The sequence below is a fragment of the Streptomyces sp. NPDC002851 genome, assembly GCF_053591935.1.
Genome location: NZ_JBSFUT010000011.1, coordinates 115344 through 171561, shown reverse-complemented (window position 1 = coordinate 171561; position 56218 = coordinate 115344). Strand labels below are relative to the sequence as shown.

General features: G+C 71.2%; 49 protein-coding genes and 1 tRNA gene (2 of these 50 only partly in view). 15 read left to right on the top strand and 35 right to left on the bottom strand.

The genetic code is table 11. The features are described 5' to 3' along the window. Window positions 1-432 carry the 3' portion of a histidine phosphatase family protein gene (locus ACWD10_RS14645; RefSeq protein ID WP_451090681.1) on the top strand. The gene continues 165 nt to the left of window position 1, outside the view, so the window shows 432 of its 597 coding nt (coding positions 166-597); its start codon lies beyond the left edge, outside the window; its stop codon occupies window positions 430-432. A 104-nt stretch (window positions 433-536) separates the two neighbouring features. Here the strand turns inward: ACWD10_RS14645 and ACWD10_RS14640 are convergent, their stop codons facing one another. Next, window positions 537-1976 carry a tetratricopeptide repeat protein gene (locus tag ACWD10_RS14640; protein ID WP_451090679.1) on the bottom strand — a complete coding sequence of 480 codons (1440 nt, stop codon included), beginning with the start codon at window positions 1974-1976 and terminating at the stop codon, window positions 537-539. Window positions 1977-2257: 281 nt separating this feature from the next. On the opposite strand from ACWD10_RS14640, the gene ACWD10_RS14635 reads away from it, so the two are divergent. Both ACWD10_RS14635 and ACWD10_RS14630 read left to right on the top strand, forming a co-directional pair. Continuing rightward, a complete protein-coding gene (locus ACWD10_RS14635; protein WP_451090677.1) occupies window positions 2258-2791 on the top strand; it encodes a hypothetical protein in 534 nt (177 codons plus the stop codon). A 65-nt stretch (window positions 2792-2856) separates the two neighbouring features. Beyond that, window positions 2857-3708, top strand: coding sequence for a spermidine synthase (locus ACWD10_RS14630; RefSeq protein ID WP_451090675.1), 852 nt, complete (start codon window positions 2857-2859; stop codon window positions 3706-3708). 99 nt (window positions 3709-3807) lie between these two features. On the opposite strand, the gene ACWD10_RS14625 is transcribed toward ACWD10_RS14630, so the two are convergent. Continuing rightward, window positions 3808-4389: a hypothetical protein gene (locus tag ACWD10_RS14625; RefSeq protein WP_451090673.1), complete on the bottom strand. Its 582-nt coding sequence runs from the start codon at window positions 4387-4389 to the stop codon at window positions 3808-3810. A gap of 158 nt (window positions 4390-4547) precedes the next feature. Here ACWD10_RS14625 and ACWD10_RS14620 point away from each other — a divergent pair, with 158 nt between their 5' ends. The 3 genes from ACWD10_RS14620 (at window position 4548) to ACWD10_RS14610 (ending at window position 7984) form a co-directional block, all read left to right on the top strand. After that, a complete protein-coding gene (locus ACWD10_RS14620) occupies window positions 4548-5240 on the top strand; it encodes a response regulator transcription factor (protein ID WP_451090671.1) in 693 nt (230 codons plus the stop codon). Further along, a complete protein-coding gene (locus ACWD10_RS14615; RefSeq protein WP_451090669.1) occupies window positions 5237-6661 on the top strand; it encodes an ATP-binding protein in 1425 nt (474 codons plus the stop codon). Before ACWD10_RS14620 ends, ACWD10_RS14615 begins: the two co-directional genes overlap by 4 nt. A gap of 270 nt (window positions 6662-6931) precedes the next feature. Next, complete coding sequence (locus ACWD10_RS14610) at window positions 6932-7984, top strand: chitinase (protein WP_451090667.1); 1053 nt, start codon at window positions 6932-6934, stop codon at window positions 7982-7984. A 114-nt stretch (window positions 7985-8098) separates the two neighbouring features. Here the strand turns inward: ACWD10_RS14610 and ACWD10_RS14605 are convergent, their stop codons facing one another. From ACWD10_RS14605 to ACWD10_RS14590, 4 genes are all read right to left on the bottom strand, one after another. Then, on the bottom strand, window positions 8099-9535 hold the full coding sequence (locus tag ACWD10_RS14605; RefSeq protein WP_451090665.1) for a glycoside hydrolase family 1 protein: 1437 nt from the start codon (window positions 9533-9535) through the stop codon (window positions 8099-8101). 223 nt (window positions 9536-9758) lie between these two features. Continuing rightward, the gene (locus ACWD10_RS14600; RefSeq protein ID WP_451090663.1) at window positions 9759-10613 is read right to left on the bottom strand and encodes a carbohydrate ABC transporter permease; all 855 of its coding nucleotides are present in this window, start codon (window positions 10611-10613) and stop codon (window positions 9759-9761) included. Continuing rightward, window positions 10610-11668, bottom strand: a complete 1059-nt coding sequence (locus ACWD10_RS14595; RefSeq protein WP_451090661.1) for a carbohydrate ABC transporter permease — start codon at window positions 11666-11668, stop codon at window positions 10610-10612. The genes ACWD10_RS14600 and ACWD10_RS14595 overlap by 4 nt, the downstream gene beginning before the upstream one ends. Before the next feature lie 4 nt (window positions 11669-11672). Next, complete coding sequence (locus ACWD10_RS14590; RefSeq protein ID WP_451090659.1) at window positions 11673-13004, bottom strand: ABC transporter substrate-binding protein; 1332 nt, start codon at window positions 13002-13004, stop codon at window positions 11673-11675. A 202-nt stretch (window positions 13005-13206) separates the two neighbouring features. Here ACWD10_RS14590 and ACWD10_RS14585 point away from each other — a divergent pair, with 202 nt between their 5' ends. Further along, complete coding sequence (locus ACWD10_RS14585; protein WP_451090657.1) at window positions 13207-14271, top strand: LacI family DNA-binding transcriptional regulator; 1065 nt, start codon at window positions 13207-13209, stop codon at window positions 14269-14271. Window positions 14272-14362: 91 nt separating this feature from the next. Here ACWD10_RS14585 and ACWD10_RS14580 read toward each other — a convergent pair. The 3 genes from ACWD10_RS14580 to ACWD10_RS14570 form a co-directional block, all read right to left on the bottom strand. Beyond that, window positions 14363-14435 (bottom strand) — tRNA-His (locus tag ACWD10_RS14580). 115 nt (window positions 14436-14550) lie between these two features. After that, window positions 14551-15153: an oligoribonuclease gene (gene orn, locus ACWD10_RS14575; protein ID WP_451090655.1), complete on the bottom strand. Its 603-nt coding sequence runs from the start codon at window positions 15151-15153 to the stop codon at window positions 14551-14553. 5 nt (window positions 15154-15158) lie between these two features. Further along, window positions 15159-16400 (bottom strand): helix-turn-helix domain-containing protein, encoded by a 1242-nt coding sequence (locus ACWD10_RS14570; RefSeq protein ID WP_451090653.1) that lies wholly within the window; start codon window positions 16398-16400, stop codon window positions 15159-15161. 553 nt (window positions 16401-16953) lie between these two features. Here ACWD10_RS14570 and ACWD10_RS14565 point away from each other — a divergent pair. Then, on the top strand, window positions 16954-17322 hold the full coding sequence (locus ACWD10_RS14565) for a hypothetical protein (RefSeq protein WP_451090651.1): 369 nt from the start codon (window positions 16954-16956) through the stop codon (window positions 17320-17322). 529 nt (window positions 17323-17851) lie between these two features. Beyond that, complete coding sequence (locus tag ACWD10_RS14560) at window positions 17852-18376, top strand: universal stress protein (RefSeq protein ID WP_451090649.1); 525 nt, start codon at window positions 17852-17854, stop codon at window positions 18374-18376. 284 nt (window positions 18377-18660) lie between these two features. Here ACWD10_RS14560 and glmS read toward each other — a convergent pair whose 3' ends face one another. Together glmS and ACWD10_RS14550 are read right to left on the bottom strand one after the other, a co-directional pair. Beyond that, window positions 18661-20478: a glutamine--fructose-6-phosphate transaminase (isomerizing) gene (gene glmS, locus ACWD10_RS14555; protein ID WP_451090647.1), complete on the bottom strand. Its 1818-nt coding sequence runs from the start codon at window positions 20476-20478 to the stop codon at window positions 18661-18663. 100 nt (window positions 20479-20578) lie between these two features. Next, window positions 20579-20836, bottom strand: a complete 258-nt coding sequence (locus ACWD10_RS14550; protein ID WP_451090645.1) for a hypothetical protein — start codon at window positions 20834-20836, stop codon at window positions 20579-20581. 276 nt (window positions 20837-21112) lie between these two features. On the opposite strand from ACWD10_RS14550, the gene ACWD10_RS14545 reads away from it, so the two are divergent. Then, the gene (locus tag ACWD10_RS14545) at window positions 21113-22717 is read left to right on the top strand and encodes a beta-N-acetylhexosaminidase (RefSeq protein ID WP_451090771.1); all 1605 of its coding nucleotides are present in this window, start codon (window positions 21113-21115) and stop codon (window positions 22715-22717) included. 106 nt (window positions 22718-22823) lie between these two features. Here ACWD10_RS14545 and ACWD10_RS14540 read toward each other — a convergent pair whose 3' ends face one another. Together ACWD10_RS14540 and ACWD10_RS14535 are read right to left on the bottom strand one after the other, a co-directional pair. Continuing rightward, complete coding sequence (locus ACWD10_RS14540) at window positions 22824-23210, bottom strand: hypothetical protein (RefSeq protein ID WP_451090643.1); 387 nt, start codon at window positions 23208-23210, stop codon at window positions 22824-22826. Next, a complete protein-coding gene (locus ACWD10_RS14535) occupies window positions 23207-23470 on the bottom strand; it encodes a hypothetical protein (RefSeq protein WP_451090641.1) in 264 nt (87 codons plus the stop codon). Before ACWD10_RS14535 ends, ACWD10_RS14540 begins: the two co-directional genes overlap by 4 nt. A 99-nt stretch (window positions 23471-23569) precedes the next feature. Between ACWD10_RS14535 and ACWD10_RS14530 the strand changes: the two genes are divergently transcribed. Both ACWD10_RS14530 and ACWD10_RS14525 read left to right on the top strand, forming a co-directional pair. Continuing rightward, window positions 23570-23812 carry a helix-turn-helix domain-containing protein gene (locus ACWD10_RS14530; protein WP_451090639.1) on the top strand — a complete coding sequence of 81 codons (243 nt, stop codon included), beginning with the start codon at window positions 23570-23572 and terminating at the stop codon, window positions 23810-23812. A 32-nt stretch (window positions 23813-23844) separates the two neighbouring features. Then, a complete protein-coding gene (locus ACWD10_RS14525) occupies window positions 23845-24765 on the top strand; it encodes an alpha/beta hydrolase (protein ID WP_451090637.1) in 921 nt (306 codons plus the stop codon). A 66-nt stretch (window positions 24766-24831) separates the two neighbouring features. Here ACWD10_RS14525 and ACWD10_RS14520 read toward each other — a convergent pair whose 3' ends face one another. From ACWD10_RS14520 to ACWD10_RS14425, 20 genes are all read right to left on the bottom strand, one after another. Next, window positions 24832-25473 carry a hypothetical protein gene (locus ACWD10_RS14520; RefSeq protein ID WP_451090635.1) on the bottom strand — a complete coding sequence of 214 codons (642 nt, stop codon included), beginning with the start codon at window positions 25471-25473 and terminating at the stop codon, window positions 24832-24834. Between the two features lie 39 nt (window positions 25474-25512). Beyond that, window positions 25513-26124 carry a hypothetical protein gene (locus ACWD10_RS14515; protein WP_451090633.1) on the bottom strand — a complete coding sequence of 204 codons (612 nt, stop codon included), beginning with the start codon at window positions 26122-26124 and terminating at the stop codon, window positions 25513-25515. 141 nt (window positions 26125-26265) lie between these two features. Continuing rightward, window positions 26266-28365, bottom strand: coding sequence for an iron ABC transporter permease (locus tag ACWD10_RS14510; RefSeq protein WP_451090631.1), 2100 nt, complete (start codon window positions 28363-28365; stop codon window positions 26266-26268). Next, the gene (locus ACWD10_RS14505; RefSeq protein ID WP_451090629.1) at window positions 28362-29363 is read right to left on the bottom strand and encodes an ABC transporter substrate-binding protein; all 1002 of its coding nucleotides are present in this window, start codon (window positions 29361-29363) and stop codon (window positions 28362-28364) included. Before ACWD10_RS14505 ends, ACWD10_RS14510 begins: the two co-directional genes overlap by 4 nt. 34 nt (window positions 29364-29397) lie before the next feature. Continuing rightward, complete coding sequence (locus ACWD10_RS14500) at window positions 29398-30216, bottom strand: ABC transporter ATP-binding protein (RefSeq protein ID WP_451090627.1); 819 nt, start codon at window positions 30214-30216, stop codon at window positions 29398-29400. Next, a complete protein-coding gene (locus ACWD10_RS14495; protein WP_451090625.1) occupies window positions 30213-32045 on the bottom strand; it encodes an IucA/IucC family protein in 1833 nt (610 codons plus the stop codon). The genes ACWD10_RS14500 and ACWD10_RS14495 overlap by 4 nt, the downstream gene beginning before the upstream one ends. Continuing rightward, on the bottom strand, window positions 31927-33318 hold the full coding sequence (locus ACWD10_RS14490; protein WP_451090623.1) for a hypothetical protein: 1392 nt from the start codon (window positions 33316-33318) through the stop codon (window positions 31927-31929). Before ACWD10_RS14490 ends, ACWD10_RS14495 begins: the two co-directional genes overlap by 119 nt. Then, a complete protein-coding gene (locus ACWD10_RS14485; RefSeq protein ID WP_451090621.1) occupies window positions 33315-33896 on the bottom strand; it encodes a GNAT family N-acetyltransferase in 582 nt (193 codons plus the stop codon). The genes ACWD10_RS14490 and ACWD10_RS14485 overlap by 4 nt, the downstream gene beginning before the upstream one ends. Continuing rightward, window positions 33893-35647 carry an IucA/IucC family protein gene (locus ACWD10_RS14480; RefSeq protein ID WP_451090619.1) on the bottom strand — a complete coding sequence of 585 codons (1755 nt, stop codon included), beginning with the start codon at window positions 35645-35647 and terminating at the stop codon, window positions 33893-33895. The genes ACWD10_RS14485 and ACWD10_RS14480 overlap by 4 nt, the downstream gene beginning before the upstream one ends. 46 nt (window positions 35648-35693) lie before the next feature. Beyond that, the gene (locus tag ACWD10_RS14475; protein ID WP_451090617.1) at window positions 35694-37118 is read right to left on the bottom strand and encodes a lysine N(6)-hydroxylase/L-ornithine N(5)-oxygenase family protein; all 1425 of its coding nucleotides are present in this window, start codon (window positions 37116-37118) and stop codon (window positions 35694-35696) included. Further along, entirely contained in the window at window positions 37115-38737 is a 1623-nt protein-coding gene (locus tag ACWD10_RS14470; protein WP_451090769.1) for a pyridoxal phosphate-dependent decarboxylase family protein, read from the bottom strand. The genes ACWD10_RS14475 and ACWD10_RS14470 overlap by 4 nt, the downstream gene beginning before the upstream one ends. 17 nt (window positions 38738-38754) lie before the next feature. Next, complete coding sequence (locus ACWD10_RS14465) at window positions 38755-40170, bottom strand: diaminobutyrate--2-oxoglutarate transaminase family protein (RefSeq protein WP_451090615.1); 1416 nt, start codon at window positions 40168-40170, stop codon at window positions 38755-38757. Then, window positions 40167-41459 (bottom strand): lysine N(6)-hydroxylase/L-ornithine N(5)-oxygenase family protein, encoded by a 1293-nt coding sequence (locus ACWD10_RS14460; RefSeq protein WP_451090613.1) that lies wholly within the window; start codon window positions 41457-41459, stop codon window positions 40167-40169. The genes ACWD10_RS14465 and ACWD10_RS14460 overlap by 4 nt, the downstream gene beginning before the upstream one ends. After that, on the bottom strand, window positions 41446-42903 hold the full coding sequence (locus ACWD10_RS14455) for a pyridoxal phosphate-dependent decarboxylase family protein (RefSeq protein ID WP_451090611.1): 1458 nt from the start codon (window positions 42901-42903) through the stop codon (window positions 41446-41448). The genes ACWD10_RS14460 and ACWD10_RS14455 overlap by 14 nt, the downstream gene beginning before the upstream one ends. Before the next feature lie 141 nt (window positions 42904-43044). Beyond that, a complete protein-coding gene (locus ACWD10_RS14450) occupies window positions 43045-43962 on the bottom strand; it encodes a siderophore-interacting protein (RefSeq protein ID WP_451090609.1) in 918 nt (305 codons plus the stop codon). Beyond that, window positions 43959-45038 (bottom strand): ABC transporter substrate-binding protein, encoded by a 1080-nt coding sequence (locus ACWD10_RS14445; protein WP_451090607.1) that lies wholly within the window; start codon window positions 45036-45038, stop codon window positions 43959-43961. Before ACWD10_RS14445 ends, ACWD10_RS14450 begins: the two co-directional genes overlap by 4 nt. A 207-nt stretch (window positions 45039-45245) precedes the next feature. Beyond that, complete coding sequence (locus ACWD10_RS14440; RefSeq protein WP_451090605.1) at window positions 45246-46442, bottom strand: acyl-CoA dehydrogenase family protein; 1197 nt, start codon at window positions 46440-46442, stop codon at window positions 45246-45248. A gap of 6 nt (window positions 46443-46448) precedes the next feature. Further along, window positions 46449-47420 carry a hydroxymethylglutaryl-CoA lyase gene (locus tag ACWD10_RS14435; RefSeq protein ID WP_451090767.1) on the bottom strand — a complete coding sequence of 324 codons (972 nt, stop codon included), beginning with the start codon at window positions 47418-47420 and terminating at the stop codon, window positions 46449-46451. 23 nt (window positions 47421-47443) lie between these two features. Continuing rightward, complete coding sequence (locus ACWD10_RS14430; protein ID WP_451090603.1) at window positions 47444-49510, bottom strand: ATP-binding protein; 2067 nt, start codon at window positions 49508-49510, stop codon at window positions 47444-47446. Window positions 49511-49524: 14 nt separating this feature from the next. Then, entirely contained in the window at window positions 49525-51156 is a 1632-nt protein-coding gene (locus ACWD10_RS14425) for a carboxyl transferase domain-containing protein (protein WP_451090601.1), read from the bottom strand. Window positions 51157-51253: 97 nt separating this feature from the next. On the opposite strand from ACWD10_RS14425, the gene ACWD10_RS14420 reads away from it, so the two are divergent. The 3 genes from ACWD10_RS14420 to tesB all read left to right on the top strand — a co-directional run bounded on the left by ACWD10_RS14420 (window position 51254) and on the right by tesB (window position 54086). Further along, window positions 51254-51865: an SACE_7040 family transcriptional regulator gene (locus ACWD10_RS14420; protein ID WP_451090599.1), complete on the top strand. Its 612-nt coding sequence runs from the start codon at window positions 51254-51256 to the stop codon at window positions 51863-51865. A 155-nt stretch (window positions 51866-52020) separates the two neighbouring features. Then, window positions 52021-53178, top strand: coding sequence for an acyl-CoA dehydrogenase family protein (locus tag ACWD10_RS14415; protein ID WP_451090597.1), 1158 nt, complete (start codon window positions 52021-52023; stop codon window positions 53176-53178). Window positions 53179-53204: 26 nt separating this feature from the next. Beyond that, entirely contained in the window at window positions 53205-54086 is an 882-nt protein-coding gene (tesB, locus tag ACWD10_RS14410) for an acyl-CoA thioesterase II (RefSeq protein ID WP_451090595.1), read from the top strand. Between the two features lie 57 nt (window positions 54087-54143). Here tesB and ACWD10_RS14405 read toward each other — a convergent pair whose 3' ends face one another. Both ACWD10_RS14405 and ACWD10_RS14400 read right to left on the bottom strand, forming a co-directional pair. Further along, window positions 54144-54941, bottom strand: coding sequence for a phosphatase (locus ACWD10_RS14405; RefSeq protein ID WP_451090593.1), 798 nt, complete (start codon window positions 54939-54941; stop codon window positions 54144-54146). A gap of 255 nt (window positions 54942-55196) precedes the next feature. Further along, window positions 55197-56218, bottom strand: partial view of a PucR family transcriptional regulator gene (locus ACWD10_RS14400; RefSeq protein WP_451090591.1) — the 3' portion only. It continues 466 nt past the right edge of the window; 1022 of the gene's 1488 nt are visible here — the last part of the coding sequence; the start codon falls outside the window, past its right edge — the gene reads right to left on this strand; its stop codon occupies window positions 55197-55199.

The window sequence follows — 56218 nt, the reverse complement described above, 5'->3', positions numbered from 1 at the left end:
GAGGTGCGTACGAGCCCGCTGGTACGCGCGCGTGAGACCTGCGACCTGGCCGGTTTCGGCGACCGCGCCACGGAGTGGGACGCGCTCATGGAGTGGGACTACGGCGCGTACGAGGGCATGACCCCGGCCGAGATCCACGCGATACGCCCCGGCTGGCTCATCTGGCGCGACGGTGTGCCTGAGGGCGAGTCGTTCGCCGACCTGACGGCGCGCGCGGACGAGGTGGTCGCCTGGGCGCGCTCGGCCGACCGCGACGTGCTGATCTTCGCGCACGGCCACATCCTGCGCTCCATCGGCGCCCGCTGGCTCGGCCTCCCCCTGGACTTCGCGGCCCACATCCGCCTCAACCCGACGTCGCTCTCGATCCTCGGCTGGGCATACGGCGAACCGGCCATCGAGTCCTGGAACGACGTGGGCCACCTGGCGGGCTGACGCGGCAGCTACAGGAGTACAGGAGCCGCGGAACGCGGCAACTACAGAAGTACGGCCGGGGCCGTGATCAGGCCCTCAGGCCGTACGGCCTGAGACCTCGGCCCTCAGGCCGTATGGGCCAGCACCGTATGCCGCTCAAGAAAGTCGCCCACCCCATGGGCGCGCCGGTGCGGCCGCAGCACCCGCTCCGTGTTGGCCAGTATCGACCGGACCCGGGACGACTGGACCTCGTCGAGCAGGTCGAGCACCTGGTGCGCCGCGGCGGCCGCCTCGTCGGGCCGCCCCGACCGGGCGAGGTCGTCCGCGAGCTCCGCGGTGTACAGCGCGGTGTTCCGGGTGAAGTGGGGCGTCCGGTCCGCCGCGATACCGGCCGCGCGCCGGGCGTGCCGGGCCGCGCGCGGCCAGTCGCCCAGCGTCGACCAGCACTGCGCTTCAAGGGCCGCGAGCTCGGCCTCGCCGTAGAAGGTCATCCACTCCGGGTCCGCGTCGGCCGGGCCCCGGTCGAACAGGGTCTGCGCGCGGCTCAGCGCCTGCTCGCAGCCCGCGCGGTCGCCGAGCCCCGCCAGGGCCCCGGCTTCACGCAGCGCGAGCAGCGAGAGCAGCCGCGCCGAGCCGTCGTGCTGCGCGGACCGCTGGGCGGCCTGCGCGGCACGGACCGCCTCGCGGTACCGGCCCGCGTCCCTGGCCAGGAAGGACATATTGCAGAAAGCATGCGCCTCAAGGGCCGCGTCGCCCGCCATCCGGGCCGTCGCGAGCGCCTCCGCGTAGTGCGAGCGGGCGTCGTCGAAGCGGCCCGAGTCATGGGCCAACCAGCCTACGGAAATGGACAGTTCGCCCGCACTCGCGTACAGTCGGTCGGCCGTCGCCTGCTGCGCCGGGCGGCTCGCGCCCGCGTCGAGCAGCGCGTAGGCGGTACGGAGTGGGGCCGCGGCCCGCTGATAGAGGCCCTCGGCGCCGTGCCGGTCGTCGAGCAGCCGGATTCTGCGCACCGCCTCCTCGACGGCGGAGGCCTCGGTGCCGCCGACTCTGCGGGGCGTGGCGGCGGCCGCGGTCCGGTTGCCCAGAGGTCCGGTCAGGCCCAGGGAAGCGGCCGCCACGGCGGCCGTGCCGCCGGTCATGAATGCGCGACGCAGCACGTCGCTCTCCTCGTCGTTCTGGATCTGCTCAGCGTTCGGTGTACGGAGGTCCGGCACGGTGCCCGGGGGCGCGGCGGGTGGCGTGGTGTACGCAAGGGGCGCGCCCATGGAGTTGCGCGCCCCCCGGCCGCGTACCGTCTCGCGCGGTGCGAAGCCCAGGTCCGTCAGGGTGCGGCCGGGGAACAGGTGCAGGAACACCCGCTCGTAGGCGTAGTTGGGGCAGCGGATCTCGCCCGCCTCCACCCGCCCGATGTAGCGCGCGTCGCACGAGACCCGCTCGCCGATCTCGCGCGCGGCCCTGCGTACGGCGGCCGCGAACTCGCCCGGTGACAGCTGCCCGCGCAGCTGGCGGAAGGCGAGATTCGGCCGTGGGGCCCCCGCTGACGATGCCTTCGGTGACGACGTCATCGGCCACACCCTCTCGTGCGGTTCGTGCCGGAGTGTGCCGCCGGGCCCGGCGTGCTGCCCGGGCTCGACGGGGCACGAACGTACCGGCTGTACCGAGGCGGGTTCGCGGGGTTTGGCTACAAACCGGATATCTCACGCGTCTTCTGCCATGAACTGCCATCCTTTGCGGCGGTCTGCCGCCGTAGCCGTTGACGCCGAACGCCGTTGAACCATGCGGGGAAGGAGCTAGACCGTTTCTTCTCTTCTCGGACCGAGGAGGGGTTCCCTTGTTGGAGGTCGGCATGGAGAACAGCGACTGCCTGATCACGGAGCCGTTGCGGTCGGCGCAGCCGTCACTGTCCACCGCCCGGCACCGGCCGACCCAGGACCACTCGGCCGGCTTCGACGGCACGGCCCCGCACGGAGCGCCGGGCCGCCCCGAGGAGGACGGGAGCGAGGGCTGCGACCTGGTCACCGTCCCGGCCCGGCAGGGCCTGGAGGCCGTCGACATCCTGCGGCGCGGGTCGGTTCCGGCCGTCGGGCCCGTCCTGCACGACACCACCTGCGACACCCTCGGCTTCCTTGTGCCCCCCGGCACGGCCGACGCCTGGGATCTGCCGGGCAGCGCCTGCGCCCAGACGTTCGGGCGCGGCCTGCGCGCCGACGGGACCGGCACGGCCGCCGACGGTCCGACCGCGGACAGCGCCCCGCCGGTCGCCGGGACAGGCTGGCTGCTGCCGCCCGCCGACACCGGCCCCGTGACCGACCCGGTCGTGCTGCGCGCCGCGCTCGGCGAAGCGGCCCGCATCATCGAGGCGGCCGACAGGTGCCGGTGACCTCCGGCACGGGCGACCGTACGGCCCCGTAACGAGCAGGACCGCCATGGCCCGATAATGGGCAGATGGCCAGGAAGAGGCGCGCCGTGGCGGCCGTCGAGGAACAGGTGGACGGCGGGCTCGCGGAGCTCGTGCCCGACCCCGACCGCACGCGCGCGTGGACCCTGCTCGTGGACGGCGCCCCGCAGTCGCACGTCGATCTCGACGACCCCACCCACCTCGACTTCTCCTACCAGCGCAGGCTCGGCCACCTCGTCGACCTCACCGCACCGCCCGGCCGCCCGCTGCGCGCCGTGCACCTGGGCGGCGGCGCTTTCACGCTGGCCCGCTATGTCGCCGCCACCCGGCCGCGCTCCACCCAGCAGGTCATCGAACGGGACGCGGCCCTCGTCCAACTGGTCCGCCGAGAGCTCCCGTTGGACGCCTCCGCGCGGGTGCGGGTGCGGACCGGCGACGCCCGCGCGTGCCTCGCGAAGATCCCCGACGACTGGGCCGACCTGGTCGTCGCCGATGTCTTCAGCGGCGCCCGCACGCCCGCCCATCTGACCAGTACGGAGTTCCTCTACGAGGTACGCCGGGTGCTGCGCGGCGGCGGCAGCTACGCCGCCAATCTGGCCGACGGGCCGCCCCTCGCCTTCCTGCGCGGCCAGATCGCCACCGCCGCCAAGGTCTTCCCCGAACTCGCGCTCGCCGCCGACCCGGCCGTACTGCGTGGCAAACGGTTCGGCAACGCGATCCTCGCCGCGTCGGACGCCCCACTCCCGATCGCCGAGCTGACCCGGCGCACGGCGGGCGACCCGCACCCCGGCCGGGTCGAGCACGGCAGGGCGCTCGCGGACTTCGCCGGGGGCGCCGCCCCGGTCACCGACGCCGGTGCCGCCGCGTCACCGGCTCCGCCTCCTGGCGCATTCCGCTAGCCGGAAAGCAGGCACTTAGGGCGACGGAAACCGACGCTCGTCAGAGAGGCGGAAAACACAGAACCGGCGCCACATAGAGAGCGGGCGCGGCGACGGAGGTCACTTCCGGTCGTCGATCTCCACCATCGGCTCGTGATCGTGCCACGTGCAGAACACCGAGACCTCCCGGTCGCCCTGTGTGAAGGTCACCCGGATCCACGTCGGCTGCTTCCACACCTGCATCTGCCAACCCGAGTTGGGCGTCGCCGACACCAGCTCGGCCGAGTCAGAGCCGATCTCGAAAGCCACCCGGCCGCCGGAGACGTTGTAGCTCTTCACGTTCCCTGACGGACGCGCGCTGCCCCCGCCCCCGCCGTCACCACCCGGCTTCCCGGACGGCTTGGGGGTCCGGTCCGGAGCGCTGCTCGAGGGCCGTCCGCTCGAGCCGTCCTTGCCGCCTTCGCCGCCCTCGCCGTTCCCGTCGGACGTGCCGGGCTCCGGGGTCTCCCGGGGGCGGTGCGTGGACGACGACTGGGGCCTGGCCTCCTGCGCGCCGTGGTCCGAGGCGCCGGCGATGGGCAGGGCGCGCGGACGGTCGTACGCCGTGCCCGACATCACCGTATGGACGCCCCACCAGGACAGCGTGACCGCCGCTCCGGTGGCGAGCGTCCACGCCGCGCCGTGTACCAGTCCTCGTTGCATCGCCGGCCCATACTGCCCCATGCGCCCCAGCCGTGTCCCCGGGGGGAGCCTGGGGGGGCCAGGGGTCAACTCCGGCACTGAGACTCGTTTCACGAGACCCGTGTCACGAGACCGGCGTCACGCGCCCGGTGTCAGTCGTATGGCGTACGGTGCCGCCCATGGCAAGTGTGCTCGTGGTCGAGGACGACCAGTTCGTACGCTCGGCCCTCATCCGGCATCTGACCGAGGCGTCCCACACCGTACGGAGCGTCGGCACCGCCCTGGAGGCGCTGCGCGAGGTCGCCCATATCCGCTTCGACGTGGTGATCCTGGACCTCGGTCTGCCGGACCTGGACGGTGCCGAGGCCCTGAAGATGCTGCGCGGGATCACCGACGTCCCGGTCATCATCGCGACCGCACGCGACGACGAGGCCGAGATCGTCCGGCTGCTCAACGACGGCGCCGACGACTACCTCACCAAGCCCTTCTCCGTAGAGCATCTTTCCGCCCGGATGGCCGCCGTGCTCCGCCGCTCCGGCGCCGCCGCGGCAGGCGAGGCGCCGGTCTCGCGGGTGCTCCGGGTCGGCGGGCTCTCCATCGACCCGCTGCGCCGCCAGGCGGAACTCGACGGCACCTCGCTCGACCTCACCCGGCGCGAGTTCGACCTGCTCGCCTTCCTCGCCGGGCGGCCCGGCGTCGTCGTACCGCGCAAGGAGCTGCTCGCCGAGGTGTGGCAGCAGTCGTACGGGGACGACCAGACCATCGACGTACATCTGTCCTGGCTCCGCCGGAAGTTGGGCGAGACGGCGGCGAACCCGCGCTATCTGCACACCCTGCGGGGCGTGGGCGTGAAGCTGGAGCCACCCCAATGAGATGGGCCCTGGTCAAGGTGTGCCTGGCCGTCACCGTGATGGTCGTGGTCGCGTTCGCGATCCCACTGGGCCTGGTCATCCGCGAGATGGCCGCCGACCGCGCCTACTCGAACGCCGAGCGGCAGGCCGCCGCCATCGGACCCACCCTCTCCATCACCACCGACCGCGACCAGTTGACCCGCGCCGTCGCCTCCACCCAGGCGGGCGCGGACGGCCGGATGGCCGTGCACATACCCGCCGCCGAGGGGCAGCCCGCCCTGGAGATCGGGCGGGGCCGGGCCGCCGACGCGGTCGTGGACCGCACCCGCCGGATCGCCAGCCCCCGGATCGCGGACGCCCCGGGCGGCATGGCACTGCTCCAGCCCACCGCGCTCGGCTCGGGCGAGGTCGCCATCGTCGAGGTCTTCGTGCCCGAGGCGGCGCTCAGCAATGGCGTGACCACGGCCTGGCTGGTGCTCGCCGGGGTCGGGGTCGCGCTGATCATCGGCTCCGTGGCGGTCGCGGACCGGCTCGGCGTACGTCTGGTCCAGCCGGCCAGGCAACTCGCGGGCGCCGCCCACGACCTGGGCGAGGGCAAGCTCAGCGCGCGCGTCCCGGAGGACGGGCCCGCCGAGCTCAAGCAGGCGGCCGTCGCCTTCAACTCCATGGCCGACCAGGTCGTCCAACTTCTGGCCAACGAGCGGGAGCTGGCCGCCGACCTCTCGCACCGCCTGCGCACCCCCCTTACGGTGCTGCGGCTGAACGCAGCCTCCCTCGGAGAGGGCCCCGCCGCCGACCAGACGCGGGCCGCCGTCGAGCAGCTGGAGTCCGAGGTCGACGCCATCATCCGTACCGCCCGTGAGGCCAAGCCCACCACGGCCGCGGGCGGTTCGGGCCCCGGCTGCGACGCGGCCGAGGTGATCCGCGAGCGGATGGCGTTCTGGTCGGCGCTCGCGGAGGACGAGGCGCGCAAGGTGCGGGTCGCCGGGGTCGACGCCCCGGTGCACGTCCCGGTGGCCCGGGCCGACCTGGTGGCCGCCCTGGACGCGCTGCTCGGCAACGTGTTCCGGCACACCCCGGAGGGCACCGCCTTCGCGGTGGACGTGCACAGCGGCGAGGACGCCGTGATCGTGCTCGTCTCGGACGCGGGACCCGGCATCCTCGACCCGGAGGCAGCCCTGGCCCGGGGCCGCAGCGGCGGGGGCGGAGCCCGGGGCGGTGACGCGTACTCCGTCGGCTCGACCGGGCTCGGCCTGGACATCGTGCGGCAGCTCGCCGAGTCGACCGGCGGTGACGTACGGGTCGGCAACTCGGTACTCGGCGGCGCCGAAATCCGCATCTGGATCCAACTGGACGGGCGGCGGCCTGTCTCCGGACGGCGACGGCACCGAGGGGCGGCGGCACGGCGCCGCGGCAAGGCCACGGCCTCGACGTCGGCCTGAAGGGCGCGGTCCTCAGGCACAGTCGGCCTGAAGGGCCCCGGCCCTCAGCCACCTGAAGCAGCCCGCTCACAGGTGCTTTGGACGGCCCTCGCAACCGCCGAGGTGGGTCCTCTCGCCCCGCGCCCGGCCCCACCTTTAATCGCCCCCGATGGCTTCCTTAAGCGCACCCTAAGATGCCCAACCCCCGTCCGGATCTTGCTGATTGTCCGATTCCGGATCGCTAGCGTGCAGGCGCACCCCCCACCCCCGTACAGCAGAGGCAGGCACGCCATGAGCACGCACCGGCGCAGGATCAGCGGCAGGACGAAGGCGATCGGCGCGGTGATCGCCGCGGCCGCCGTCGGCGGCGCCGCCTTCACCTTCTCCGGCTCCGCGATGGCCACGAAGACGGAGCAGGGCGACGGCGCCACCAGTACGGCCGCCACGGCCGAGGCCAACCGCTTCGCTCCTTATGTGGACACCTCGCTCGCCCCGGCGTACGACCTGGTCGACACCGCCGAGAAGACCGGCGTCAAGGAGTTCAACCTCGCCTTCATCACCGCGGGCAACGGCTCCTGCACCCCGCTCTGGGGCGGCACGACCGGCCTGGAGGACAACAAGGTCGCCGCCCAGATCGACGACCTGCGGGCCAAGGGCGGCGACGTCCGCGTCTCCTTCGGCGGCGCGGCCGGGTCCGAGCTCGCCCTCAACTGCTCGTCCGCGGACGAACTCGCCAAGGCGTACGGCAAGGTCGTCGACCAGTACAAGCTCACCAAGGTCGACTTCGACATCGAGGGCGCGGCCCTGCCGGACACCGAGGCCAACACCCGCCGCGCCCAGGCCATAGCCAAGCTCCAGAAGGACCACCCGGACCTGGACGTCTCCTACACGCTGCCGGTGATGCCCGAGGGCCTGACCCAGCCGGGCGTCGCCCTCCTCGAGGACGCCAAGAAGAACGGCGTGAAGGTCGACGCCGTCAACATCATGGCCATGGACTACGGGCCCTCCTACAGCGGCGACATGGGCAAGTACGCCATCGACGCCGCGACCGCGACACAGGGCCAGATCAAGGACGCCCTCGGCCTCAGCGACAAGGAGGCCTGGCAGACCGTCGCCGTCACGCCGATGATCGGCGTCAACGACGTGACCACCGAGATCTTCAAGCTCGACGACGCCAAGGAGCTGGTGGAGTTCGCCGAGAAGAAGGGGCTCGGCTGGCTCTCCATGTGGTCCTCGACCCGGGACAAGGCGTGCGAGGGCGGCTCGACCGAGGTCTCGCCGACCTGCTCCTCCATCGACCAGGAGCCGCTGGCCTTCACCAAGGCGCTGGGCGCCTACAAGTAACCGCTGATTCCCTCCCCCCCCACACACACCACCCACACCCCCACACCGCGTGCCCCGACCGGCTTCCCCCCACCCGGTCGGGGCACGCCCCTGTGCGCCTGCGTCCAGCAGGGCCTAGAGCGCGGGCGGTTCCGGCAGTTCGCCCGTCGCCGCCACCCGGGCGTACCACTGCGCGCTCGACTTCGGGATCCGCGCCTGCGTCTCGTAGTCCACGTACACGGCGCCGAACCGCTTGCTGTAGCCGTACGCCCACTCGAAATTGTCGAGCAGCGACCAGAGGAAATACCCGCGCACGTCCGCCCCGGCGGCGATGGCCTCGCGCAGGGCGGTGAGGTGGGCGTGCAGATAGCGGATGCGGTCCGGGTCGTGGACGCTGCCGTCGGTGCCGGGCTTGTCGTCGTAGGCCGCGCCATTTTCCGTGACGAAGATGGGAACTTCTGGAGCTTCCGAAGCGTATTTCAGGAGAAGGTCGCGCAGGCCGGTCGGATCCACCGGCCAGTCCATCGCGGTGAGTTCACCCGGCGCGCGGTGGAAGGCGACCCCGTCCGCACCCGGCCAGGGAGAGTGCGGACCCGGGTTGTGGCCGTCCAGGCGCCGGACGTTGGCGGCAGTGGCTGCGTTGTCAGTGGCCGCTGATACAACGGACGGTGTGTAGTAGTTGATGCCGAGGAAGTCGAGGGGGTGCTTGATGACATTCAGGTCTTGGGGGCGTACGAAGGACCAGTCGGTGATATCCGCGGTGTCCGCGAGCAGGTCCTCGGGGTACGCGCCCGCGAGCAACGGCCCGGAGAAGATCCGGTTCGCGAGCGCGTCGATACGCCGCTGAGCGTCGCGGTCGGCCGGCACATCGGTCAGCGGTCGCACCGCGTTCGGGTTGAGGCTGATGCCGATCCCGGCGCGCGGCGGCAGGGCGTTGCGCAGAGCCTGGGCGCCCAGGCCATGCGCGAGGTTGAGGTGGTGGGCCGCGCGCAGCGCGTCCCGGTGATCGGTGCGGCCCGGGGCGTGCACCCCTGAGCCGTAGCCGAGAAAGGCGCTGCACCACGGCTCGTTGAGGGTCGTCCACAGCTCCACCCGGTCGCCGAGCGCCTCCGCGACGAGCCCCGCGTACTCCGCGAAGCGATACGCCGTATCCCGCTCGGGCCAGCCGCCCGCGTCCTCCAACTCCTGGGGCAGATCCCAGTGGTAGAGGGTCAGCAGCGGGCGGATGGAGCGGTCGAGCAGGTCATCGACGAGCGCCCGGTAGAAGTCCAGACCGCGCTGGACGGCGGGGCCGCGCCCGGTGGGCTGCACCCGGGGCCAGGACACCGAGAAGCGGTACGCCCCCAGACCGAGCTCGCCGATCAGGCGCACATCGTCCGCCCGGCGGTGAAAGTGATCGCAGGCGATATCGCCGGTGTCGCCCGCGAGCACCTTGCCCGGCGTATGGCTGAAGGTGTCCCAGATCGACGGCGTACGACCACCCTCACGGACGGCCCCCTCGATCTGATACGCGGCGGTGGCGGCGCCCCAGAGAAAACCGGGCGGAAAGGGCTGTTGAACGGCAGAAACCACGGGAGCGCTCCCAAAGTCGAGAGGAGAAAGGAGAGTTGTCTGGGCAAGAAGAGCCTGTCCGGCGTTTACGGACGAGCGCGTTCAGCGAGATAAGCGGGGGTTCGGGGGCAAGGCCCCCACCCGCGGCCCCCCACCCGCGGCCCCCCACCCGCGGCCCCCACCCACGACGTCAGCCGCACATCGACACCGTCGGGAAGGGACGGGACCGGGGAAACGACACCGCCTACCCCTTCACCGCCCCCTGCATGATCCCGCCCACGATCTGCTTACCGAACACGACGAACGCGAGAAGGAGGGGAAGCGTGCCGAGCAGCGCGCCCGCCATGATCACCGACTGGTCCGGGATAAAGCCCTGACCGAGCCCGGTCAGCGCGACCTGCACGGTCGGACTGCCGTTCTGCGTCAGGGCGATGATCGGCCAGAAGAAGTCGTTCCAGGCCTGGACGAAGGTGAGCATGCCGAGTACGGCCATCGCCGGGCGCGCGGCCGGGAAGACCACGTGCCAGACGACGCGCAGGCTGCTGGCCCCGTCCACCCGGGCCGCCTCGATCACCTCGCTGGGCAGCGCCTGGAGCAGGTACTGGCGCATGAAGAACACACCGAAGGCGCTCACCAGGGTGGGCAGGATGACGGCCTGTAGCTGGTCGGTCCAGTTGAGCTCGGCCACCAGCATGTAGAGCGGTACGACGCTGAGTTGGGGCGGCACCATCATCGTGCCGATCACGAGGAGCAGCAGGAGGTTCTTGAAGCGGAAGCGCAGCTTGGCGAAGGCGAAACCGGCGAGCGTGGAGAACAGCACGGTGCCGAGCGCGATCGAACCGGCGACGACCACGGTATTGAGCAGGGCCGTGCCCATATTGGCGTCGGTCCAGGCGATCTGGAGATTCCGGAAGAGATTGCCGCCGAACCAGAAGGGAGGGGGAGTCTGGGCGAGTCTGGTGTTGTTCCGTGAGGCGGCGATCGCCGTCCACACCAGCGGGAACAGGGACAGCACGGTGAGCACGATCAGGACCGCGTAGGTCCAGCGACCGGCGTGCAACTGCCGTCCCGCGCCGGGCTTTGAGACGCCGAGCTTCATGAGGCCCCCTCGCTCTTGCGCAGCCGACGGGCGATCAGCAAGTTGACCGCGCCGATGAGCAGCAGGATCAGGAACATCGCCCAGGCGATGGCCGAGGCGCGGCCCAGGTGCAGATTGGTCCAGCCCTGTTCGTAGAGGTACAGGCCGAGGGTCTGGAACTGGTGCTCCGGGCCACCGGTGGGGGACCCGCTGCCGCTGAACAACAAGGGCTCACCGAAGAGTTGGATCGCGCCGATCGTCGAGACCACACAGGTGAACAGGATCGTGGGGCGCAACGAAGGGAGGGTGACATGCAGGAACTGCCGCCAGCGCGAGGCGCCGTCCAGGGCCGCCGACTCGTACAGGTCGTCCGGGATGGACTGCATCGCGGCCAGATAGATCAGCGCGTTGTAGCCGGTCCAGCGCCAGATGACGATCGTGGAGACCGCGATCTGCGAGGTCCAGTGGCCGTTCCGCCAGTCGACCCCGTCGAACCCGACCAGACCGAGCGCCCAGTTGATCATGCCGTAGTCGCGGCCGAAGAGCAGCACGAAGACCAGCGTCGCGGCGGCCACCGAGGTGGCGTACGGCGTCAGCGCCACGACCCGGAAGAACGTGGAGGCACGCAGCCGGTAGTTGAGCAGATGGGCGATGCCGAGGGCCATCAGAAGCTGCGGGACGGTGGACAGGAGCCCGATGGTGACCGTGTTCCGCAGCGCGTTCCAGAAGAATTCGTCGCTCAGGAGGCGGGAGAAGTTGTGCAGGCCCGCCCACTCCATCGACGTGGGGTCGGTCAGCTCGACCCGGTGCAAGGCGGCCCAGCCCGTATAGAGCAGCGGGAAGAGCCCGAAGGCGGCGAAGAAGAGGAAGAACGGCGCCACGAACGCGTACGGGCTCCACCGCACATCGCGCCGATAGCGCCTGGAGCGCCGTTCCCGGGCCCGCTCGGCCGCGTCCCGGTCGCGGGCACGCGCGCGTGCCTCGTCACCGGCCAGGGCTCCGGCTGTCGTCACGGGCGGGGCGGCCGCCCCCTCGTCGCCCCGGGTGGGCGCGGCCGCCTGGTATTCGCTCGTCATGGGGTCACTGGTCCAGAGCGTTGTCGATCGCCTTCACGGCGGCCTTCCAGCCCTCCTCGGAGGACTTGCCCTTCTGGTCGACCTGGAGCATGCCGACGTCCGCGAGGTTCTGGGCGATGATCAGGTCCTTCGGGCCGAGGATCTGCACCGGCGCCCCCTCGGCCGCCTTGGCGAAGATCTTGCCGATGGGAGCGTCACCGAAGTACGCGCTCTTGGAGTCCGCGACCTCCGGCAGGTCGTACGCCGCCGAGGCGCTCGGGAAGCTGCCCTGCTGGTCGAAGAGCTTGGCCTGCTGTTCGGGCGCGGTCAGCCAGGCCGCGAGCTTCGCCGCCTCCTCGGTGTGCTTTCCGGCCTTCGGTACGACGAGGAAGGAGCCGCCCCAGTTGCCGGGCTTCGGGGCCTGGGCGACGTCCCACTGGTCCGCACCGGCCTTGCCCGCCTTGCTCTTGATGTAGCCGAGCATCCAGGCGGGGCAGGAGACGGTGGCGAAGGACGCGTTGGCGTAACCCTGGTCCCAGGAGGGCTGGAACTGCTGGAGCCTGGCGGTCAGGCCGGAGGAGGCGAACTCGGCCGCGAGGTCCCAGGCCTCCTTCACGCGAGGGTTGGTCTTGTAGATGACCTCGCCGCTCTTGTCGTAGAAGCGTTCCGGGTAGCTGCCGGTGACGGCGGCCATCACGCCGGAGGCCGAATCGACGAAGGCGGTGTCCTTGGGGGCCTTGGCCTTGAACTTCTTGCCGACGTCGAGGTACTTCTGCCAGTCACCGGCCCACAGCTTGCCGACCGCCTTCCGGTCGGTGGGGAGCCCGGCCTTCTTGAAGAGGTCCTTGCGGTAGCAGATGCCCTGGGGGCCGACGTCGGTGCCGAGTCCGACCGTGGTGCCGTCCTTGGTGGTGCCCTGCTGCCATTTCCACTTCAGATAGGCGTCCTTGGAGACGCCGGGGGCCTTGCCGAGGTCGACGAGCTTGTCGGCCTGGGTATCAACGACCTCGGCGATGTTGTTGACCTCGACGGCCTGGATGTCGGCGAGGCCGCTGCCGGAGCCGAGGTGGGTGAGGAGTTGGGGGTAGTAGTTCTCGTTGCGTTCGATGGAGGTCTGCTTGATGACGATGTCGGGGTTCTTCTTCATGTACTCCTCGTAGAGCCCCGCCTCCTTGAGGCCGAACACCCCGAACACCCCGACGGTCAGCGTGGTCTTGCCCTTGCCTCCCTCACCGGCACCGCCGGTTACGCCGCCGGGCTCGGCCGGGTCCCCGGCGCAGCCGGCGAGCAGGGAGAGACCGAGGGCGGCCGCCGCGAGGGTCGTCACCGGTGTGCGGGTGCGGGTCCTGATGCGCATTGCGTCCTCCTGTGTGCCCTGCGGCAAGGGTGGGGGTGGGGAACGTGCGAGTGAGGTAGGCGTCCGGTACGGTGGGAGCGCTCCCATAAGTTCTGTTGAAGGGTTCCGGCTCGCCCGGTGGGTGTCAAGGCACCGGACGGCGTGAGTTGCTCCAGAGCGCCGCTGTTAGTTTTCGGCGACGTATGGCGAAGGGGAGGCAGACATGACAGCGGGGCAGGGGCGGGAACGGGTCCGCCGTGGGGGACGGCCCACGCTCGAGCAGGTGGCCGCGCAGGCGGGCGTCGGCCGGGGCACCGTGTCGCGGGTGATCAACGGTTCGCCGCGGGTGAGTGAGCGGACCCGGACGGCCGTGGAGGCCGCGATCGCGGAGCTCGGCTATGTGCCCAACACGGCGGCCCGTGCGCTCGCCGCGAACCGTAATGACGCCATCGCGCTCGTGGTGCCCGAGCCGGAGCAGCGCTTCTTCGCGGAGCCGTACTTCTCGGAGATCGTGCAGGGCGTCGGGCAGGTGCTCGCCGATACGGAGGTGCAGCTGCTGCTCACCTTCGCGGACGGCGACCGGGAGCGGCGGCGGCTCGCGCAGTATCTGGCGGCCCAGCGCGTGGACGGGGTGCTCCTGGTCTCCGTGCACGCGGACGACCCGCTGCCCGACCTCGTCGACGAGCTGGGCATCCCGATCGTGATCAGCGGCCGGCGGTCCGCCGACGAGGCGCTGACCTCGGTGGACTCCGACAACTTCGAGGGGGCCAGGGCGGCGGTCCGGCACTTGCTCGAGCGGGGTCGCCGCACCATCGCCACGATCACCGGTCCGCTCGATGTGTACGCGGCACAGGCGCGGCTCGACGGCTACCGCGAGGAGCTCCTGCACGGCCCCGGTGCGCCCGGCGCCGTGGATCCGTCCCTCGTGGTCGAGGCGGACTTCACCGAGGAGGGCGGCCGCCGGGCCATGGCGGAGCTCCTGGCACGGAGCCCGGACCTCGACGCGGTCTTCGCCGGGTCCGATGTGATGGCGGCGGGGGCGCGGCGGGTGCTGCGGGAGGCGGGGCGCCGAATACCGCAGGACGTGGCCCTGGTGGGGTTCGACGACTCGGTGATCGCGCGGCACATGGAGCCCGCGCTGACGAGTGTGCGGCAGCCGGTGGCGGAGATGGGGCGGGAGATGACGCGGTTGCTGCTCACGGAGATCGCGGCCGCGGGGGAGGGGCAGCGGCTGGAGCGGACGCAGGTCGTGGTGCCTACGGAGCTGGTGGTGCGGGCGTCCTCGTAGGTCATCGGCACCGTGGGCACCGGGGAAGCCCACGGTGCCCACGGTGAAACGCCAGAGGCCCGGTTCCAAGGAACCGGGCCTCTGCTCTGAGGGTGAGTGACGGGACTTGAACCCGCGACTTCCTGGACCACAACCAGGTGCTCTACCAGCTGAGCTACACCCACCATGACCGGTCGTTTTCCCGACCGGCCGAGAAAAAGTGTACAGGGTCCGAAGGGGTGCTCGCGCACCCCTTTCACGGGGCCCTGATGTGCTGGACATCGGGCCCCGCTCCACGGGCTACTCCGCGCGCAGCACGTGCCGGGCCGCGATGGTGCGGGCCGTGTCCGAATCCGGGCCGGGCTGCGGGACGAAGATCGCCTCGCGGTAGTAGCGCAGCTCGGCGATGGATTCGCGGATGTCGGCCAGGGCCCGGTGGTTGCCGTTCTTCTCCGGGCTGTTGAAGTACGCCCGCGGGTACCAGCGCCGCGCCAGCTCCTTGATGGAGGAGACGTCGACGATCCGGTAGTGCAGGAACTCCTCCAGGGTCGGCATGTCCCGCAGCAGGAAGCCGCGGTCGGTACCGACCGAGTTTCCGCAGAGCGGAGCCTTACCGGGTTCCTTGACGTGCTCACGTACATACGCGAGCACCTGCTCCTCGGCGTCCGCGAGCGTCGTACCGCTCGCCAGCTCGTCGAGGAGGCCCGAGGCGGTGTGCATGGCGCGCACCACCTCGGGCATCGTGTCCAGCGCCGCGTCCGGTGGGCGGATCACGATGTCCACCCCTTCGCCGAGCACGTTCAGCTCCGAGTCGGTGACCAGGGCGGCCACCTCGATAAGTGCGTCATCCGTCAGCGAGAGCCCGGTCATCTCGCAGTCGATCCACACCATGCGATCGTTCATGTGATTCAGCCTACGGGGCGTTCCCGCTGGCCGGGGAGCGTCGCGCGGGTGGCGGAGTACGCATCGGGGCCTGTTCTGCCGGTATCCGAGGTGGTCGCGGTGGCCGAGGCGCCCGGCAGCCCGAGCGCGGCGGCGGCCGCCGTACGCCGGGCCTGGGCGGGCACGGGAGCCGGACCGCCGTGTCCCAGGGCACCCGCCGGGGCCTCGGCGAGCTCCGCGGGCCGCTCGGTCTGCGGTCTGCGCGCCCGGTACGCGGCCCGGTAGGCGGCGGGCGAGGACCCGAGCTGGCGGCGGAAGTGCCCGCGCAGCGCGACCGGCGAGCGGAAGCCGCAGCGGCCCGCGACCTCGTCCACGGAGTAGTCCGACGTCTCCAGGAGGCGCTGCGCCTGTAGCACCCGCTGGGTGATCAGCCACTGAAGCGGCGCGCTGCCGGTGAGCGAGCGGAACCTGCGGTCGAAGGTCCGTCGGCTCATGTACGCGCGCGCGGCCAGGGTCTCCACGTCGAACTGCTCGTGCAGATGCTCCAGGGCCCAGGCGACGACCTCGGCGAGCGGGTCGGCGCCGATCTCCTCCGGTAAAGACCTGTCGAGGTAGCGCTCCTGCCCGCCGGTCCGCCGCGGCGGCACCACCAGGCGGCGGGCGAGCGCCCCGGCCGCCTCGGCGCCGTGATCCGTACGCACAATGTGCAGGCACAGGTCGATGCCTGCGGCGGTGCCCGCGGACGTCAGTACGTCGCCGTCGTCCACGAAGAGTTCGCGCGGGTCGACGTGGACCGACGGATAGCGCTTGGCGAGCGTCGGCGCGTACATCCAGTGCGTGGTGGCCGGGCGGCCGTCGAGCAGGCCCGCGGCCGCGAGGACGAACGCCCCCGTGCACAGGCCGACGATGCGGGCGCCCTCCTCATGGGCGCGGCGCAGCGCCTCGAGGGACTCCTCCGGCGGTGGCGAGGTGATCGAGCGCCAGGCCGGCACGACGACCGTGCCCGCCCGCGAGATCGCCTCGAGCCCATAGGGCGCGGTGAGTTCGAGTCCCCCGGTGGTGCGCAGCGGGCCGTCCTCGCCCGAGCACACGAGGAGGCGGTAGCGCGGTACCCCCGCGTCCTGGCGGTCCACGCCGAACACGGAGAGCGGTATGGAACTTTCGAAGATGGGACCGCCGCTGAACAGAAGTACGGCGACGATTTCCCTGCGGCGGCGCCCCGAGAGCTTGCGGGCCGCCTCCACTGCGGCTGCGGAGTCGTGGCTCATGCTGCTAAGCCCCCCTCGGTGGTCGCGGCGCCCCCATCGGTGTCCTGTCGGGCCTGTCGCTCCAGCACGTTTCCCCTCGGTCCTGCACGAGTCCCCCGCCCAGACGGTCATGATCGAATCTACTGTGTCCCGTGGTGCCGTCGTGACCAGTTCAGCACCCGGTGCAATGTCGACATGGCAACGTGGCGTGAAGCATTCGATCACGAAGCGTCGCACTCGTGAGCCTTCCGTGGAAGTGGGCCTCACCGCCGTGGCCGGTCCCCGTAGGGCTCAGGCGCCCTCCGTGACCCTTTCCGCCCTGGTGAAACGGGGGTTGGAGGGGGGTCCTGCGGGCCCGTGCACGGTAGCCCGACTTTGGCTGAAAACCGATAGGGGCGCATGGCCAATTCAAGGCAACGCCCAGCGTGTTTCAAGCCGAGTGGCGACCGCCCCGATGCGCCCCGTGACGCGCCCCCGGTCCCGGTCTGCCGCGCCTGCCGCGATGGCCCTGGAAGTTATCGCTCCGCACCGGTTCCGCGCGACGCGGGTGCCCCGCACGCCGGGAGCCACGAGCGTGTTCCGGCCGCCCCGCCCGAAGCCGTGCCGCGCCGCGTTCGGACTGGCGGAGCAGCAGCCGACAGGCCCCGGTCACCGCGGCAAGGCCGAGGGCGGCCCCGGCGGCCCCGCCCAGCGAAGTGCCGTACACGACAAGGACGACGGGCACCAGGACGCAGCTGAAGGCCGCCCAGCCGACGAGGTCGCCCACGGTGTCCGCCGGGGCCGCGCCCGGCCCCGGCGCGGCACCCCCGCCCGCACCGCCCGTACCGCGCGGGCCCCCGGGACCGCCCGGCCTGCCTCGTCCGCCCGCCCCGTTCGAGTCACCCGCGGCGCCTCCCGGACCACCCGGACCACCTGGTCGGCCGGGACCGCCCGGGGCCTGTGAGGCCTGCGGCGCACGCGGGGTGCGCTGTCGGGGCGCGCCCCGCGTGCGCCGGTGCCCGGAGGCCCGCCGGAGCGCGTGCGCGGGGGTGGGCGTGGGGCGTGTTCCGGGCACGGGCGGCTCCCTGGGGTGGTGGCTTCGGAGTTTCAACGCGCGGCGGAACGGCCGGGTCACTAGGGACTACGCCCGAAGTGCACGGGGCACGGTTCTCCGACGTGGACGGGGACCGGCTTTCCGAAATGCCTGGCATACGTCGCTGAAGTGCGGGTAACGGGGAGTACATCGGGCGAAGCCGTGGCGATGCACAGAAGCCTGTACGGGGCAGCTGCCGTTGCCATACCGGACGGGCTCGTGCATGCTCCCTGGAAGCCCCGGCCCCCCTGCGGGACCTGGGCAGACGGAGAGTGTCGCCGTACCCTTAGGGGTATGGGGTCGGGAAGACGATTCCCGGACACGGCTCCACCGCCCAGTGCCACTCAAGCCCGAGAAAGCCGTACCTCCCACCGAGGACTCTCCCTCAGCCGAGACACCGATGGCCGGTCACGAATTCCCCGAACCCGCGGACCGCAAGCGGCAGGTCGCCGACCCGACGGCGACGCCCCGAGCGGCGGAACAGCCGCGCCAGTCCTGCGACCCCGCCTTCAAGCACGGTGTCGTCGTCGGCTTCGACGGCTCCACCTCCAGTGAGCGTGCCCTCGCGTACGCCATCGGCCTGGCGAGCCGCTCCGGCTCGGGCCTGATCATCGTGCATGTGGCCAACCGGCTGCCCACCACGGTGTGGGCGGGCTGTGAGCCGCCGGTCTTCGTCGACGTACCCGACCACCGCACCGAGGTGCTCGGGCTCGAACTCGCCTGTGCGGACTATCTGTCCGAGGTGCCGTGGATCCTGGTCGAGCGCGGCGGGGACATCTGCCACGAACTCGAGGAGGTCGGGCGGGAGTACGAGGCGGACGCGATCGTCGTCGGCTCCACGCACGGCCTCGTCGGCCGGATCTTCGGCTCGGTCGCGGGCCGGCTCGCGCGGCGTGCGCAGCGCCCGGTCATCGTCATCCCGTAGCAGCACCTCGTAGCGGCACCTCGTGACGGACGAGGCGTCAACTCGCCGAATCTACCGCCGCGTAGCAGGTGCTTTGCGTCCTGGTGAAGGGTAGATAGCAGGCAGCGTCCGTCGATCCGTGACGCTGCCCGCCGCCGGGGGGTGACGGCCACCGGCCAGGCAGCCGCGAAGGCCGGGGTAAATGGGCGACCCCGGCCACCCGAAGAACGACCCCCTGTGTGCAAAGGTGGCACGCACAGGGGGTCGTTCGCGCGTACGCCTACGCGTACGTGGGGGCGTACGGGCTACTCCACCGTCACCGACTTGGCGAGGTTGCGCGGCTTGTCGATGTCGCGGCCGAGGGCCAGGGCCGTGTGGTAGGCGAGGAGTTGGAGCGGGATGCCCATCAGGATCGGGTCCAGCTCGGTCTCGTTCTTCGGCACCACGATGGTGTGGTCGGCCTTCTCCTGCTCCTGGTGCGCGACCGCGAGGATCTTGCCGCTGCGGGCCTTGATCTCCTCCAGGGCGGCGCGGTTCTTCTCCAGGAGGTCGTCGTCCGGGACGATCGCCACGGTCGGCAGGGCGGGCTCGATGAGGGCGAGCGGGCCGTGCTTCAACTCCGAGGCCGGGTACGCCTCGGCGTGGATGTACGAGATCTCCTTCAGCTTCAGCGAGGCCTCGAGGGCGACCGGGTAGCCGCGCACCCGGCCGATGAACATCATCGACTTGGCGTCGGCGAACTGCGCCGCCAGCTTCTTGATCTCGTCCTCCTGCTTGAGGATCTCGGAGATCTGTCCGGGCAGTCGGCGCAGCCCCTCGATGATCCGCTTGCCGTCGGCCACGGAGAGGTCGCGGATGCGGCCCAGGTGCAGGGCGAGCAGCGCGAAGGCGACGACCGTGTTGGTGAAGCACTTCGTGGAGACGACGCAGACCTCGGGACCGGCGTGCACGTACACGCCGCCGTCGGCCTCGCGGGCGATCGCCGAGCCGACGACGTTGACGACGCCGAGGACCCGGGCGCCCTTGCGCTTGAGCTCCTGCACGGCGGCGAGCACGTCGTACGTCTCGCCGGACTGGGAGACCGCGATGTACAGGGTGTCGGGGTCGACGACCGGGTTGCGGTAGCGGAACTCCGAGGCGGGCTCGGCGTCGGCCGGGATCCGGGCCATGCCTTCGATCAGCCCGGCGCCGATCAGACCCGCGTGGTAACTGGTGCCGCAGCCAAGGATCTTGATGCGGCGGATGGTGCGGGCCTCACGGGCGTCCAGGTTGAGGCCGCCGAGGTGCACGGTGGAGAAGCGGTCGTCGATCCGGCCGCGCAGGACGCGGTCCACGGCGTCCGGCTGCTCGCTGATCTCCTTGTGCATGTACGTGTCGTGGCCGCCCATGTCGTACGACTCGGCCTCCCACTCCACGGTGGTGGGGCTGGCGGTCGTACGCGAACCCTCGGTGGTGTAGGTGCGGAAGTCATCGGCCTTGAGGGTGGCCATCTCGCCGTCGTCGAGGGTGACGACCTGGCGGGTGTGCGAGACGAGCGCGGCCACGTCCGAGGCGACGAACATCTCCTTCTCGCCGATACCGAGGACGACGGGGGAGCCGTTGCGGGCCACCACGATGCGGTCCGGGAAGTCGGCGTGCAGCACGGCGACGCCGTACGTGCCCTCGATCAGCTTGATCGACTGGCGGACCTTCTCCTCGAGGGTGTCGGCCTCGGAGCGGGCGATGAGGTGGGTGAGGACCTCGGTGTCGGTCTCGGAGGCGAAGGTCACGCCGTCGGCGGTGAGCTTGGCGCGCAGGTCGTCGGCGTTGTCGATGATGCCGTTGTGGACGACGGCGACCTTGCCCTCGGGGTCGAGGTGGGGGTGCGCGTTCTCGTCGGAGGGGGCGCCGTGGGTGGCCCAGCGGGTGTGCGCGATGCCGGTGGTGCCCGCGAAGCGCTTGGGGATACGGGCTTCCAGGTCCCGGACCCGGCCCTTGGCCTTGACCATCTTCAGGCCGGTGGCCTTGGGGCTGGTGATGACGACGCCGGCCGAGTCGTAGCCGCGGTACTCGAGGCGCTGGAGGCCCTCGAGGAGGAGGGGGGCGACGTCACGCTTGCCGATATAACCGACGATTCCGCACATATGGGTCTGGATCCCCTAAGCCTTGTCGTGGACAGTCATGGAGTTGGTGGCCGTGCTTTCGGCCGTTGGGTGGCCGTGCTTCCGGCCGGTGTGGCTGTGCTCAGCCGTAGATCATCCGGCGCAGCTGCCGGAGCGAGAGTTCGGGCGGTGCGACCGTGCGGTACCGCAGATCCGTGGCGATCTGCTCGAAGATCGCCGCGTTCACAAGCCCTTGGCCCTGGAGCTCGCGGTGGCGGCGCCGTACGAACGCCTCGGTCGTCTCGTCGAAGTAGGCGAGGACATCCTGCACCACCCGCAGGGCCTCGCCGCGGCTGAGCGGCGTGGAGCGGGTCAGGTGGTCGATGAGGTCCTCGTGCACCCGGTAGATCCTGGGGTATCGGCGGTTGCTTCGCAAGAATTCTGCCCGAAAGCGGGCAGGAGTGTGTCGTTAGCGGGCAGGAGTGTGTCGTTTCGGGGTCGTCGCCCACTCGCCTTGCGTGCGGAGTGGTCTATACCCCTTGACCCCTCCGGGGGTGCGCGGTACCCATGGGTCCGTTCTTGCCCGTCAGATGCGCGTAGCCCGTCGAAGGGACCGCTTGTGAGACAGCACAGAACCATTCCCCGCTTGCTCGGCTCGCTGTTACTCGTGGCGGCTATGGGGGTGTCCGTGACCGGCGCTGCGTCCGCGTCCGTGTCCGTGTCGGCGTCCGTGTCTACGTCTGATGCGTCGTCGCCGTCGGGGGTCGGGGACGTCACCCCGCTCGGTCAGGTGATTCCGGCCCCCGCCTCGGTCGAGCCGGGCGGATCCGCGTACGAGATCACTGAGAAGACCCGGATCCGGGTGGACGGTGGCGACGGCGGTGGCCGGGCGGCGGCCCGGCAGGTCGGCGACTTCCTCGCCGAGACGCTGCGCCCGGCCACCGGCTATCGGCTGCCGGTCACGAAGAGGTCGGGCGGGGACGGCCTGCGGCTCCGACTGGACGCCGGGGAGCGGGAGTTGGGGGAGGAGGGTTACCGGCTCGAGTCGGGCGCCGATTCCGTCACGATCACGGCGCACCAGGCCGCCGGGCTCTTCCGCGGCGTACAGACCCTGCGCCAGCAACTGCCGCCGGAGGTCGAGGCGCGGGAGGCGCAGGCCGGGCCGTGGAAGGTGGCGGGCGGTGAGATCGAGGACACGCCGCGATTCGAGCACCGGGGCGCGATGCTGGACGTATCGCGGCACTTCTTCACCGTCGAGCAGGTGAAGCGGTACATCGACCAGATGGCGATGTACAAGATCAACAAGCTGCATCTTCACCTCAGCGACGACCAGGGCTGGCGCATCGCCATCGACTCCTGGCCGCGCCTCGCGACGTACGGCGGTTCGACGCAGGTGGGCGGCGGCCCCGGCGGCTACTACACGAAGGCGCAGTACAAGGAGATCGTGCAGTACGCGGCCGACCGCTACCTGGAGGTGATCCCGGAGATCGACATGCCGGGCCACACGAACGCGGCGCTCGCGTCGTACGCGGACCTGAACTGCGACGGCAAGGCGCCCCCGCTCTATACGGGTACGGAGGTCGGCTTCAGCTCACTCTGCGTCCAGAAGGAGATCACGTACGACTTCGTGGACGACGTGATCAGAGAGATCGCGGAGCTGACGCCCGGGCGGTACATCCATATTGGTGGGGATGAAGCCCACTCGACGAGCCATGAGGACTACGTGGCCTTCATGGACCGGGTGCAGCCGGTGGTCGCCAAGTACGGCAAGACGGTGATCGGCTGGCACCAGCTGACGGGGGCGCGGCCCGCGGAGGGGGCGGCGGCCCAGTACTGGGGCTATGACGCGACGTCGCAGGCGGAGCGCGAGCAGGTCGTGAACGCCGCGAAGAACGGCACGAAGCTGATCCTCTCCCCGGCCGACCGGGCCTACCTCGACATGAAGTACAACCCGTCGACCCCGCTCGGCCTGTCCTGGGCGGGCTATGTGGAGGTGGACCGCTCGTACGACTGGAACCCCGGGGCGTACCTGGCCGGGGCCCCGGAAGACTCGATCCTCGGCGTCGAGGCCCCGCTCTGGTCCGAGACGATCTCGACCTCGGCCCACATCGAGTACATGGCCTTCCCACGGCTGCCCGGCATCGCGGAACTGGGCTGGTCCCCATGGTCGGAGCACGACTGGGACACGTACAAGGTGCGGCTCGCGGAGCAGGGGCCGCGGTGGGACGAGCTGGGGATGAATTACTACCGGTCGCCGGTGGTGCCGTGGCCGACTGACTGAGCCGGGCACTCCTCTTCCCGCTCTTCCCGCCCGGCGTCGGGCTCCGTGTGTGGGGCTCGGCGCCGGGGTCACCGGTTGAGGCAGGGGACACAGGTTGAGGCCGGGGTCACCGGTTGAGGTCGAGTACCGGCACTCCGAGCGCTTCGTACGCCTCGGGGGCGACCGTCACGGCGAGGGCGTCCGCTCCCCATACCGGGATGTTGCGTACGGCGTGTGCTGTCGCCGCGACGCCCGTGGGTACGCCGTCGCGGCGGAGCTGTGCGACGGCGAGCGCCGCCGAGTAGTCGAGATCCACGGTGTGGATGACGTCGAGCTGGCCGACATGCTCGGCGATCCCCTTGTACTCCGCGTCGGCTTCGAGGACGGCCAGAGCGGGCGCCCAGAGGCGGGTGTCCGGCTCCAGGTGCGCCCGATGGATCAGGGTGGAGACCTGTCGATTCCCGGAGAGCGCGACGAGTGTGGGCGCGTCCAGGACGAGGTGGAGCTGGATCACGCGGCCTCGCCGCGCGTGTGCGCCAGGGCCTCGCGGAGCTTACGACCCATCTCGGCACTCTCTTCGTCCGTCACCTCGACCCCGAAGTGCTCGGCCAGATAACTCCGGGTCTGCTCCGCCCGCTCCCGGCGCTCCTCGACCGTGAGCGTGTTCTCGGCGAACTCCTGCACCAGGGCGCGGATCGAGGTCCCCTGGGACTCGGCGAGGACCGCGAGACGGTCACGTACCTCGGTGGGCACACGAATCATGGCGTCGGACATGCGGCGAGTATACGTGTACGTTTACGTCGGTGGGCGGGTTGCGGGAAGACCGGTCGGGGACGTCGTCCCGATGAGCTTGTTGGACGAACTCGCGTCGACATGCTGCTCCTTCTCGCGGATGAGCACACCACCAGGGGGCTCGCCCGACGCCTCGGCGTCAGCAACGCCACCGCTTCCGCCCACACCGCCGCGTTGCGCGGCGCGGGTCTGATCACGACGGTCCGCGCCGGACGGGCCGTACTGCACCGGCGTACGGAGCTGGGGAGCCTGCTGGCGCGGCGCCGCGACCAACGCGCCGATCGGTGCGGGATCGCGGCGGACTGCCCGACGGATGGCGGGTGAACGTGGGGGTGGTGGCCGGGAGGATGGTCGGCATGGATCCCGAACTTGAAGCGTTCATACCGTTGTTCCCTCGGGCCGATCTGACCGATCCGGTTGCCGAGCGTAAGAACCTTGCCGCGTTGGCGGCCGCGGTGCCGGCGCCGGATACCTCGGGCATGGAGATCGAGGATCGGACTGTGCCTGGTGAGGTAGGCGTGCCTGTGCGGGTTTATCGGCCCCGGCAGGCCCAAGGCGCCATCGTCTGGTTGCACGGGGGCGGGTTTGTCATGGGGGATCTGGAGACCGAGCATCCGTGGGCCGCTCGGGTCGCGGAGGCCTCCGGTGCTGTGGTGATCTCGGTGGGGTATCGGCTGGCGCCCGAGCACCCGTTCCCGGCTGCCCCGGATGATGCGTACGCCGTGCTGGTCTGGGTCTCCGAGCACGCCGTCGAACTCGGCGTCGACCCGGGGCGGATCGCGGTCGGTGGGCACAGTGCCGGTGGAGGGCTTGCGGCTGCGGTGGCGTTGCGGGCGCGGGACGAGCAGGGGCCGAGTATCTGCTTTCAGCTGCTCAATCAGCCGGGGCTTGACGACCGTCAGGAGACGTGGTCGGCACGGCAGTTCACCGATACGCCCTGGATGAATCGCGACAAGGCTTCCGCGGCGTGGCGGCACTACCTGGGCTCCGCGCGTGGGCTCGCGCCAGTCACGCCGTACGCCGCACCGGCACGGGCCGCCGATCTGTCCGGGCTGCCGCCCGCCTACATCGCCACCGCGGAGTTCTGTCCGGCCCGGGACGAGGGCATCGAGTACGCATTGCGCCTGCTGCAGGCCGGTGTGTCGGTCGAACTGCACCAGTGGGCCGACACGTTCCACGGGTCTCAGGCGATCCTGTCCGCCGAGGTCTCTCAGCGGCAGCTCGCCGAACTCGGGACAGCCCTGCGTCGTGCCTTGCGTCGCTCCTTGGCCGACTGAGTCACCACCGCCAAACGAGCCACCACCAAACGAGTCGGCGAGCTCTGCGTCACCCGGCGGCGCCGGTCAATTGGCCGCCCCAGGAAGCCGGAGCGTCCGCGCGAAGTCGTCCAGGGGCTCGATTGCCGCGGCGATCACTTCCGGATCGTCGTGGTGCCCGCGGAGGCAGACATCGGGGAGGCCGGGCGCGGTGTGCCAGTGGTACGTCACCGAGGTCATCATGATGGTGCGGTCCGCGGGGTAGGAGCGGGTGACCCGGACCCCGTCCGTGCCCAGGTGTGGAGAGGCGAAATCAACGCTGCCGGTGCGCTGTTGCCACTCGGGGATCTCCGGGTGCGGCACCGTGAGCGCGGCGATTCCCTCGCACGAGGCCGCGTCGCGGGCCTCGCAGTGGAAGCGGGTGGCGTGCATCACCAGCGGCATGGAGGTCAGCGGAACGGGGTGGTAGATGAACGCTTCGTCGGCCTGGAGCTTGTACCGGAGCGTCGCCAGCGTCTGTTCGTAGAAGTTCTTGTGGAACTTGCGGAGTCTGCGGGTGAGTTCGATGCCATGGATGGCGGCCAGGCCGGTCAGGTGGTGGTGCAGCCATTCCTTGAAGTTCTGCTCGTCGATCTGGAGGTGGAGATAGCCCCAGAGGCCGGGGTTGGCATCCGTGTCGATGTGGAGTGGGGCGCCGAGGTCGGTGCTCCACAGGGTGCCGTCGGACATGAAAGGTCTCCTTCGTCGGGGGCACGGGCACTGTGACGCTCAGCGGTTGGGGGATTGGCCGATGTGGTTGAACCCGACATCGGCCTCACCGAGCCACAGTTCCGGGACGCAGCGCTGGAATGCCTCCGCGACCTCGGTTTGGATGCCGCGCACCAGCGGGATGCGGTAGCGCGACCGTGGCAGCCACGGGTCCAGCGGTTCCTCGTCGCGGACGAAGGGCCACAGGACCGGATCGTCGCGGTCGATCGACTGGTTCGGGCACAGCTCCAGGGAGTACACCCGCCCGGAACGCCCGAGGGCGCTGGAGTACAGCCCGGCCCCGGCCAGCATGTCCCAGGGGATGACCTGCTCGGCGGTCCCGTTGTGGTACCAGACTCCGGTCCGGTCGAGGCTCAGCTTCTGGTTGCGTCGCCTCCAGACCCGTACGAACGCAAACGCGCCGACGCCCGCGAAGAGCAGGAGCAGCAGCCCTGCCTGGATCGCGCGTACGAGCGCGGGCTCGCGGCTGGTCAACGTACCGGACACCCCGGTCAGTGCGATGTACCCGAAGAGGACCCCGACGATGGCGGCGTTGCGCTGAAGGCGATGCCCGAAGTGGATGACTTCGGCGTCCGGTTCGGGTGATGACGGGGTGGGCGAGGAGGTGGACATGCGGTGTCAGCGTAGTAGGCGCCACGACGGGGGATTCGTTGGAGGACGTAGCCGGCGCCCGGGAGGACCGTCTCCCGGGCGCCGGAGTTTCCACAGAGGTCAGAGGCCAGAGGCCAGAGGCACAGGCCACAGGCCACCCACTCACGTCGTGCGGCGGCCCCGCCTCAACTGCCACACGAAGTACGGCGTTCCGATCAGTGCCGCAAGCAGACCCGACGGGATTTCCGCCGGAGCGATCGCCACGCGGCCCACCACGTCCGCCGCCACCATCAGCGACCCGCCAAGGAGGGCCGCCATCGGCAGCAAGCGATGCGTGCGTGAACCCGTCAGCATGCGGGCCGCGTGCGGGGCCACCAGGCCGACGAAGGCCACCGTGCCCACGACCGCCACCGCGCACGCCGCCAGTGCCACCGCCAGGCCGAGCACCGCCAGGCGCGTGCGCTCCAGGGGGACCCCGAGCGTGCGCGGGGTGTCCTCGCCCAGGGCCAGGAGGTCCATCCTCCGGAACCCGAACACCAGCAGCGGAACGCCTACCGCCGCCACCGGCAGCAGCAGCATCAAATCCGTCGTGTCCCTCGCGTACGTCGAGCCCGACAGCCACGTCAGCGCCTGGGCCACCTGGAAGCGGGCGCCCGACACCAAGTAGTTCGTTGCCGCTGTCGTGAGAGCGAAGCAGCCTACGCCTACCAACACCAAGCGTTCCGGGGCCACCGAACCCTTCCGGCGCGACAGCGTGTACGTCAGCGCGAAGGCCGCCAGGCCGCCCGCCAGTGCCGCTACCGGGAGCACCGCGTACGGGACTGCCGGGAGCGCCACCAGGATCAGGGCCGCGCCGAAGCCCGCGCCGCCGCTTACGCCCATGACCGTCAGGTCTGCCAGGGGGTTGCGCGAGACCGTTTGGACGATGCCGCCCGCTACCGCCAGCAGTGCTCCCGCCAGCGCCGCCACCAGCAAGCGCGGCACGCGGTATTCCAGGACCACCGGGCCCAGCAGCTCATCCCCGCCGCCGAACAGGATCGCCGGGATCTCCGTCAGTGGGACCTTCAAGTCGCCCAGGGCCAGGCCCGCGTACAACAGCACCAACAGCACCGCCGTGCCCAGTGCCGCTATCAGCGGGAAGCTCAACCTCCGCCGCGTCGTCGGCATCGTTGCCGGAGGGGTTGGTTCCGCCGGGAGGCGGCGGGCCAGGAGCAGGAACACCGGGGCGCCGAACAACGCCGTCACCACGCCTGCTGGGACCTCGTTGCCCGTGGGGGATGTGACCCTTGCCAGAAGGTCGGCTGCCAGCAACAGCGTTGCGCCCCAGAGCATCGTCGCCGGGAGCAGCAGGGCGTGTTTGCGTACGCCCGCGAAGCGGACCAAGTGCGGGGCCGCCAGGCCGATGAAGCCGATCGGGCCGGTTACCGAGACCGCTATCGCTGCCAGGAAGACCGACAGCAGGACCGCGTAGAGGCGCATGCGGCCTACGTTGATGCCCAGGCCCCGGGCTGTTTCGTCGCCTGTGCCCAGGATGTCCAGCGTACGGGCGAGCAGCAAGCCTCCCACCAAGCCCGCTGCCAGCAACGGCAGTACGGAGACCGAGCGGTCCGTGTCCGCTACCGCCAGCGAACCGTGGCCCCAGAAGAAGACCGCCCCTGTTTCCTGCTCGAACAGCATGACCAGTACTGCCGTCACGGACGACAGGGCCAGCATGACCGACATGCCTGCCAGGACCAGGTGGCCCGGGCGGCTCCGCGTGCCGCCCGCCACCGTGTGGACCAGGGCCGCCGCCAACAGGCCGCCCACAAAGGCCACTCCGCCGCGGCCCAGGTCGCCGAACGTCAGGCCCGTGATCGCCGAGACCGCCACCGCCAGGTACGCGCCCGCCGTCACGCCCAGCGTGTCCGGGGCGGCCAGTGGGTTCCGTACCGAGGACTGGAGCAGCGCCCCGGACAGCGCGAAGGCCGCGCCTGCCACCAGGCCCGCCAGGGTGCGCGGCAAACGGCCGCCGAGCAGGACCGACTTCGCGTCAGCACTCTCGGCGGAGTCCGAGCCGAAGAGCAGGCCGAGCAGGTCGCCGAGGCCCACGTCGCTGCGGCCGTAGCCCAGGTGGAGCGCGGTCACCAGGAGCAGCGCGAGGGCGCCGCCCAGGACGACCGCGACCGGACCGGCCACCCGACGGCGGACCGGAGCTCCCGAAGGAGCCCGGTCCGCCGTCTTCGGCCGGTCCGGTGCAGAGGTGCGCGTCACCGTGTCGGTCATGAAGTGAGCGCGCCCGCGATCTCGTCGGCGACCTGAGCGGTGGAGAACGGACCGCCGAAGAACCAGGTGCCCGGGTCCAGGTCGTGGACGCGGTCGTTCTTCACGAAGTCCAGGTTCTTCCACAGGGCGTTCTTCGGCAGCGACTTGGCGAACACGTCGTCGTTCTTGGCCGCCACGTAGACCAGGTGGGACTTCTCCGCCTTCTTCAGGCCCTCGACGTCGACCTTGCTCATGCCGTACGCGTCCGACTTGCCGCTCCAGCCGTTCTTCAGGCCGAGCTGGGGCAGCAGCCCGCCGGGGATCGTCGAGTCCGTCAGGATCTCTACCGTCGCCGCGCCGTCGGTGGTGTAGCCGCGGGCGACCGTGACCTCCTCGCCCTCCTTCTTGCCGTTCGCGATCTTCTTCTTCGCGTCGGCGACCTTGCCGTCCAGGTCCTTGAGGGCCTTGTCCGCCGCGTCCTCCTTGCCCGTCGCGGTGCCGATGGTCTTCAGGGTCGTACGCATCTCGTCGTACTCGCTCTTCGTCGAGTACGGGTCGAACATCAGCGTCGGCGCGATCTCCTTCAGCTGCTTGAGGTTGGCCTCGGAGCGGATCTTCGACGTGATGATCAGGTCCGGCTTCAGCGCCTTGATGGACTCCAGGCTGGGGGCCTGGCGGGTGCCGACGTCCTTGACGGACTTGTCGAAGCGCGGACCGGCGGTCACCCACTGGTCGTACTGCTTGATGTCCGCGACACCGGTGGGCTGCACGCCGAGCGCGAGCAGGTCCTCGGCGTACGTCCACTCCAGGGCGACGACCTTCTTGGCCGGGGCCTTGAGCTTCTGCTCGCCCTTGATGTCCTTGACGGTGATCGAGCCGCTGCCGTTCGCCGAGTCCTTCTTGGCGTCGTCGGCGCCGCCGCCACCCGCCTGGTCGGCGGCCGAGCCGCAGGCGGTGGCGGTGAGGGCGAGGGACGCGACGGCCGCGAGGGCGGCGAGGGTTCTACGCATGTGCAGCATCGGGGTTCCTTGCTGGTGTGGTGAGGTGAGCGGATTACGACGCCGTGGACACGGAAGCCTTGGCGGGCTCGCGGTACGACGGCAGACAGGTGGGGACACCTGTGTGGGGGTCTTGGGTGATGGTGGTCTCGATGCCGAAGGCATCCCGGATGGTGGCCTGCGTCATCGCCTCGGCCGGGGTGCCGTGCGCGACGATCCGGCTGCCCGCGAGCACCACCATCGCGTCCGAGAACGCGGCCGCCTGGTTCAGGTCGTGCAGGACGACCGCGACCGTGATGCCGTGCTCGTCCGCCAACCGCCGTACCAGACGCAGTACTTCGATCTGGTAGCGGATGTCGAGGAACGTCGTCGGCTCGTCGAGCAGCAGCAGACCGGTGCGCTGCGCGAGCGCCATCGCGATCCAGGCGCGCTGCCGCTCGCCGCCGGACAACTGGTCGAGCGGACGCTCGGCCAGACGGTGCAGATTCGTGGCGTCGAGCGCCCAGCTGATGGCTTCCCGGTCCTCGTCGCTGCTCGTACGGGCCAGCATGCCCTGGTGCGGGTGGCGGCCGTACGCGACCAGCTCCTCGACCGTGACACCGGCCGGGATCAGCGGCGACTGGGTCAGGAAGCTGAGCTTCCGGGCCAGTTCACGCGGTTTGTACGAGGACAGGGCCTGGCCGTCGAGCACGATCGAGCCCGAGTCCGGGGTGTGCAGGCGGGCAAGCGAGCGAAGGAGCGTGGACTTGCCGGAGCCGTTCGGGCCGACCAGGGCGGTCACCTCGCCCGGGGTCAGCGCCAGGTCGATGTCCCGGGCGACCGGCTCGCCGCCGTGCCCCAAGGTGAGCTTGGACGCGCTGATCTCGATGCTCATGAGCGACCGACCGAAGAGCCGCCCTCGGCGAGGGGGTTGGGGACGGTGCCGTTCGGGCGCAGGGCGTGGCGCAGCGCGCGGTCCACGTACTTCGTGATGACCAGGCGGTCGGTGTTGAACGGGTAGCGCGGGAACTCCGTGTCCAGCATGTCGAACTCGGCGAACTGGTCCGCCTTTTCCGGGAACTTCTTGTGGTGCGCGACCACCGCGTCCCGCACCAGCTGCCAGTACTTCTCACCCTTGACGCCCAGCTGCTCGACGACCAGCGGCTCCAGGTAGCGGAAGTGGCCGAGCAGCAGCTGGTCCACGACGTGCTGCCGGATCACCACGGGGTTCTTGCGCGGCAGGACGTGGTCGTAGCCGTCCGGCTCCGGGCCGCGCTCGGGGACCGGGGTGTGCGAGACCGACACGTCGTCCACGAAGTCCTTGAGGAACAGGCGGCGCGGCACGTCGTTCTCGTCGTAGCCGATCAGGGTGTTCTGGCCGTGCGGGTTGAAGGTGATGCCGTACGTGTACATCACGTGCAGCACCGGGTGGAGCACCGTCTCGAAGAGGCGGGTCAGCCACTCCTCGGCCGGGAGGCCGGAGTTGCGGGCGAGTTCGGCGGCGAAGGACGTGCCGTGCTCGTCGACGTGCAGCAGCGAGGCGAAGGTGCGCACGCGCTCGCCCTCGTCCTGCCGCGACGACACCGAGTCGCGCCAGATGCAGCCGAGCGCCTCCAGGTGCTGGTACGGCATCAGCGGTACGCGGTCCAGGTACGGGTGGCGGACCGTCACGGACGCGATCTCGCCGAGGAAGACGGTGCGCAGCTCCTCGCGGAGCACCGGGTCCTTGTCGAGCAGGCCGGTGAGCCACTGGGTGGTGACCGGGGCGCCCTGGGTGCAGTGTGGCGGGATGCCGCGCCAGATCAGGGTGTTGACGATCTTCAGGGGGAGCTTGACGTCGTAGCGGCCGCGCTCCGCCATGTTCGTCATCGTCCGGACGGACTGCTGCGGCAGATAGCCGTCCTTGGACTCGCCGAGCGGGATGATCCGGTTCTGCGCGACCTCACCGGCGTACAGGACCTGCACGGCGTGGTCCCACTGCCAGGGGTGCACCGGCATCCAGACGTACGCGTCCGGGTCGCCGCCCTTGGCCTCGATGACGCCGCGGAAGGCCGCGATCTCCTCGGTGCTCAACTCGTGCCCGATGACGGTCTGTTCGCTCAGCTCCGAAGTGCCGCGGAACTCGGCGAGGCCCCGGTGCACCGCGATCCACTGCAACTTGACGAGCTGCTGCGACTCGGGGGCGTACGCCCGTACGTCGGTGGCGGAGAAGCCGATGCGGCCCTTGTTGGCGACCAGGGTGGGGTGCCCGGTCATGTGGCACTCCAGCTCGGCGTGGCCGAGCTCGCGCAGCTCGGCCGCGGTGGCGCCGCCGTGCTCGATGCGGGCGGCGTCCACGGCGAGGGTGGCCGAGAGCTCGGTGAGGTACATGCCGAGCGTGGGCGAGTCGGTGCCGATGGTGTCCGCGCAGTCGACCAGGAACTGCTGAGCGTCCCAGGCCGGGGTGGCTATCTCGTTGCCGAGCAGGCCCGCGGCGCCGCGCGTCACGGAGTCCTTGTCGGCACGCCAGCCGCCGAGGGCGCCCTGGGTCGCGGTGAAGACGTACGAGACGCCGCTGTCCAGGTCGACCCGGTAGCGGTCCGCCGCGCCGTCGAGCGCCTCCGGCTCAATCAGTGCCTCGAACGCGAACTCCGACAGGGTCTTGGCGAGCAGCCGCCGGTTTGCCTCGCGCCAGGACTCCGGCGAGACGTCGTGGAGCTCGGGTACGGGGTGCGCGGAGGTCATGCGGGTGGGGCCTTTCGTTCGAGGTCAGCTGTGCGGGCAGCTGGGGGGTGAGTTTCGGGGTGAGCTTCGGGCTCAGGAGGGCCAGTGCCGCGAAGAGTGCTCCGCAGGTGATGAGCGGAGCGGTGAGGTCCGCCTTGGCGGTCAGGGTCGCGGTGAGCGGGGCGAGGAGGAGCCCGGCTGTTTGTGCGGTGGCGATCACGCTGTACGTGGAGCCCTCGCCGGTGGTGCTCAGGACCCGCTCGTCCAGGGCCACTTGGCTCAGAGCGAGCCCGGCGCCGAGGAGGATGCGGGAGGCGGCGAGCTGGGTGGGCTCGGGGGTGGCCGCCTGCCAGGCGAGGGCGGCTCCGCCGAGGACCAGGGAGAGCCGAAGCAGGCTGCTTCCGCACCTTCTGCGAAGAGCGTTCGCGAAAGGCAGGGTTGCCAGGACGGCTATGTGCGGCAGTACGAAGAGGAGTGCCGCCTCCTGGGTCGTGGAGCCGTTGGCCGTGGCGTACTCGGTGAAGTACGGGCGTACGGCGTAGACGGCGACGGCGTACAGGAGGACGAAGGCGGCGAGGGGAGCGAGGGTGCGGGTCGACGCGGGGGTGCTCGGAGCCGGGGTTGCTGCAGGTAGTCCGTTAGCGCACTCGGCGCCGTGGCGCTGTGCCCACCCGTTCCGCCCTGCGGAACGACTGCCCACAGCGGGCACAGCAGGCACAGCGGGCACAGCAGGCACAGCAGGCACAGCGGTAGCGGACTTGCGGCGCAGAGCGGGCAACACCGCCCCCAGCAAAGCCAGTTCGGCCACCGCCAGAATCGGCAGTGCCAGCCGGGGTTCCGGGAACGAGACCACCACGGTGCCCAGGAAGGTCGCCGCGATCGACGCCCCGTGCAGGACCGCCACGTACTGGATTATCCCGGGGCGCAGGCCCCGCGGATGGCTCTGTGCTATCGACGGGTACGCGAGCAGCACCACCGACTTCGCCGCTATCAGCAGGACCGACAGGACCGTGAAGACCACGTACGAAGGGGCAAGCGCCAAGGACCCGGCGAGGAGCACCGCCGCGCCCTGACCCACCGTCACCAGGCGGGCCAGCGGCGCCCGGCGGGTGGCCCGGCCCCAGAGGGGCAGGGCCACCATGCAGGCCAGCTGGCAGAGGATGAGGAACCCACCCGTCGCGGTCAGGCTCGTGACTCCGTACGCCGAGCGGAACAGCTCGGGGTAGAAGGGCGCGAGCGCCGACTGCGTGGCCATATGCAGGCCCGCCGCGGCGAGCAGGACTCCGCGGTTCACGCGGTGCGCTCCCGGACCATGAACGCGGCGCGCTTGTCCGGCAGATCGAGCTCGCGGGCCTTGCGGAACCCGGCACGCTCGAAGGCACGGACCGAGCGGACATTGCGGACGTCCGGCTCCGCGACCACGCGCTCAGCGTACGGCTGCACCGCCAACTGCCAGTCCGAGACGGCCCGAAGGAGGCGCGCGCCCAGGCCGCGGCCCCGGAAGTCCGAGGGGCCGAGCAGCAGGTGGACGCCCGCGTCCCGGGCCTTGGACGAGTAGTGCGCGGCCAGCGGGTCGAGGTCGGCGCGGTACAGCTCCCAGTAGCTCATCGGCGTGCCGTCGATGCAGCCGATGTACGGCGTGGAATGGGCGCTGGCGCGCTGCTCGCGCAGGTACGCCTCGATCTGCTGTTCCGGCTGCGCCATCTCCCAGAAACGGGCCACCTCCGGGTCGTTCATCCAGCCGTGCACCAGGGCCAGGTCGGCGACCGGGTCGACGGTGCGGAGCGTGAACACGCCCTCGGCGAGCTCGGTCTCGGCCGTTGCCATGTAGTGCAGCTGCGGGGCGGTGGGCCTGGCGGACGCGGTGCTCATCGGGCGTCCACCTGCGCAATCGGGTTCGTGATGTCGACGTAGACCGACTGGGCCTCGAGCGGGCCGGTGAGCTCGTCCATGCCCTGGACGCGGGTGAGCAGGTTGGCCTTGCAGCGCAGCGTCTCGGCGGTGCGCAGGGTCTGCGCGAGGCGGAGCCGGTCGCCGTGGTCGGCGGCCAGTTTGGCAAGCCGGTCGGCGGCGCGGCGAAGGAGCGCCTGCTCGTCCGCGAGGTCCGAGGAGGCGAGGGCGCCGACCATGCCGAGCATGTTGTTGATGCCGACGTAGTAGGCGAGCCGCTCGTCGATCACCTCGTCGTCGACGTACGTGCCCAGGTCGCGGCCCACGTCCGGGATCCAGGAGTGCAGCGCGGCGGAGCGGTCGGGGGAGAAGTAGTAGCCCTGGTTGTCGCGGTAGCGGCCACCGGCCGGCCAGCCCTCCTCGTCCAGGACGACGAGGGTGTTCTGCTGGTGCGCCTCCAGGCCCAGGCCGTACGTCGCGTACAGCCACAGGACCGGCGTGACGACGCGGTCGAGGTAGCGCGCGAACCACTCCTCGCCGACCTCGTGCAGCGGGCGCCCGGTGCGCTTGGCCAAGTTCTTGACCGTGCGGGCCAGTTGGGAGTCGTGGTCCGCCAGGTCCGGGCGTACCGAGACCAGGCCCGCCGCGCACACGGCCTGCACCGCGGCGTCCGACGGGAACGGGTTGTCCCGTACGACCACGTCCAGGCCGGTCGGGTCGTCCTCGTGGCCCGCGGGGGCGTCGACGGCGATCCACGCCGGGTCGCGGACGATGTCGAAGCCGGGGTGGGCGGAGCGCAGCGCGTCGCCGAGGCCCGCGTCCAGGAGCCGGTCGATGGCGGCGCCGCGCTCCAGCTCCAGACGGAGGTTCTCGCGGCGGGAGTTGGTGATGCGCAGGCCGAGCGAGAACTTCAGCATCACGGGCGCGTCGGCCCGGTAGACCGTACGCACGGAGGAGGTCGGCGACCAGGCCGGGCCCGCCGGGCCGAGGTCGTGCAGCAGGCCCGCGTCGAGCAGGGCGCGCACCGACGGGCGGGACCGGACGTCCTTGGCCTGCCACGGGTGGGCCGGGATCAGGACGGTGCCTTCCGGGGCCGTGACCTCGTCGCCCGCGAGCTCGGCCATCATGCCCTGCGCGGTGCGGCCGGGCAGGGCCGAGTCGGCGCTGACCACGGACGGGTCGGCGGCGAACCAGTGCAGCGGGAACGAGCCGCGCAACTCCGGCGAGTACACGGGCAGTTCGGTGTCCGACAGGCCCTCGCGGCTCTTCGGCGTGGGGTGCAGCGGGTGGCCGCAGATCAGCGCCTGCTCGGCGGCGAGGAACGCGGTGGTGCCCTCCGGGTCCTCGGGGCGGGCGCTGCGCTCGCGGACGAACTCGGCGACCTTGCGGGTCGAGTCGGTCACGCGGGCCACCAGGTCGGCCACGGCGGCCGGGTCTGCGGCGGTCGTCTCGACGGCGATCAGGGCGGCGAGCGCGGGCGCGGCAAGCGGGGTGTCGGTGCCGCGGACGCGGGCCGGGCCGAAGCGGTGCCAGCCGACGGCGGACCAGTGCAGGACGGGCACCTCGACGGCGGTGCCCGTGGCGGGCAGGTCCAGGGTCAGCGTGCCGTCGGCCGGTTCGGTGACCGCGGTCTCGCGGACCCAGCAGCGCAGCATGCTTTCGGTGGCGGCGGTGTCGGCCGCCGTGGCGGAGGCAGCGGCGGAATCTGCGGGATTCAGCGGCGTGCTGCTCATGAGGGTTCTCTTTCTGTCTACGGCCGGAGAATAACTTAGGTAAGGCTTACCTGGTACGCAAGTCCTGCTGCGGAACCGGAATCTGCACATCCGCGGACGGCGCGCCCGCGAGACCGAACGTCGTGAACGCCGTCCGCTCCGGCAGCGGATAAGCCTCGCCCCCGGTCAGGGAGTTGAGGATGACGGCCGAGCGCCAGGCGGCCAGGCCCAGGTCCGGGGCGCCCACACCGTGCGTGTGCCGCTCCGCGTTCTGCACGAACACCGAGCCGCCGATGGACTCGTCGAACACGAGCCGGTACTGCTCGTCGACGTCCGGGCGGCCCGAGCCGTCCCGCGACAGATGCGGGACGAGCGGGGCGAGCAGACCGTCCACCGGGCGCTCCGCGTAACCCGTCGCGGAGACCACCGCGTCCGTCAGGATGTGCCCGGTGACCTGCTGTTGGGCATGGCTCACGCCCAGCTGGATCCGGGCACCCGGCTCTTCGGCGGACCACTGCGCCGAGTCCACGGTCACGCCCGGGGTGAGCCGGACGTCCGGCCAGCCGCCCTCCAGGGTGCGCCGGTACAGCTCGTCGTGGATCTCGCCGAGGGTGTCGCCGCTGACGCCCTTGTGCAACTGCCACTGGCGCGGCAGGAGTTCATTGCGTACGGGCTCGGACAGGCCGTGGAAATAACGGGTGTAGTCCGGAGTGAACTGCTCCAGACCCACCTTGCTGTACTCCATGGGCGCGAACGCCTCGGTACGCGCCAGCCAGGTCAGACCCTCACGCCCCTGCGGGCGCTGGCGCAGCAGGTCGAGGAAGACCTCCGCACCCGACTGGCCCGAGCCGACCACCGTCACGTGCGGGGCGGCGAGCAGTTCCGCGCGGCGCGGCAGGTAGTCCGCCGAGTGCCACACCGGGGCCGACGGGTTCTCGGCCAGGGCGCGCAGCGGCTCCGGGACGTTCGGGGCGGTGCCGACGCCGAGCGCGATGTGCCGGGCGAAGTAGCGGCCCACGCCCTCGGCGCCGCCGTCCTCGTCGAGCCGCGTGAAGCCCACCTCGTACGCGCCGCGCTCCTCGTCCCAGCGGACCGTGTCCACCTGGTGCCCGAATTTGCAGTACGGCAGCTGTCCGCTGACCCAGCGGCAGTACGCGTCGTACTCGGCCCGCTGAATGTGGAATTTCTCCGCGAAATAGAACGGGAACAACCGCTCCCGGTTCTTGATGTAGTTCAGGAACGACCACGGACTGGTCGGCTCCACCAGGCTCACGAGGTCCGCCAGGAACGGCACTTGGAGCGTGGCGCCCTCGATCAGCAGCCCCGGGTGCCAGTGGAACGCGGTGCGCTGCTCAAGGAACGCCGTGCGCAGGCCCGGCACGCCGTCGGCGAGCGCGGCCAGGGAGAGGTTGAACGGGCCGATGCCGATGCCGAGCAGGTCGAGGGTGTCTTCGGTCCCGGTCTGGGGATCGGTCGCGGGGCGGGTGGTCACGGGGTTTCTCCCTGAGGGTGGTTCTGCTCGGGTGCGGTGGGGGCGGTGGGTGCCGTGGGGGAGTTGGCCGCGCAGTCCGCGACCAGCTTCAGGAGCGGGGCGAGGTCGGCGGCGCCCACCCGGGGGTGAAGCAGGGTGGCCTTGAGCCACAACTTCCGCCGCCCGGTGGTGCCTTCGGGGTCGGTGGGCTCGGCCGGGTCCTCGGCCACGGCCCGGCCGAGCACGCCGCGCCCCTCGTCGAGGAGCCGCCGCCGCACCTCCGCGACCAGCGCGTCCCCCTCGGCGGTGGGCAGCCGGTCGGCGGCGAGCGGCCGGAACAGGACGGTGCTCAGTCCGGTCGGCCCGGGCCGGAGCCGCAGCTCCGGATGGGCGGCCACGGCCGACGCGAACTCCTCGGCCGTGTTCACACAGTGCTCGACCAGGGAGCCGAGCCCGCTGCGGCCGAGCGCCCGCAGGGTGACCGCGATCTTCAGGGCGTCCGGGCGCCGCGAGGTACGGATGGAACGGCCGAGCAGGTCGGGCATCCCGGCCTCGGTGTCGTCCTCCGCGTTCAAGTAGTCGGCCTGGTACGAGAGATGCCCGACATGGCGGGCGTCGCGCACCGCGAGCAGCCCCGCGGCCACCGGCTGCCAGCCCAGCTTGTGCAGGTCGAAGGTGACCGACACGGCGTGCTCGAGCCCGTCGAGCAGCGGTGCGAGCCGGTCGCTGAACAGCAGCGGACCGCCGTACGCGGCATCCACGTGCAGCTCCGCGCCGCGCGCCGCCGCCACCTCCGCGAGCTCGGGCAGCGGGTCGATCAGACCCTCGTCCGTGGTGCCCGCGGTGGCCACCACGAGCAGCGGCCCCCCGCCCGCGTACGCGGCGAGCACCCGGTCGAGCGCTTCCGGGTCCATCCGTCCGGCCTTGCACTCCACGGTGGCCGGGGTCGGCAGGCCGAGCATCCACGCGGCGCGCTGCACGCTGTGGTGCGCGTTGCTGCCGCACACCACCTGTACGCTGCGCTCCCCGGCGGCGCGGGCCCGCTCCCGGGCGAGCAGCAGCGCCACCAGGTTGGACTCGGTGCCGCCGCTGGTGATCAGGGCGTCCGGGTCGTCCCGGCCCGGGTACACGAGCCGGGCGAGCTCCCGGGTCACCTCGTCCTCGATCACCCCGGCCGCGGGCGCCTGGTCCCAGGAGTCCATGGACGGGTTGAGCGCGGACGCGGCGAGGTCGGCGGCCGCCGCCACCGCGAGCGGCGGGCAGTGCAGATGCGCCACGCAGTGCGGGTCCGCCGGGTCGGCGGCGCCCCGGGCGACGGCGCCCACGATGGACCGCAGCGCCGCGTCGGCACCCGCGCCGTGCTCGGGCAGCAACGGCCCGGTGGCTTCCCGCACTTCGGCGGCCACGGCCTCCGGGCCGCCCGCGGGCAGCGGGCCACCGCGCGCCACGGCACCGTCGGTCAGCGCGTCGAGCACGGTGGCGGTCAGATCGCGCAGCGCGGCCGGTCCGTGGACGCCGCCGGACACCTCGGTGGCGGCCGGGTCGGGCGCGGCGGACGCGGCATCAAGGGCCTCGGGTGCGGATGCGGATGCGGTACGGGCCTTCGGCACGTGCGGCCGCTCCACAGCGGCGTACTCCATGATCTCCTCCACGGTCGTCACGAGGCACGCTCCTCGGCGGCGCGGGCCGAACGGGCCGCCGCGGCGATCCGCTCGAGCACCGAGTCGAGTTCCGCGTCCGAGAGGACAAGCGGCGGAAGCAGCCGCAGCACACTGCCCTCGCGGCCGCCGAGCTCCAGCATCAGACCCTGCTCCAGGCAGGCGGAGCGCAGCGCCCCCGCGAACCGGGGCGCCGACGGCAGCGAGCCGAGCCGGTCCGGGGTCCCGGCCGGGTCGACCAGCTCCACGCCGGTCATCAGGCCCCGGCCGCGCACCTCGCCGAACTCCGGGTGGTCCGCGGCGATCTCGGTCAGTCCGCGGCGCAGCCGGGCGCCGAGCTCCGCGGCCCGCTCGGGCAGCCGCTGCTCGGCCACGGTGCGCAGCGTGACGCGGCCCGCGGTCATCGCGAGCGTGTTGCCGCGGAACGTGCCGGTGTGGTCGCCGGGCAGCCAGGCGTCGAGCTCCGGGCGGTACGCGATGACGGCGAGCGGCAGTCCGCCGCCGACCGCCTTGGACGCCACCAGGATGTCCGGCGTGACCCCGGCCTGTTCGCAGGCCCAGAAGTGGCCGGTGCGGCCGACGCCGGTCTGCACCTCGTCGACGATCAGGACGATGCCGCGCTCCTCGGTGATCCGGCGGATCTCCCGCAGCCAGCCGTCCGGGCCCTCGATCACACCGCCCTCGCCCTGGACGACCTCCAGGATCACCGCGGCGGGCGGGGCCACGCCGCTGCTCGGGTCGTCGAGCAGGTTCTCCAGGAGCCGGGCGGACAGCTCACCGTTCTGCGGGGCGCCCACGCCGAACGGGCAGCGATAGGCGTACGGGAACGGGATCCGCGTCACCGGCACGGAGTCCGCGCCGACCTGGCCGCGCATCCGGGACGGCCCGGAGACCGCCGAGGCGCCCAGGGTCATGCCGTGGTACGCGCCCGTGAAGGAGACGATGGAGCGCCGACCGGTCGCGGTCTGGGCCAGTTTCAGGGCCGCCTCGACGGCGTCCGTACCGGCCGGGCCGCAGAAGTGCAGCCGGGCCCGGTCACGCAGCTCGCCGGGGAGGCGCCGAAGCAACTCCTCGCTGAACGCGTCCTTCTGCGGGGTGATCATGTCGAGTGCGTGCAGCGGCGCGCCCGTGGCGAGGTCGGCCTGGAGGGCGGCGACGACCTCGGGGTGGTTGTGACCGAGCGCGAGGGTGCCCGCGCCGGACAGACAGTCCAGGTAGGTGCGGCCGTCGGCCCCGGTGACCGTGGCGCCCTGCGCGCGCACCGGCGCGACCGGCAGCGTACGGGCATAGGTGCGGGCGGCGGACTCGCGCTGCTCCTGGCGGCGCAGAAGTCCTTCGTGGAGCTCGGGCGAGGTCGGCGTCGCGGCGTCCGGCCCGGTGGGGACGGTGAGCTCCGGTGCGGAGGTCAGGCTCATGAAATGGTGCCCTTCGGTGCCGCGAACTCCTGGAAGGCGATGGCCTTCTCGACCGGGTAGACCTCACGGCCCAGGAGCTCGGCGATGATGTACGAGTTGCGGTAGGCGCCCATGCCCAGGTCGGGGCTGGTGACGGAGTGGGTGTGCACCCCGGCGTTCTGGAGGAAGACGCCGCGCCCGGTGGTGTCGATGCTGTAGTTGCGGGCCACGTCGAAGCGGCCGTGGGAGTCGAGGCGCAGCCGGTCCCGTACCGGCGTCAGGAACTCCGGTATCCGGTACCGGTAGCCGGTCGCCAGGATCAGGCCCTGGGTGCGCAGCCGGAAGTCGGCGTCCTGCTCCTCCTGACGGAGCCCGAGCACGTACTCACCGCTGTCCTGCTCGTACTCCGCCTCCGTCAGGGCGGTGTTGGTCATCAGGCGGGTGGGCACCGGGCCCTTGACGTTCTTCTCGTAGAGCAGGTCGAAGATCGCGTCGATCAGGTCCCCGTCGATGCCCTTGAACAGACCCTTCTGCCGGGCCTCCAGGTCGTACCGCTTCTCCTCGGGCAGCTCGCGGAAGTAGTCGATGTACTCCGGCGAGGTCATCTCGAGGGTGAGCTTGGTGTACTCGAGCGGGAAGAACCGGGGCGAGCGCGTGACCCAGTTGAGCCGGTAGCCGTGGACGTCGATCTCGCTCAGCAGGTCGTAGTAGATCTCCGCGGCGCTCTGCCCGCTGCCGACCAGGGTGATGGACTCCTTGGCCTGGAGCTCCTGCTTGGCGTGCAGATAGCGGGAGTTGTGGATGAAGTCACCACCCAGGTCCGCGCACGCCTCGGGGAGGTACGGGGGCGTGCCGGTGCCGAGCACGAGGTGCTTCGTCCGGTACGTCTCGCCCGCGGCCGTGCGCACCAGATAGGTGCCGTCGGCGGCGTACGACACCTCGTCGACCGTCGTATTGAAGCGGACCGACGAGAGCTGCGCGGCGACCCAGCGGCAGTAGTCGTTGTACTCGGTGCGCAGCGGATAGAAGTTCTCCCGGATGTAGAAGGAGTACATCCGCCCCGACTGCTTGAGGTAGTTGAGGAACGAGTACGGCGAGGTCGGATCGGCGAGCGTGACCAGGTCCGCCATGAACGGCGTCTGGAGATGGGCGCCGTCCAGGAACATCCCGGAGTGCCAGTCGAAGTCCGGCTTGGAGTCGAGGAAGAGCGTGTCGAGTTCGTCCAGCGGCTCGGCCAGGCAGGCGAGGCCCAGGTTGAACGGGCCGAGCCCGATGCCGATCAGGTCGTAGGTGCGTTCAGGCGCAGGCACGGGAGTCTCCCAGGTACTGCTCGGCATGGCCGGCGATCAGGTCGAGGACGGCGGAGATGTCCGCGAGGGTCGTCTCCGGGTTGAGCAGGGTGAACTTCAGGTAGTGCCGCCCGGCCGCCTTCGTCCCGGCGACGATGGCGTCCCCGGAGGCGAACAGGGCCTTGCGGGCGTACAGGTTGGCCCGGTCGATCTGAGCAGGGTCGGTGACGTCGCCGGGTATGTACCGGAACACGAGCGTGGACAGCTGCGGCTCCACGACCACGTCGTAGCGCGGGTCGAGGGCGAGCAGCCGCCAGGCGTCCGCGGCCAGCTCGCAGACCTCGTCGAACAGCTCCCCGACCCCGTCCGGACCCATCACACGCAGCGTCATCCACAGCTTCAGGGCGTCGAAGCGGCGGGTGGTCTGGAGCGACTTGTCCACCTGGTTGGGCACCCGCTCCTCCGGCGCGCGGCGCGGATTGAGGTAGTCGGCGTAGTACGTGGCGTGCCGCAGCGTGGCCCGGTCGCGCACCAGGACCGCCGAGGAACTCACCGGCTGGAAGAACGACTTGTGGTAGTCCACGGTCACCGAGTCGGCCCGCTCGATGCCGTCCAGCAGATGCCGGTTCTTGCGCGAGACGATCAGTCCGCAGCCGTACGCGGCGTCCACGTGCAGCCAGGTGTCGTACTGCGCGGCCAGCTCGGCGATCTCGGGCAGCGGGTCTATGGAGCCGAAGTCGGTGGTTCCGGCGGTGGCGACGACGGCCATGGGGGTGTGCCCCTCGGCCACGCACCGCTCCAGCTCACGGGCGAGGGCGACGGTCCGCATGCGCTTGTTGCGGTCGCACGGGACGGAGACCACGGCTTCCGGGCCGAGGCCCAGCAACTTGGCCGATTTCTGCACGCTGAAGTGGCTGCACTCGGAGGCGAAGATGCGGAGCTCGCCGGTGCCCTTGCTCGGCTTGGCCTCCTCGCGGGCGAGCAGCAGGGCCTGAAGGTTGGACTGCGTACCGCCGCTGGTGAACACCCCGTCGGCGGCCGGGCCGAGGCCCAGGCGTCCGGCGGTCCAGTCGATGAGGCGGCGCTCTATGAGCGTGGCGCCCGCGGACTGGTCCCAGGTGTCGAGCGAGGAGTTGACGGCGCTGAGCACGGCCTCGCCGAGCACCGCCGGGATGACGACGGGGCAGTTGAGGTGGGCCAGGTAGCGCGGGTGGTGGAAGTAGACCGCGTCGCGCAGATAGGTCTCCTCGAGCTCGCCGAGCGCGGCGGACGGGTCGTGCAGCGGCCGGTCCAGGTCGACGCGGTCGACGGCGGGGGCGAGCCGCTCCGGAGTGACGCCGGTGAACGGGGCCTGTACGGAGGCGATGTGGTTCGCCACCCGCTCGGCGCCTTCGGCGATGCAGCGGCGGTATGCCTCCGCGTTCAGGCCGTTGAGCAGGTGAGACCTGGGCGCGAGGAGACTCATGAACGGGTCCTCCCGTAGGGGACGGAGTCGGCTCCCTGAGAGCGGATACGACTCGGGGCGGTGGACTTAGGTAAGCCTAACCTAAATCAACCGCCCCTGGGGCCTCGGGTGTTCCGATTTCAGCCATGTGTCACAGAAGATTCATTTTGTCGCTTCCGTCGCAGTGGCTTCGGTGGCGGCTTCGGTAGCGGCCTGGGTGGCGGCTTCGGTGGCGGCTTCCTCGCGGAAGCGGTCCTCGCTCGCACCCAACCGCCAGTACCCGGTGAACGTGATGGCTCTGCGGTCGAATTGACGCTCGTTGACGAGATGGCGGCGCAGCGCCTTCACCGTCCCGGCCTCGCCCGCGATCCAGCAGTACGGCGCCGCGTCGGGCAGCTCGGCCGCGCGCAGCGCCTCCAGGGCGCGCTCGGTGCGGTGCGCGCCGGAGGCCTCGGCGGCCTCCCGTACGAGCCAGGTGATCCGGGCGTCGGCCGCCGTCTTCAGGTCCAACACATCGCCTTGGCGCGGGACTTCGAGCCAGACCTTGGCGGGCGTCCCGGCGGGCAGTGACTCCAGGATCGCCGCGGCCGCGGGCAGCGCCGTCTCGTCGGCCCACAGGAGCAGCCACTCGGCGCTCTCCGGAAGCCGGAAGCGTACGCCCGAGTTGTCCGGCGCGGTCGGGCCGAGCACCTGGACGCGGTCGCCGGGCGCGGCCTTCTCGGCCCAGGCGCAGGCCGGGCCGCCGTCCGGGTGCACCGCGAAGTCGATATCGACCTCGTGCGGGTCACGCCGCTGGGCGCGCACGGTGTACGAGCGCATCACCGCCCGTACGTCGTCGGGCAGTTCGCGATACGCCGCGTACCACGCCGAGACGTCCTGAGCGGGCGGAAGCACCGGCTCCGGCTGCCCCGGGTGCGGCAGGAAGAGCGATAGGCTCTGGTCCCGGCCGCCGCTGGCGAAGTCCGCGAGCCCGGGCCCGGTGAAGGTGACCCGGACCAGGGACGGCGACAGGCGCTCGGTCCGCAGGACCTCAAGAGCGAACAGCTGGAAGGGCGTCACGGTCTCCCGGCGCCCGCTCATTCGGCGGCCTTCTTCGCGGCCTTCTTCGTGACCTTCTTGGCGCCCTCGATGGCCTTGGCGAGGTCTTCGAGGATCGGCGCGCACTTGTCGTACGAGTAAATGGGCTCGGTGACGCGGGGGATGACCTGACCGGCCTTGACCGCGGGCAGCTTCTTCCAGGTCGGCTTGGTCTTGTCGAGCTCGGCGGGCTGGATGGCGGCGGAGGTGCGGTTGTCCATCATGATGATGTCCGCGTCGTACTTGTCGGCGTTCTCCCAGCTGAGCTCCTCGAAGAAGCCCTGCGCGTTCACCTTCGGCTGGACGAACTTCACACCGAGGTCCTCGAAGTAGCGGGTGTCGGCGGCCGTTTCGGCAAGCGAGACATAGAACAGATCGTCGCTGCCGGAGCCGATCATGACCGTGATGTCCGGGTTGGCCTTGGCGGCCTGGCGCAGCCGCTCGGCGGCCTTCTCGAACCGGGCCTTGGCGTCGGTGACCTTCTTCGCCTTCAGGTCGGCGCCCAGGGACTCGGCCAGATCGGCGCGGCGCTGAAGCGCCTTGGGCATGGTGGTCTCGGCGGCCCACAGGGCGACGGTCGGGGCGAGCTTGAGGATCTTTTCCTTGGAGTTGTCCGGGACGTACCAGAGTTGGTCCTTGACCCACATGTCGGTGATCAGGACCTCGGGTGCGAGCGAGGCGTACTTCTCGACATTGAACTGGCCCCAGGTGTTGCCCAGGATCGTCAGCTTGCTGATGTCCATGTCACCGGCCTGGACATCGGGCTTGCCGCCCTCGCCCTTGGTGGGGCCGAAGACGCCCTTGACCGTGATGCCGTAGTCGTGCAGGGCGGCCGCGGTGCCGGTGAAGGCGACGATGTTCTGCGGCCGGGCGTCCGTCTTCACGGTCGTACCGCGGTCGTCCTTGAACTCCCACGGGCCGGACTTGCCCGCGCCTGCGGCCTGTCCATCGCCGTCGGCGGAGCCGCTCTTCGTGCCGGAGCCGCCGCCGCAGGCGGTCAGCAGGGCGCCGAATCCGACGGCGCCGCCGGCGGCGAGCAAGCCACGGCGGGAGAGGCGGGAGGCTCGGGCGTGGAGCATGGCGGTGTCTGCTTTCGTGCGGGTTGGCGCGGGATGCGCGGGTACGGCTGGCCCCAGGGGCCGATTTTTGGCCTTAGGTTAACCTAACCTAAGGCGCTCCAGTACCCCTCGGTCGGGCCCTGCCGGACTCTGCCGGACCCTTGACCGCGCCCGTACCGCACGCCATGCCCGCGCGGCGGGCCGCCCCGCCCGCGCCCGCTCTCCCGGCTACCCCGTGAGCCCCAACTCCCGGGCGATCAGCATCCGCTGGACCTCGCTCGTGCCCTCGCCGATCTCCAGGATCTTGGAGTCCCGCCACATCCGGGCCACCGGGAACTCGTTCATGAAGCCGTACCCGCCGTGGATCTGCGTCGCCTCGCGCGCGTTGTCCACCGCCACCGTCGACGAGTAGAGCTTCGCCAGGGCCGCCTCTTTCTTGAACGGCTCGCCGTGCACCAGACGGGAGGCCGCGTCCCGCCACGCCAGCCGTGCGGTGTGCGCCCGCATCTCCATGTCCGCGAGCTTGAACTGGATCGCCTGGTTGGCCCCGATCGGGCGACCGAAGGCACGGCGCTCCTTGGCGTACTTCACCGACTCGTCGACACAGCCCTGCGCGAGCCCGGTGGCGAGCGCCGAGATCGCGATCCGGCCCTCGTCGAGGATGCGCAGGAACTGGGCGTACCCGCGGCCCTCCTCGCCGAGCAGGTTCGCCGCCGGTACCCGGACGTCACTGAAGGAGAGCTCGCGGGTGTCCGACGCGTTCCACCCCACCTTCGAATACGGCGGTGCCACCGTGAACCCGGGCGTGCCCGACGGGACGATGATCGACGAGATCAGCGGCTTGCCGTCCGGCGTGTGCCCGGTGACCGCGGTGACCGTCACCAGACCCGTTATGTCCGTACCGGAGTTGGTGATGAAGCACTTCGTGCCGTTGATCACCCACTCTCCCCCACTCTCGGCTTCGCTCGAGCGGGAGGTGCCCCGCTCCTCAAGGACCGCTGTCGTACGCGTACCGCCCGCGTCCGAGCCGCCGTCCGGCTCGGTCAGACCGAAGGCGCCGAGCATCTCGCCCGAGCACATCCGGGGCAGCCACTCGCGCTTCTGCTCCTCGGTGCCGAACAGATACAGCGGCATCGCGCCCAGGGACACCCCGGCCTCCAGGGTGATGGCCACCGAGGAGTCGACCCGGGCCAACTCCTCCAGGGCGATGCCGAGGGCGAGATAGTCGCCGCCCATCCCGCCGTACTCCTCGGGGAAGGGCAGCCCGAACAGGCCCATGCGGGCCATCTCCCGGACGATTTCGTACGGGAACTCGTGCCGCTCGTACAGGTCGCCGATCTTCGGCGCGACGACCTCGTGCGCGAACTCCTCGACGGTGCGCCTCAGTTCCTCGTGCTCTTCCGAGAGCCGGTGGTCAAGCGACATCGGACGTCACTCCTTGTGGGGTGTGGTCGACGTGGTCGTTGCAGGTCTCGCTGGCTCCGGCCCCGCCCCGGTGAGGGCGCGGACGGTGCGTGAGGGGCTGGGGCGCCCCAGACGGGTGGCCATCCACGCGCTGGTGGCGCTGAGACGGCCGAGGTCGACCCCGGTCTCGATGCCGAGGCCGTCGAGCATCCACACCAGGTCCTCGGTGGCGAGGTTCCCGGTGGCGCTCTTCGCGTACGGGCAGCCGCCGAGGCCGCCCGCGGCGGCGTCCACCGTGGTCACGCCGTGCTGGAGGGCCGCCAGGGTGTTGGCGAGGGCCTGGCCGTACGTGTCGTGGAAGTGCACGCCGACGGCGTCCGTGGGCACGCCCGCCTCGTTCAGGGCGGCGAGCAGCGCGAGGACATGGCCCGGCGTGGCCACGCCGATGGTGTCGCCCAGGCTCAGCTCGTCACAGCCCAGATCGAGCAGCGCCCGCGCCACGCGCACCACTTGATGCACCGGAACCGGGCCCTCCCACGGGTCGCCGAAGCACATCGACAGATAGCCGCGGACATGCACCTTGTCGGTCTTGGCGCGGGCCACGACCGGCTCGAACATGGCGAGTGACGCGTCGACCGTGCGGTTGAGGTTGGCCTTGGCGAAGGACTCGGTGGCGCTGGCGAACACGGCGATCCGGCGGGCGCCGAGCTCCAGGGCGCGGTCCAGGCCCCGCTCGTTGGGTACGAGCACGGGCAGCGCCACGCCGTCGATGTCGCCGAGTTGCGGGAACAGGTCGGCCGCGTCGGCCAGTTGGGGCACCCACTTGGGGTGCACGAAGCTGGTCGCCTCGACGGTGCCGAGCCCCGCGTCGGCCAGGCGGTGGATGAACTCGGCCTTTACTTCTGTGGGGACGGTGGCCTGCTCGTTCTGGAGCCCGTCCCGCGGGCCCACCTCGTGGATACGGACCCGGGCGGGAAGCCCTGGGGCGGGCAGGGTCATCGGCAGTCCTGCGGGCGCTCCGGTCATGCCTGGGCCTCCTTCGCGTCCGCCGCGTCGGCTGCGTCTGCTTCGCCGCTGTCGGCCCCTTCGGCCCCCTCGGCCCCTTCGGCTTCTTCCGGTTCATCCGGTACGACGACCGCGAGCACCTGGTCCATGACGACGGTGGCGCCCGGCACGACGTCAAGTTCGCTGACCGTGCCCGGGTGCGGGGCCGAGATGACGTGCTCCATCTTCATCGCCTCGACGATCAACAGGCTCTGCCCGGCGGCGACATGGTCCCCGGTGGCGACCTTCACCACGGTCACGGTGCCGGGCATCGGCGCGGTCAGGGCGTCGACCCCGGCGTGCGCGGCGCCGGTGAGCGCGGCCGCCACGGGGTCGTGGTCCTGGACGTGCCAGGCGTCCCCGTCCCGCCCGAGCCACTCCCCGGCGCGGTGGAAGGTGTGCGTGATGCCGTCCACGGTGACCGCGACGCGGTCCGGCTGCACGCGCGCGTGGTCGTCCGAGCCCGCGGCCGTGTCCATGCCGTCGGCATGTACCGCCTGCGTCACCGGCTCGTGCCCCGGCACCCGCAGATCGAACGAGAGCGGCGCAGGCGTACCGCCGAGCCGCCAGCCGCTCGGCACCGAGAACGGGTCGACCCAGCCGCCGCTCCGCGGGACGAGCTCGTCCCGGCGCACCGCGGCCGCGGCCGCGTACACCTCCTCGGGCACCTCCGTGTCGATCAGGCCGTCCATCTCGCGCTCGACCAGGCCGGTGTCCAACTCCCCGGCCGTTACTGAAGGATGGGCGAGCAGTCGGCGCAGGAACCCGGCGTTGGTGGGGACGCCGAGCGTCACCGTCCGGGCGAGGGCGGCGCGCAGCTTGCGCAGGGCGGTCTCCCGGTCCGGGCCGTACGCGATCACCTTCGAGAGCATCGGGTCGTACAGGCTGGAGACCTCGGTGCCCTCGGAGAGTCCGGAGTCCGTGCGCACCCCGTCGCCCTGCGGCTCGTGCAGCGCGAGCACGGTGCCGCCGGAGGGCAGGAAGCCGCGCGCGCCCTCGCGTACGGACACGGTCTCGGCGCAGATCCGCGCCTCCACCGCGTGCCCGTCGAGCGTGATGTCCTTCTGTGCGTACGGCAGTTGCTCCCCGGCGGCGATGCGCAGCTGCCACTCCACCAGGTCGAGGCCGGTGACGAGCTCGGTGACGGGGTGCTCGACCTGGAGGCGGGTGTTCATCTCCATGAAGTAGTACGCCGACGGGTCACCGCCGGGGACGATGAACTCCACGGTGCCCGCGCCCACATAGCCGCAGGACCGGGCGGCCCGCACCGCGGCCTCGCCCATCGCCGCGCGCGTGGCCTCGTCGAGCAGCACCGAGGGGGCCTCCTCGATGAGCTTCTGGTGACGGCGCTGAAGGGAGCACTCGCGCTCGCCGAGGTGGATCACGTTCCCGTGGGTGTCCGCGAGGAGCTGGATCTCGATGTGCCGGGGCCGGTCGATCCAGCGCTCCACCAGGAGCGTGTCGTCACCGAAGGAGGTGCGGGCCTCGCGGCGTGCGGCGGCGATCTCGTCCAGGAGCGCGGATTCGAGGCGGGTCAGGCGCATGCCCTTGCCGCCGCCGCCCGCGGACGGCTTGAAGAGCACCGGCATGCCGATCTCCCGTGCCGCCTCGGCGAGTTCGTCGTCCGTGAGGCCGCTGCCGGAGGAGCCGGGCACGACCGGGACACCGGCCTCGCGCACCGTCTCCTTGGCGCGGATCTTGTCGCCCATCAGCTCGATCGCGGCGGCGGGCGGCCCGATGAAGGCCAGGCCCGCGTCGGCGCAGGCGCGCGCGAAGGAGGCGTTCTCCGCGAGGAATCCGTACCCGGGGTGCACCGCCTGCGCGCCGGTCCGGGCGGCGGCCTCCAGAATCCGCTCAACAGAGAGATAGCTCTGCGCGGCGGGCGCGGGCCCGAGCCGTACCGCCGTATCGGCCTCGCGCACGTGCCGGGCGTCGGTGTCCGCGTCGCTGAAGACGGCGACCGAGCGCACGCCGAGCTCCCGCAGGGTGTGGATGACCCGGACGGCGATCTCGCCGCGGTTGGCGACCAGGACTGTGTCGAACATCGTGGAAGGTCCCCTCACATCCGGAAAACGCCGAAGCCGGGCGCCGATTCGTCCCGCTGCGGCAGGGGCGCGTTGGCGCACGCGGTCAGGGCGAGGCCGAGCACCTGCCGGGTCTCCAGGGGGTCGATCACGCCGTCGTCCCAGAGCCGCGCGGTGGCGTAGTAGGCGTTGCCCTGCGACTCGTACTGGGCGCGGATCGGGTCCTTGAACGCCTCCTCGTCCTCGGCGGGCCACTCCTCGCCGCGCGCCTCCAACTGGTCCCGCTTGACGGTCGCGAGCACCGAGGCCGCCTGCTCGCCGCCCATGACGGAGATCTTGGCGCCCGGCCACATCCACAGGAAGCGGGGCGAATAAGCCCGGCCGCACATCGAGTAGTTGCCCGCGCCGTACGACCCGCCGATCACCACGGTCAGCTTCGGCACCCGCGTACAGGCCACCGCCGTCACCATCTTGGCGCCGTGCTTGGCGATGCCTCCGGCCTCGTAGTCCCGGCCGACCATGAAGCCGGAAATGTTCTGGAGGAAGAGCAGCGGGATGCCGCGCTGGTCGCACAGCTCGATGAAGTGGGCGCCCTTCTGGGCGGATTCGGAGAACAGGATGCCGTTGTTGGCGACGATCCCCACCGGGTGGCCGTGGATCCGGGCGAAGCCGGTCACCAGGGTCTGGCCGTACTCCGCCTTGAACTCCTGGAAGCGGGAGCCGTCCACCACGCGCGCGATGACCTCCCGCACGTCGTACGGCGTCCGCGAGTCGACCGGCACCGCGCCGTACAGGCCCACCGGGTCGACCTTGGGCTCCACGGAGGGTTCGACCCTCCAGGGCAGCGGGGCGCGGGCCGGGAGCGTCGCCGCGATGTTCCGCACGATCCGCAGCGCGTGCGCGTCGTCCTCCGCGAGGTGGTCGGTGACGCCGGAGGTGCGCGCGTGCACCTCGCCGCCGCCCAGCTCCTCGGCGGTCACCACCTCGCCGGTCGCGGCCTTCACAAGAGGAGGGCCGCCCAGGAAGATCGTGCCCTGATTGCGCACGATCACGGCCTCGTCGCTCATCGCCGGGACATAAGCACCGCCCGCCGTGCAGGACCCGAGCACCGCGGCGATCTGCGGGATCCCGGCGCCGGACATCCGCGCCTGGTTGTAGAAGATCCGCCCGAAGTGCTCCCGGTCCGGGAAGACCTCGTCCTGCATCGGCAGGAAGGCGCCGCCCGAGTCCACCAAGTACACACAGGGGAGCCGGTTCTCGAGCGCCACCGCTTGGGCGCGCAGATGCTTCTTGACCGTCATCGGGTAGTACGTGCCGCCCTTGACGGTGGCGTCATTGGCGACGATCACGCACTCGCGCCCCGAGATCCGCCCGATCCCGGCGATCACGCCCGCGGCCGGGGCGTCCCCGCCGTACATCCCGTCCGCCGCGAGCGGCGCCAGCTCCAGGAACGGGGAGCCGGGGTCGAGCAGGGCGTGCACGCGGTCGCGGGGCAGCAGCTTGCCGCGCGCCACATGCCGGGCCCGGGCCTTCTCGCCGCCGCCCGCCTGTGCCGCCGCCAGCTTCGCGCGCAGCTCGTCGGCCAGCGCGCGATGAGCCGCCTCGTTGGCCCGCCACGCCTCCGACGCGGGATCTGCCGCGCTCGTCAGCTCCGGTGCCTCCTGCATCGCTTCGAGCCCCCTTGCCCGTACGACCGAACGTTAATAACCGTTAACGCTGTCCTCTAGGTTAACGACCGCTAACCGCACTGTCTAGAATGAATTCATGAGCACCGCCAGCGCGGCCCCCACCCGCCGCGAGCAGATCCTCAAGGAGGCCGCCCGCCTCTTCGCCGAGCGTGGCTTCCACGGCGTAGGAGTGGACGAGATAGGGGCCGCGGTGGGCATCAGCGGCCCCGGCCTGTACCGGCACTTCGCGGGCAAGGACGCGATGCTCGCCGAACTCCTCGTCGGCATCAGCGGCCGCCTCCTGGACGGCGGCAAGCTGCGTGTAGCCGAGGCCAGGGGCGGCGGGGTCGCCGCGGGGGAGCTGCTTGACTCGCTGATCGAGGGGCATATCGACTTCGCTCTCGACGACCGCCCCCTCATCACCCTGCACGACCGCGAGCTCGACCGCCTCCGGGACAGCGACCGCAAGCTGGTCCGGCAGCTGCAGCGGCAGTACGTCGAGCTGTGGGTGGAGGTCGTGCGCGAGGTCTACCCGGCGCTCGCCGAGTCCGAGGCGCGCGCCTCGGTGCACGCGGTCTTCGGCCTGCTCAACTCCACACCCCACCTCAGCCGCCCCGGCCCGCTGCCCGGCCGCTCGGCGATGGCCGCACTGCTGCACCGGCTCGCGCGGGGGGCGTTCGCGGCGGCGGGTGGCGACGGTCAGGTCTGAGGGCGCCCGCGCCGGGCTCTGGACAGCGTCGCGACTGATGGGTAACTTTCTGAGCAAGCGCTTAGACATGTCATCGCAACCATCAATTGAGCAACCACGACGGCGAGCAACCAGGTCCGCGAGAGCGGCGGCGGCTTAGCCGCAAAGGAGGGGCCGTGCGCCGTACCGTTTTCGATGAGGACCACGAGGCGTTCCGCCAGACTCTGCGCGCCTTCATCGAGGCCGAGGTCGTGCCGGTCTACGACGACTGGTTCGCCGCCGGTCAGGTGCCGCGCGAGTTCTACTACAAGCTCGCCGAGCTCGGCCTGTTCGGGATCAACGTCCCCGAGGAGTTCGGCGGCGCGGGCCTGGAGACGCACAAGTTCGAGGCCATCCAGTACGAGGAGACCGCCCGCGCGGGCGTCACCTTCGGCGGCTCCGGCGTGCACGTACTGCTCGCCCTGCCGTACATCAAGATGCTGGCGACGGACGAACAGAAGAAGCGCTACCTGGAGAAGTTCGTCTCCGCCGAGGAGATGTGGGCGCTCGCGATGACCGAGCCGGGCACCGGCTCCGACCTCGCGGGCATGAAGACCACGGCCAAGCTCTCCGAGGACGGCACCCACTACGTCCTCAACGGCTCCAAGACCTTCATCACGGGCGGTGTGCACGCCGACCGCGTGATCGTCTGCGCCCGCACCGCCGCCCCCACCGCCGAGGACCGTCGCTTCGGCATCTCCCTGTTCGCCGTCGACACCAAGTCCGAGGGCTACTCGATCGGCCGCAAGCTCGACAAGCTGGGCCTGAAGACCTCCGACACCGCCGAGTTGGCGTTCGTCGACGTCAAGGTGCCCGTCGAGGATCTGCTCGGCGAGGAGAACAAGGGCTTCCACTACCTGGGCCAGAACCTGCCCTCCGAGCGCTGGGGCATCGCCTACGGGGCGTACGCGCAGGCCAAGGCCGCCGTCCGGTTCGCCAAGGAGTACGTCCAGGAGCGCACGGTCTTCGGCAAGACGGTCGCCTCCTTCCAGAACACCAAGTTCGAACTGGCCGCCTGCCAGGCCGAGGTGGACGCCGCCGAGGCCGTGGCCGACCGCGCCCTCGAGGCCCTGGACGCGGGCGAGCTGACCGCCGCAGAGGCCGCCTCCGCGAAGCTGTTCAACACCGAGGTCGCGCACCGCGTCATCGACAAATGCCTCCAGCTGCACGGCGGCTACGGCTTCATGAACGAGTACCCGATCGCCCGCCTGTACGCGGACAACCGCGTCAACCGGATCTACGGCGGCACCAGCGAGGTCATGAAGATGATCATCGCGAAGGACATGGGTCTGTAGAGGACATGGGTCTGTAAGGGCACAGGTTGAACGAGGAACTCGAGTCCCTGCTCGATCTGCTCGACCTGGAGCGGATCGAGCGGGACATCTTCCGCGGGGAGTCACGCTCCGCGGTGGTGCCGCGCGTCTTCGGCGGCCAGGTCGCCGCCCAGGCCCTGGTCGCCGCCGGACGCACCGTGCCCGAGGGGCGGCACGCCCACTCGCTGCACGCCTATTTCCTGCGCATGGGCGACCCGGGTGCGCCCATCGTCTACGACGTGGACCGGATCCGCGACGGCCGCTCCTTCACCACCCGCCGGGTCGTCGCCGTCCAGCACGGACAGCCGATCTTCCACCTCTCCACGTCCTTCCAGACGTACGAGGAGGGCCTGGAGCACCAGGCGCCGATGCCGCCCGCACCGGACCCGGAGACGCTGCCCACGGCCGCCGAGATGCTGCCCCGGTACGCCGACCGGTTCCGCGAACCGGGCGTCGCCGAGCGCCTGTTGGAGGCGCGGGCCGCGGTCGACCTGCGCTATGCCGACGCACCGCCGTACGGCAGCGTGGGCGAGCCGCGTGAGCCCCGCTCCCAGGTGTGGTTCCGCACCAACGGCAAGTTGGCGGACGACCCGCTCCTGCACGTCTGCCTGGCGACGTACGTCTCCGACATGACGCTGCTCGACTCGGTCCTGCTCGCGCACGGCCGCGGCGGCTGGACGGTCGGGGATGTGGTGGGCGCCTCGCTCGACCACGCCATGTGGTTCCACCGGCCGTTCCGCGCCGACGAATGGCTCCTGTACGACCAGGAGTCACCGTCGGCGTCCGGTGGCCGCGGCCTCGGGCAGGCGCGGATCTACACCCAGGACGGTCGGCTCGCGGTCTCCGTCATCCAGGAGGGGGTCGTGCGGGTGCCCCGCGAGGAGGACTGACACCCGACGAGGACTGGCACCCGACGCGTACTGATACCCGCCTCCCCCCGGAGGGGCTCAGGCCTCGGCCGCCTCCGGGAACAGCCCCGCGGCATCGAGCAGATAGGCCGTCATCGGGTCGTAGAACCGCGGGTCCGTGACGTGGTCGTCCAGCGGCACCGTCACCTGAAGCGTGCCCTCGGCCTCGCCGAGGAACAGCGCCGGATCGTTGCAGTCCGCGTAGCCGACCGAGTCGAGGCCGCGCTGCCCGGCGTACCCCGCCCAGCCGTGGTCCGCGACCACCAGGTCGGGCAGCGAGCGGCCCGCGTGCTCCATGCCGTCCAGGATCGCCTTCATCGGCTCGGGGGAGTGGGTGTGCCACAGCGTGGCCCCGCGCTCCAGGACCGCGACGTCCGCGAACTGAAAAACGTACCCCTCTTCTGTAGTGAGGCCGGACGGGATCACCACGATCTCGCAACCGGCCGTGCGCAGCGCCTGCGCCGTCGCCCGGTGGACGTCGAGCAGGCCGCCCGGGTGGCCGGTCGCGAACAGCACCCGCTGCTTGCCCGCCGCCGCCTTACGGAGCCGGGCCGCCATCCGCTCCAGGGCGTCGACCGTCAGCTCCGGGTCGATGGTGTCCTGGCCGGTGCGGTGCTCGGGATCGTCGTTCACACCGCAGCGCTCCGCCATCACCGCGAGCACGTCCTGCTCGTCGGTCCAGCGGTCGCCGAGCTCCAGGCCCAGCCAGTAGTGGCGCTCGCCGTTCGCGAGCCTGCGGTAGTGGGAGAGGTTGTTCTCACGGGGCGTGGCCACGTCACCGGCGATACGGGTGCGGACGAGGTGGTCGACGAGCGCGGCACGGCTGGGTATCGGCATGGGGCCCATTGTGCCGTCGAGCAGCGGCCGAGGCCCGGGCATACCGAAGCCTGGACTGTCTGCATCAGCCCGCCCGGGCAACTGATCAGCCTGTCCGGCGACTATCAGCCCGTCCGGCGTTTGAGGACGAGCGCGTTCAGGGCGATGAAGCGGGGGTTTGGGGGCCGCGGGCCCCCAGTTTCGGGAAGGGGCGGGGCTGGGGAAAGAAGCCCGCCGCAGGCGCCCACCGCCCGCGCTGTTTCCGCACAGCACCCCCTACCGCGACCGCAACGCGAACCAAAGCTCCATCCGCACATCCGGATCATCCAGATCGACCCCGAGCAGCGCAGCGCACCGCGCGACCCGCTGCCGCACCGTATTCCGGTGCACCGAAAGGGCCGTAGCCGTGCGGTCCCAACTGCCGTGCAGGGAGAGCCAGGTGCGCAGCGTCTCGGTCAGGGCCGCGGCGTTCGGCGCGGCAAGGACCGGATCGAGCAGCACGCGCGCGTGCGCGGCGGCCTCCTCCGCGGACACCAGCGCGGCGAGACGGGGCGGTCCGTCTCGGTGCCGGGCCAGCGGAACCCGGGTCGCCTCGGCGCGACCGAGCGCGCGGGCGGCCTGCGTATCGGCGTCCCGCAGCCGGGCCGGGTCGCACGGGGCGCTGACGCCGAGGGTCCAGCCGGGCTGCGCGGCCACCTCGCCGGGGGCGGTGAGCAGTACACGTACGGTGCCGCGGGCCCGGTCGACCAGCGGGCTGCCGAGCGCCGCGCCCAGGGCGGCCGGATCGCCCGCACCGTGCGCGTGCACCAGGGTCCAGGGCCCGGGCCCGAGCAGCGGCGCCGCCTCCTCGGCCGGTGCGCCGAGCAGCAGCCTGACGAGCGCGGCGGCACGGCCGGACGCGGCGGCTCCGCGATGCTCGGCGGTGAGCAGCGCGAGCAGCACGGAGGCGGCGCCGAGCACGGTGTGGTCGCCGGGCCTGCTGTGCGGCGTCGCGACCCCGAGCACCCGTCCCGGGGCGCCGGCCAGGGCGTACGCCGTGAGCCGGGTGCCGTCGGCGGTGTCCGCGGCGGACGCCGGTGCCGCGCGCCGACCCTCCTGCCGCACCTTGCGGGCGAGATCGGCGAGGGCGTCCCGGGCCGCGTCGGGCAGTGTCGGGCCCGCTGTCCGCAGCGCCGTGCCGTCCGGGTCGTACAGGGCGGCCGAGCCGTCGAGCCGGGCCGCCAGCTGCCGTAGGACCGCCGGTACCGGGTCCGGCCGTGCGGCCGCCGTGGCGAGCGCCTGCTGGGCCTCGGTGACCC

What these genes read in the sequence shown, in the direction of transcription:
- ACWD10_RS14420 (WP_451090599.1), top strand. Translation starts at nt 51,254, where the DNA reads ATGAGCACCGCCAGCGCGGCCCCCACCCGCCGCGAGCAGATCCTCAAG.
- ACWD10_RS14510 (WP_451090631.1), bottom strand. Translation starts at nt 28,365, where the DNA reads ATGACCGACACGGTGACGCGCACCTCTGCACCGGACCGGCCGAAGACG.
- ACWD10_RS14545 (WP_451090771.1), top strand. Translation starts at nt 21,113, where the DNA reads ATGGGGGTGTCCGTGACCGGCGCTGCGTCCGCGTCCGTGTCCGTGTCG.
- ACWD10_RS14480 (WP_451090619.1), bottom strand. Translation starts at nt 35,647, where the DNA reads ATGAGCAGCACGCCGCTGAATCCCGCAGATTCCGCCGCTGCCTCCGCC.
- ACWD10_RS14440 (WP_451090605.1), bottom strand. Translation starts at nt 46,442, where the DNA reads ATGTCGCTTGACCACCGGCTCTCGGAAGAGCACGAGGAACTGAGGCGC.
- ACWD10_RS14640 (WP_451090679.1), bottom strand. Translation starts at nt 1,976, where the DNA reads ATGACGTCGTCACCGAAGGCATCGTCAGCGGGGGCCCCACGGCCGAAT.
- ACWD10_RS14560 (WP_451090649.1), top strand. Translation starts at nt 17,852, where the DNA reads ATGGCCGGTCACGAATTCCCCGAACCCGCGGACCGCAAGCGGCAGGTC.
- orn (WP_451090655.1), bottom strand. Translation starts at nt 15,153, where the DNA reads ATGAACGATCGCATGGTGTGGATCGACTGCGAGATGACCGGGCTCTCG.
- ACWD10_RS14470 (WP_451090769.1), bottom strand. Translation starts at nt 38,737, where the DNA reads ATGGAGTACGCCGCTGTGGAGCGGCCGCACGTGCCGAAGGCCCGTACC.
- glmS (WP_451090647.1), bottom strand. Translation starts at nt 20,478, where the DNA reads ATGTGCGGAATCGTCGGTTATATCGGCAAGCGTGACGTCGCCCCCCTC.
- ACWD10_RS14625 (WP_451090673.1), bottom strand. Translation starts at nt 4,389, where the DNA reads ATGCAACGAGGACTGGTACACGGCGCGGCGTGGACGCTCGCCACCGGA.
- ACWD10_RS14495 (WP_451090625.1), bottom strand. Translation starts at nt 32,045, where the DNA reads ATGACCTCCGCGCACCCCGTACCCGAGCTCCACGACGTCTCGCCGGAG.
- ACWD10_RS14615 (WP_451090669.1), top strand. Translation starts at nt 5,237, where the DNA reads ATGAGATGGGCCCTGGTCAAGGTGTGCCTGGCCGTCACCGTGATGGTC.
- ACWD10_RS14430 (WP_451090603.1), bottom strand. Translation starts at nt 49,510, where the DNA reads ATGTTCGACACAGTCCTGGTCGCCAACCGCGGCGAGATCGCCGTCCGG.
- ACWD10_RS14635 (WP_451090677.1), top strand. Translation starts at nt 2,258, where the DNA reads ATGGAGAACAGCGACTGCCTGATCACGGAGCCGTTGCGGTCGGCGCAG.
- ACWD10_RS14425 (WP_451090601.1), bottom strand. Translation starts at nt 51,156, where the DNA reads ATGCAGGAGGCACCGGAGCTGACGAGCGCGGCAGATCCCGCGTCGGAG.
- ACWD10_RS14485 (WP_451090621.1), bottom strand. Translation starts at nt 33,896, where the DNA reads ATGAGCACCGCGTCCGCCAGGCCCACCGCCCCGCAGCTGCACTACATG.
- ACWD10_RS14445 (WP_451090607.1), bottom strand. Translation starts at nt 45,038, where the DNA reads ATGCTCCACGCCCGAGCCTCCCGCCTCTCCCGCCGTGGCTTGCTCGCC.
- ACWD10_RS14590 (WP_451090659.1), bottom strand. Translation starts at nt 13,004, where the DNA reads ATGCGCATCAGGACCCGCACCCGCACACCGGTGACGACCCTCGCGGCG.
- ACWD10_RS14620 (WP_451090671.1), top strand. Translation starts at nt 4,548, where the DNA reads ATGGCAAGTGTGCTCGTGGTCGAGGACGACCAGTTCGTACGCTCGGCC.
- ACWD10_RS14525 (WP_451090637.1), top strand. Translation starts at nt 23,845, where the DNA reads ATGGATCCCGAACTTGAAGCGTTCATACCGTTGTTCCCTCGGGCCGAT.
- ACWD10_RS14630 (WP_451090675.1), top strand. Translation starts at nt 2,857, where the DNA reads ATGGCCAGGAAGAGGCGCGCCGTGGCGGCCGTCGAGGAACAGGTGGAC.
- ACWD10_RS14610 (WP_451090667.1), top strand. Translation starts at nt 6,932, where the DNA reads ATGAGCACGCACCGGCGCAGGATCAGCGGCAGGACGAAGGCGATCGGC.
- ACWD10_RS14405 (WP_451090593.1), bottom strand. Translation starts at nt 54,941, where the DNA reads ATGCCGATACCCAGCCGTGCCGCGCTCGTCGACCACCTCGTCCGCACC.
- ACWD10_RS14515 (WP_451090633.1), bottom strand. Translation starts at nt 26,124, where the DNA reads ATGTCCACCTCCTCGCCCACCCCGTCATCACCCGAACCGGACGCCGAA.
- ACWD10_RS14535 (WP_451090641.1), bottom strand. Translation starts at nt 23,470, where the DNA reads ATGTCCGACGCCATGATTCGTGTGCCCACCGAGGTACGTGACCGTCTC.
- ACWD10_RS14530 (WP_451090639.1), top strand. Translation starts at nt 23,570, where the DNA reads ATGCTGCTCCTTCTCGCGGATGAGCACACCACCAGGGGGCTCGCCCGA.
- ACWD10_RS14435 (WP_451090767.1), bottom strand. Translation starts at nt 47,420, where the DNA reads ATGACCCTGCCCGCCCCAGGGCTTCCCGCCCGGGTCCGTATCCACGAG.
- ACWD10_RS14450 (WP_451090609.1), bottom strand. Translation starts at nt 43,962, where the DNA reads ATGAGCGGGCGCCGGGAGACCGTGACGCCCTTCCAGCTGTTCGCTCTT.
- ACWD10_RS14505 (WP_451090629.1), bottom strand. Translation starts at nt 29,363, where the DNA reads ATGCTGCACATGCGTAGAACCCTCGCCGCCCTCGCGGCCGTCGCGTCC.
- ACWD10_RS14500 (WP_451090627.1), bottom strand. Translation starts at nt 30,216, where the DNA reads ATGAGCATCGAGATCAGCGCGTCCAAGCTCACCTTGGGGCACGGCGGC.
- ACWD10_RS14585 (WP_451090657.1), top strand. Translation starts at nt 13,207, where the DNA reads ATGACAGCGGGGCAGGGGCGGGAACGGGTCCGCCGTGGGGGACGGCCC.
- ACWD10_RS14520 (WP_451090635.1), bottom strand. Translation starts at nt 25,473, where the DNA reads ATGTCCGACGGCACCCTGTGGAGCACCGACCTCGGCGCCCCACTCCAC.
- ACWD10_RS14455 (WP_451090611.1), bottom strand. Translation starts at nt 42,903, where the DNA reads ATGAGTCTCCTCGCGCCCAGGTCTCACCTGCTCAACGGCCTGAACGCG.
- ACWD10_RS14465 (WP_451090615.1), bottom strand. Translation starts at nt 40,170, where the DNA reads ATGAGCCTGACCTCCGCACCGGAGCTCACCGTCCCCACCGGGCCGGAC.
- ACWD10_RS14570 (WP_451090653.1), bottom strand. Translation starts at nt 16,400, where the DNA reads ATGAGCCACGACTCCGCAGCCGCAGTGGAGGCGGCCCGCAAGCTCTCG.
- ACWD10_RS14600 (WP_451090663.1), bottom strand. Translation starts at nt 10,613, where the DNA reads ATGAAGCTCGGCGTCTCAAAGCCCGGCGCGGGACGGCAGTTGCACGCC.
- ACWD10_RS14595 (WP_451090661.1), bottom strand. Translation starts at nt 11,668, where the DNA reads ATGACGAGCGAATACCAGGCGGCCGCGCCCACCCGGGGCGACGAGGGG.